The sequence below is a fragment of the Pelagibius sp. genome (genome assembly GCF_965249265.1).
Classification (GTDB): domain Bacteria; phylum Pseudomonadota; class Alphaproteobacteria; order Kiloniellales; family Kiloniellaceae; genus Pelagibius.
The window spans coordinates 2476405-2532318 of the sequence record NZ_OZ252224.1; the positions used below are offsets into that span (position 1 = coordinate 2476405).

The window sequence follows — 55914 nt, forward strand, 5'->3', positions numbered from 1 at the left end:
CGAGGAGATCACCAAAAGTGCGCAGCGGTCGAGCAGCCGCCGCTCCAACCAGCGAAAGATGCGGTTACGCAGCTTTGAGCCGATGAAAATGCGCTGGACGTCCAAAACCTCGTATACCACCGGCGCGGAGGACCGCGACACACTGCGCGCCAGCAGCGCCAGGGCGCACATGTCGATGTTTCGTGCGTAGAAGAAGGTCACCTCGCGCAGCTTCCGCCGTTGCCGAACGAGCGTTGGGAGCGCCTGCAGCAGCTTCAGTAACCGCCTTCCGTAAGCTCGGTCTTCCGTCGTGCCCAGATGATGGTTCTCCCAAAAGGGCACGAAGTTCTGGTTGAACTTCTCCCGGCGAAAGCTGAAGCCGATCACCTGCAGGCCCAATTCGGAGAAGGCGCGAACGCGCTTGATGACCGTGCTCTCGGCCCAGTCATGGCCAAAGAAAGCAACGGTCCCCGTCAGCTGATCGGGTTCCTTGACGTTTTCCGTCATCGTCGCCTCCTGGGCCTTAGGCGCGGGCACGAAGGGCATCGCTCCCGGGGGGCGTCGCCAGGGACCTTTCCCAGTCGATGGCCGTGTTGATGATCACATCGATGTTGTCGAAGCGGGGTGACCAGGAAAGGGTTTGTCGAAGGGCGCGTGTGTCCGCGACCAAGCTCGGCGGATCGCCGGGCCGTCGCGGGGCGCGTTCCGGATTGAGTGGCCGGCCGGCACAGCGCTCCACCGCTTGCAGCACTTCCTGTACGGAGTAGCCGTGCCCATAGCCGCAGTTCAGCATCAGGCTCCCGCCACCCGACTCGAGATAGTTGAGCGCCGAGAGATGGGCGGCCGCCAGATCCGAAACATGGATGTAGTCGCGCACGCAGGTTCCGTCCGGCGTATCGTAGTCGTCCCCGAAAATAGCGATCGACTTGCGGCTGCCGGCCACGACCTGGCTGGCAATCTTCACCAGGTGTGTCGCAACGGGACCGAGTTGGCCGCTTCTTCCTTGAGGATCGGCACCGGCGACGTTGAAGTATCGTAGCGCGACAAACCGTAGATTGCTCGCTGCCGCGGTGTCGCGCAGCATCCATTCGGTTACCAGTTTGGAAGTGCCGTAAGGGTTGATCGGCTTCGTTTCGGTCGTCTCCGGGATCGGCGACGCAGCCGCGGCACCATAGACCGCCGCGGTGGAGGAGAAGATGAACTGATCGACCCCCTCCTCTACGCAGGCTTCCATAAGGTTCCGGCTGACCGCAACGTTGTTTTGATAGTAGCTGAGCGGCTCACTCACCGATCGCTCCACCAGAATGCTGCCGGCAAAGTGGATAACGGAATCCACATCAAAGTCTCTGAACAGCGTTCGAAGCAGTTCCCGGTCACCGGCATTGCCTTCGATGAAGGGCACATCGGCCGGGATCACGGAGCGGTTGCCCGTCGAAAGGTCATCGAGCACGATCACCCGGCGTCCAGCCTGACGCAGGGCAAGGACGGCATGGCTGCCGATGTAGCCGGCACCACCGGTGATGAGAGTTGCCTTGTCAGATGCCATCGCCGAACCACTCCAAATTGGCGCACACTCCTCGGTCGGCGCCAGCTGTCGCTGGCACCGAAACTCCGCCTCTCCTCCCAAGATTGCCTACTTGGTCGACGTCCGGCTTTGGATCGCGGACTTGCAGTCGGCGCCTGTATGACGGCCCTACTACAGTCTCGGTCCTTCCGGCGGCTTCAATGACATTGCGCGGTTTACCCGTGCGTTTGTTCTTCCAGTTCCAATGGCAGGATCAGTCTTAGTCTTCCGGCAAGCGTGGCGCATGTAGCAAATATCGGGCAGCCGTCGAAGACACGGTGAGCACCGCTTCCGGACCATGCCCGGTATTGAAGATCTGTTCCTGGGGTCGGATGGATTTGGCCGCGGTCGTGCCGGAGGCCGATCAGTTCACCGTAAAGGCGGAGGAGAGAAAGCGGTCGCCCGGACCCGGACGAGACTGTCCGCTTGGCCGATGCCAGCCGGATGCGAACATAACGGCATAGTATGATTGACTTTTAATCTACGCTAAGTTGCAAGCTACGGTTGCGTTCTGGTCGAATTTGTTTAGACTCTGTTTGTTGGGCTGTCGGCGGAGTCCCCGCCGGTGGTCGGGGACCAATCACTCTTGCGAAGCTGGGCGCATGGAATTCAACGATCGCATTCGATCGAAGGTGATTCGCCTTCTGTACGACTATTGGACCGCCCTTCTCCGCGAACGCCCTATTCCGACGCGGGAAGACATTGATCCCCGGCGCCTGCCGGAACCGGTAATCCCGCATCTCGGTCTGTTTGATGTGGAGCACGATCCGCGGCGCTATCGCGTAAGGCTTATGGGAGCCAACATCGTCGCATGGTACGGCTGCGACGTGACCGGTCGCTATCTGGACGAGATCGACCTGGGCCCCGACCCCGGACCGGGATTCGCGATCCTCGATCACGTGGTGCGCTGCCGCACGCCTGCCCATATGATGGGCGAATATACCAAGCAAGACGGCCGGCATATCCGTTACGAGCGATTGGTTTTGCCGCTTTCGAGTGGCGGGCAAGAGGTTGGCATGCTGCTCGGCGCGTCTGACCGCCTCTCGGACCAAGGAACATCGAACCCCAAGGAATCGAACCCGAAAAGAGCCAAAGGAGCCTGATTTTCGCTCGACTCCGCAAGCAGTCGCCATGTCCTAACGAATTGTTAAGATTCGCGCTTCAGGCTTAAACAGTCCCGATCCGTTTACGCGTATCGGGAGAGCAAACTGCAAGGATGAGTCAGGGTCTTGTCTCAAACAGCAGAGTTGGCCGCAACGGCGCCGATGCATGAAAACCGCGAGTGGCCACGCTACACCGCGCAACGGTCTTTCACGCTTTCCGTGAGCCTGGAAGGAAAGATCCTGCCTTGCAGGGTCTCGGACGTCTCCCTCGGCGGTGCCCGCCTGACCTTCGACGATATGCTTCCTGGAGATCCGCGAGAGGGCTACGCTCTGGAACTCAGCCATCCGGATGCGCAAACGGTCGTTTGTGAGACGGTCTGGCAGAGTGACCGTGAAATCGGAGTCCAATTCGACTTTTCAGAAGACTCTCTGGGATTGATCTCGGTCTGCATTCGAAACACGACGGATCTGAGCCAAGCGGGCCAACCCTGATTCGGTACTGGAGCAGCCCGTTGTCACTGCCGGTTCGCCGGCGCCCGCCTCACCGGCTCGATTAAACCCGTATCTTCGGAAAGTTGCGACGCGGCTATTTCGCCGAAAGTGCCCGCCTCACGCTGGCAACCCAATCCGCCGGATCGACGAATCCGCCGCCCGCAACCGTACTGTGCGGCGTATCGTTGGCCGGCTCACTCTGAGCAAGGTTCACCGTCTCCTGCTCCCGTTCGACCAAAACCTTGTTGAGCGGACGAATAGGACGACGAAGATAGGGACTGATGAACATTGCTCGATTTTTCACGCCAGGTTTATCCACAGGGTTATTCCCCGATTTGTCCACAAGATCTGGTGGTTACAGGGAATGCTCGCACCAGATCCGCAGGCTGTCAATTGAACGCCCGGCCAACATCCTGTGGAACTTGGGGGTAACTCAAATAGCCTTTTGGTATCAAAGCTTAAGGCTGGCAGCACTACCTTTGGTTACATGGATTTGGTTAAATTCAGCGGAAAACCTCACCGCTTCGCCATTCACTTGACGAGTAACTCCCGCGCTTCGGCAATGATGACGAGTGCCTGGTAAAGCGCCTCGTCGGCGTCCAGGTCACCGGCGCGCAACGATGTTTGCAAACGCGCCTCAAGTGCATCCAGGTCAAGAGTCGACTCAGTCGGCATGACGCTCCGCAGCTGCGCAAGGCGAAGACGGCCCAGCTCTCCGGCATCGGCAATAGAGGCGCCGGCAAGCTTCAGCGCATTGATAACAAGACGGATGCGATAACGGGCATCGCCGGTCAGCTGCGGCATCACTGACTCTGTGATCTCCTGGCCAGCCAGAGCAAGCAGCCTGGCGACATCCGCTTCGCGGTCGCTCATGACGTCACCCTCCAAGAAGAAGGTGCGGTACAGCGGAGAATCTCGCTCTCCAAGAGCGGTGGATACAGCCGGCCCGTCAACGCCAGTTCCAGAGAGTCCTCGGCGCCCGACTGCGTGCGTTCACCCTGCTGCAGGGCAATGACCGCCCAGCGGATGTGCGCCATGACCTCCCAGTAGGCGACCGCTTGGCGGTCGACGGTTTCCCCACTGCCGTTCTCATAACCGCGATAGAAGGCTTCACGCGAGCCGATGCCGCCGGCTTCCAGTTCCGGGCGTGCATAGCGCCAGCACTTGGCGCAAAACCAGCCGAGATCACTCATCGGATCGCCCCAATCACAGAACTCCCAATCCAGAATGGCGGTCAATCCCTGGCGGTCGACCATGTAGTTTCCGGTTCGGAAGTCCTGATGCACCAGAACAGGGTACCGGCTTGGCGGCGCATGGCTCTCGCACCAGCGCAGGCCCCATTCCAGGGCAAGAGAGCGTACCTCCAAACGATCCAGATAGTCTCGGTAGCGCGCGACGGCGGCCAGGGCCGGCTGTGCTGCTGGAGTTCCCAGAAACCCCAAGTCCGTCCGCGGTGGGCGGATCCCATGAATCTTTGCAAGCTCCGCGCCCAGACGCTCCGCAAGGCGCTCACGCTGGCCGCCAAGGTCGGCCTCCTTCATAAGACGGTGCGGAGCGGCCGTACCCTCGGCGCGCGCCATGACATAGAAGGTTTTGCCCAGAACCCGGGGGTCCTCACAAAGCCACAGCGGTTCGGGCACCGTGACGCCGGCACCGAGGGCAGTCTTTAAAAGCGCAAACTCCTCCGCCCGGCTGCGGCTCACGGCAACGCCGGAGGCGGCATCGGTGCGTAGCACCACTTGCTGATGCCCTGCCCTGGGACCCCCATGGACACGCAGGTCGAGCAGCCAGTTCTCCTGAATTGCACCGCCGGTGAGGGCACCGGCGTCCTCCAGCGTAACCGCTTCGGCGCCGCTAGCCTCGGTGAGGAAAGTCTCCAGCGCGTGCTTGTTTTTGGCGAGGCTGTTGTCGGCGAACTCCACGGTCAATTCCAGGACCAGAAATCTCGGCCCTCCTTCAGGAAAGCCCGCGCGAGCACCATCTTGTGGACTTCCGAAGCGCCGTCCACCAAGCGGGCCTGCCGCGCATAGCGATACATCCATTCCAGCGGCGTATCCTTCGAATATCCGCGTGCGCCCAGCAACTGGATCGCCGTATCGATGACCTTATGCAGGGTCTCGGAAACCTGGATCTTGGCCATGGAGATTTCCTTACGGGCGAAGTCGCCGCTGTCGAGCTTTACCGCCGCGCGCATGGTCAGCAAGCGGCCAACCTCGATCGCCATGGCCGCTTCGCCAAGCAGCCACTGGACTCCTTCATGCTCAGCCAGGGGCTGCCCGAAGCTTTGCCTTTCGGCCACATGGGGGCCGGCGATCTCCATGGCACGCCGGGCCATGCCCAGCCAGCGCATACAGTGGGTCAGGCGGGCAGTTCCCAGGCGGATCTGGGTGACTTTGAGGCCATCACCGACCGCCATCAAACGGTCGTCATCAGGCACCTGAAGGTCTTCCAAAAGCAGCTCGCAATGGCCGCCGTGTTCTTCCGGCCCCATGATGGGGATGCGCCGCCCGACTTTCAGTCCGGGCGTGTAGCGGTGAACCAGGAAGGCGGTCAGGCCCTTGCGTGTATCCTCGGAGGTGCGGGCGATGATGATAAAATGCTCGGCAACGCCGGCGCCGGTGATGAACCATTTGTGGCCGTTTAGCAGCCAGGCATTGCCTTTGCGTTCCGCGCGGCTGCGCATGAGACCGGGGTCGGAGCCGGCACCGGGCGCCGGTTCGGTCATGGCAAAAGAAGAGCGCACCCTGCCCTCGACGATCGGCTGCAGCCAGCGTTCCTTCTGGGCTTCGGTCGCCACCTTTTCCAGAACGATCATGTTGCCGTCGTCCGGCGCGGCGGCGTTGAAGACCACTGGTCCGAAGATCGAGCGCCCCATCTCCTCGTAACAGGCCGCCATGGCGCCAACGGGCAGTTCCAACCCGCCACGGCTTTTCGGCATCTGCGGGGCCCAGAGCCCGGCATCCCGGGCTCTTTCCCTCAGCGGCTCCAGAAGGTCCGGTTTGATGTTCTCATGGGCATCATAGCTCTCCGGATCGCCCTCCAAGGGTATGATCTCGGTCTCGACAAAGGCCCGCAGGCGCTCGCGAAGCGCGTCCACCTCCGGGGTCAGGGAAAAATCCATGGAGCTTCCTCTTGCTGCCGCCTACAGCGCCGCCGACTGAGCGCCGTCGACGACCAGAACCGATCCGCTGATATACCGCGAGGCGTCGGAGGCCAAAAGCAGCAAAGGACCATCCAGATCCTCCGGTTGCCCGAACCGCCTTAGGGGTATCGACTTGCGCAGTTTATCGCCGGCCGGGCCGGCCAGGAAATCCGCGTTGATCTCGGTTTCGATGTAGCCCGGCGCCAGAGCGTTGACCCTGATGCCGTGACGGGCCCATTCGACGGCCAGCGCGCGGGTCAGATTCACGAGGCCGCCCTTGGAGGCACAGTAGGCAGGTATCTGCTGGCTGCCGGCCAAGCCCAAGACCGAGGCGATATTGATAATCGAACCGCCATGACCCAGATGCGCCATGCGGCGGCCAACTTCCTGGGCAACCAGCCAAGCACCCTTTAGATTGGTGTCCATGACACGGTCCCAACCCTCTTCGGTAACCTCGAAAGCCGGCGCGGTTTCAGCGACACCGGCATTGTTGATCAGAATCGAAAGCGGGCCAAGTTCGGTTTCTGCGACCGAAACGCACTCCGTGACAGAGCCCTGATCCGTCACGTCGAGGCAGAGAGGAATGGCACGGCCGTCCCGCGCCTCAATCTGCTTCTCAAGTTCCACCAGGGGCTCGAGGCGTCGCGCTGCTACAGCCACCTTCGCCCCTGCCTTGGCCAGTAGCAGGGCAGCATGGCGGCCGAGGCCGCTGGACGCCCCGGTGACCAGCGCCGCTTTGCCGGTAAGGTCGAAGGCGTTCGATGCCTGGGTCACAGCGCCTGGGCGCGTTCGCGAAGAACGAACTTCTGAATCTTGCCGGTGGAGGTCTTCGGCAGCGGCCCAAAGACGACCGTCCGCGGCACCTTGAAGCCCGCCAGCATCTCACGGCAAAAGGTCACGATCTCCTCGCTTTCCGCTTCCATGCCTTCCCGCAGGGTGACAAAAGCGCAGGGATGCTCGCCCCACTTCTCATCGGGGCGCGCCACCACGGCGGCTTCCAACACTTTCGGGTGTCGATAGAGCGCCTCCTCCACCTCCAGGCTGGAGATGTTCTCGCCGCCGGAGATGATGACATCCTTGGAGCGGTCTTTCACCTCGATATAACCGTCCGGGTGGATCACCGCGAGGTCCCCGGTATGAAACCAACCACCGGCGAAGGCCTGCTCGGTGGCGCTGGGGTTCTTCAGATACCCTTTCATGACGGTGTTGCCCCGCAGCATGATCTCACCCAGGGTCGTTCCGTCCCAAGGCACGGGTGCCATGGTATCCGGCTGCATCACCGTCGCCCCTTCCAGGGTCAGGTAATTGACACCCTGACGCGCCATCTTGGCGGAGCGGCTCCGCATATCCAGTTCCGCCCAATCGTCCTGCCAAGCGCAGACCGTGGCCGGCCCATAACACTCCGTCAGGCCATAGAGGTGGGTGACGCGAAAACCCTGTGCCTCCATTGCTTCGATCACCGCGCTCGGCGGTGCCGCCCCGCCCGTAGCGCATTCCACGGTCTGATCGAAGGTCACCTTGGCACTGTCCGGCGCATTGGCGAGCAGGGTCAAAACGATGGGCGCACCGCACATATGGGTGACCCCCTCATCGCGGATCAGCGGATAGATCACCGCCGGATCGACCTTGCGCAGGCAGACATGGGTCGCACAGGCCGCCGTCACGCCCCAGGTAAAGGTCCAGCCGTCACAGTGAAACATCGGCAGGGTCCAGAGGTAGACCGAGTCGCGCCCCAGTCCGAAAGTGATCATGTTGCCGATCGCATTCAGATAGGCGCCGCGATGGTGATAGACCACGCCTTTCGGGTTGCCCGTGGTACCGGAAGTGTAAAGCAGGGAGATCGACTGCCATTCGTCCGCAGGATCCTGAAAGCTCTCCCCCGGATCGCCTTCGGCCAGCAGCGCCTCATAGTCGAGACCGCCCAGCAGTTCCCCGCCCTCGGCCATCGGATCGTCGATGTCCACCACCAGGGGCGTTCGCTCGCAAAGCGCCAGGGCCTCTTTCACGACCGGCGAAAACTCGCGGTCCGTCAACAGGACCTTTGCCTCGCCGTGGTCGAGGATGAAAGCAATGGTCCGCGCATCCAGACGGGTGTTGAGCGAATTCAGGACACCCCCCATCATCGGCACGCCGTAGTGGGCTTCCAGCATCGGCGGCGTGTTGGCGGCCATGATGGCAATGCAGTCGCCCTGTTCGAACCCGCGCTTTCTCAGTGCCGAGCCCAGCCGTACGGAGCGCTCGCAGAATTCCTTGTAGGTGAATCGCTGATCGCCGTGAATCACGGCCACCTTGTCGGGATAGACCGCGGCCGCCCGGCGCAGAAAAGTGACCGGCGTCAGCGGTGCCGTGTTGGCATTGTTGCGCGCCAGTCCGGTGTCGAAGACCCCGGGCTGCCCGGCCCTGCCGGTTGCCCCATCGGCCGACCCATCAGCCATATGACCTCCCCATGCTCGCCCTTTTGCCCCATCTTTGGCTTTGGCGCTTATCTCCTTTATGGTGGGTGCTTAGCTACCCTCCGGTCAAGCCCCCGGTCAACCGCCAAGGCACCGGAAAGCCCAGCGAAAAGGCAACGTTCATGGTTCAGATTGACATCTTTTCCGACACCATCTGCCCCTGGTGCCTGATCGGCAAACGCCGCCTGGAAGCCGCTCTGGCCATGCGACCCGATCTGGAGGTGCAGATCCGCTGGCGGACCTTTCAGTTGAACCCCAACATGCCGGCAGAGGGCATGGAGCGCAGCGCCTATCTTAACCTGAAGTTCGGCGGCGCCGAGAACGCGAAGATGATCTATGACCGTATCCGCGGCGCCGGCGCCGAAGATGGCATCGACTTCGCCTTTGAGGCTATAGGCCGCACCCCCAACACCTTGAAGTCCCATCGCCTGATCCGCTGGGCTGCCGATAAGGAAGCGCAGACCGAGCTGGTAGAGGCCCTGTTTCAGGCCTACTTCTTCCGCGGCGAGGACATCGGCGACGACTCGGTTCTCCTGGCTGCCGCCAAAACCGCCGGGCTCAATGAGGCCGAGGCTGAAGCCTTCCTGAAAAGCGACGCCTTGTTGGCCGAGGCCAGCGAGGAAGACCGCCAGGCCCGCGCTCTCGGCATCGATGGCGTACCCTGCTTCATCTTCAACGGGCGTCACGCAGTGGCTGGCGCCCAACCGCCCAAGGCCCTGGCCGAGATGCTGGACATCGCCAAGCAGGAAATGGAAGCCCCCGCTGAAGCTTAAGGATCATTCGGAAAGCCCGAAATCCTCGAAGCGGTCGATGGCCGCCCGGTCGTAGCCCAGGCTGGCCGTCATCAACTGGCGCGTATAGGGATGGTTTGGCTGATGACTCTTGAGCAGGCCGACATCCATCGCCTCGACCACCGCACCGTGGTTCATGACGGCCAATTCATCGCACATATGGGCGACCACGGAGAGGTCGTGGCTCACCAGGATGTAGGTCAGGCCGCGCTCCGCCTTTAGCCGCTGCAGCAGGTTCAGGACCTCCGCCTGGACCGAAACGTCCAGAGCGGAAGTCGGTTCATCGAGCAGCAGAATGCGGGGTTCCAGAATCAGCGCGCGGCCGATGGCAACCCGCTGACGCTGGCCGCCGGAAAGCTGATGCGGATAGCGGAAGCGGAACTGCGGCCCCAACCCAACTTCCTCCAGGACCTGTTCGATACGCCGGTCGGGATCGCTGAGACCGTGGATCGCCAGCGGCTCCATGAGGATGCGGTCGACCGTATGGCGGGGATGCAGCGAACCATAAGGGTCCTGGAAAACCATCTGGACCAGCTTGTAGAAGGCCTTGTCCCGGCGCGGTGTCAGCGCCTTGCCGGCAACCGTCAGTGCACCGCGCCAGTCCGGATTGAGGCCGCTGAGCGCCCGCAACACGGTGGACTTGCCGGAGCCGGATTCACCGACCAGACCGAAGGTAGTGCCCTCCGTCACCGAAAAGGAAACGTCGCGCACGGCATGAACACGGTCAGCTCCCTTGCCGAAGATCACGTTCAGATCGCTGGCGGTAATCATAGCCGTCACAGGCCGTGCTCCAGCCATTCCGGATCGCGCCGCAGCACCGGCAGGTTACTGCCGTCCCCGTCGATCTTCGGCAGGCAATTCAACAGTCCCCGCGTATAGGGGTGCTGGGCGGCGGAGAGGTTTTTGGCATCGCAGATCTCCATCACCCGTCCGTCATACATGATCACGACCCGATCGCAGAAGGAGGCGACGAGGCTGAGGTCGTGACTGATGAAAATCAGCCCCATGCCGCGCTGGGACACGAGGTCATCGAGGATCGCCAGCACCTGCAACTGCACCGTCACGTCCAGCGCCGAGGTCGGTTCGTCGGCGATCAGCAGGTCCGGATCGGGAATCAGCATCATGGCGATCATGATGCGCTGGCCCATACCGCCGGAGACCTCATGCGGAAAGGCGCGGTAGACCCGCTCCGGATCGCGGATGCGCACGGCGCGCAGCATGTCCAGAGCGCGGCGCTTGGCCTCGTCCTGCGGCACGTTCTGGTGGACCCTGTAGGCTTCCGCAATCTGTTCGCCCACGCGCATGACCGGGTTCAGGGAAAATTTCGGGTCCTGCATCACCATGGAAATACGCTGGCCGCGGATCTCCCGCATCTGCGACTCGCTGAGGTTCTGCAGTTCGATGCCATCGAATTCCAGGCGCCTGGCGCTCACCTGGCCGGGAGCCGAGACGAGACGCAGGATCGAGCGCCCGGTCATGGACTTGCCGGAGCCGGACTCGCCGACGATGCCGAGCTTCTCCCGCCCCAGGGAAAAGCTGATCCCGCGCACGGCCTGGACCAGCCCTTTGCGGGTTGGAAAGTCGACTTTCAGGTCCTCGACCGTCAGCAGCGGTGTGTCGCTCATCCCTGCCCCCCGGTCTTGGGGTCAAGCACGTCCCGCAGGCCGTCGCCCAGGAGGTTGAAACCCAGGCTGACGATGAAGATCGCCACACCCGGCACCGTCGCCACCCACCAGTAGGTCGGCAGCACCTTGCGGCCGCTGGAGATCATTGCCCCCCACTCCGGCAAGGGCGGCTGAGCGCCGAGACCGAGAAAACCGAGGCCGGCGGCAATCAGAATGATCCCCGCCATGTCCAGGGTCACCCGAACGATCAGGGAAGAGGTGCAGAGCGGCACGATATGCGACCAGATGATCCGCATACGCCCTGCCCCCTGCAGCCGCACGGCGGAGATGAAGTCGGAGTTGCGGATGGTGATCGTTTCGGCCCGGGCGATGCGCGCATAGGGCGGCCAGGAAGTAACGGCAATGGCGATAATGGCATTCTCGATACCGGGGCCGAGGGCGGCCACCAGCGCCAGGGCCAGCACCAGCTTGGGAAAGGCCAGGAAGATATCGGTCATGCGCATCAGCACGGTGTCGGTCCAGCCGCCGAGATAGCCGGCAGTGGTACCGACGGCCAAGCCGATGGGGGCCGCGATGATCGCGACCAGAACGACGATATAGAGCGTCAGGCGGGAGCCGTGGACGATACGCGAGAAGATATCGCGGCCCAACTCGTCGGTCCCGAACCAGTGCTGTGCCGAGAAGAACTGCAAACGGTCCGCCAGCACCTGGGCATTGGGGTCGTAGGGGGCGATCACCGGCGCGAAAATCGCCAGGATGATCAGCAGGAGGACGATGCCGAGACCCAGCATCGCCAGATGATTGGATCTGAAGGCCAGCCAGCCGACATAAGCCCGGCCCACCCGCGCCTGGCCACGCGACGCGGGCGAGGAGCTAAGCAGCCAGGCCCGCAGGCCGATCGTTTCCGGGCTTTGCGTTTCGCTGCTCATCGTGCCCGCGGGTCCAATAGCTTATAGAGCAAGTCTGACAGAAGATTGATCCCGATAAAGACGGCGCCGACCACCATGGTGGCGCCAAGCACGGCGTTCATATCCGCGTTCAACAGCGACTGTGTCAGATAGAAACCAAGGCCCGGCCAGGCGAAGACGATCTCGGTCAGAACCGATCCTTCCAGAAGATTGGCGTAGCTGAGGGCGATCACGGTCACCAGAGGCACCCAGACATTGCCAAGGGCGTGCACCCAGATCACCCGCCATTCCTTCACACCCTTTACTCTGGCGGTTGTGATGTATTCCTGGCTGAGCTGCTCCAGCATGAAAGAGCGGGTCATGCGGCTGATGTAAGCAAGACTGAAGTACCCAAGAATAACCGACGGCAGGACGAGGTGGCTGGCCGCGTTCCAGAAAATGTCCCATTCCCCGGCCATGGCTGAATCAATCAGCAGGACGCCGGTCACCGGATCGACCATATCGTCGTATATGAAGTTGAGGCGCCCCGGGCCGGGGACGAGGTCCAATGTGGCGTAGAAGAGTAAAAGGCCCATCAGGCCGAGCCAGAAAACCGGGATGGAATAACCCAGCAGACCGACGACACGGATCACCTGATCTGGCCAACGTCCCTGGTTGACCGCGGCGAGAACCCCCATGGGAACGCCCAACAGAACACCGAACAAGGTCGCGACCGTGGCCAGTTCCAGGGTTGCCGGAAAGACCCGTTTGATGTCCTCCAAGACCGGATTGGCCGTCAGCACCGATTCGCCGAGATCGCCCTGCAGGACGTCCCAGACATAGATGGCGAACTGTTCGTAAAGCGGCAGGTCGAGGCCGAGTTCGATCCGCACCCGCTCCACAACGTGTTCCGGCGCGCGATCGCCGACGATAGCCAAAACCGGATCGATGGGGACCACGCGGCCAATGATGAAGGTCACAAAAAGCAGGCCGAGGAACGTCAGAGCGACGGTCACGACCAGATTGAGCGTCACCCGTAATGGACGAGGCAGGGAAAGGCCGCCGAAGCCCTTCCCTGCCCTGTCTTCTCTATCGACTCCTAAAGTCACCTAGATCGGAACCCGTCTAGTCCTTGGTGACTTCGTGATACTTGTTGTCATCAAAGGCCGGGCCGATGATGAAGCCCTTGGTGTCCGCCCGCGTCGCGGCCACTTCGGTCTGCTGGAACATGATGACGAAGGGCGAGGTCACCTGGTGCGCCTTCTGAATCTCCAGGTACAACTCCGCCCGCTTGGCCGGGTCGCGCTCCAGGATCGCGGCATCGGCCATCTTGGTCATCTCCGGGATATCCCAGGAATTGCGCCAGGCCAACGGCTTGGACTTGGCATCGTCCGAATTGTCCGGATTGCGCGCGAAGGTATCGGCGTTGGTATGGGGATCCTGATAGTCGGGGCCCCAACGGCCGATGTAGATGTCGTGGTTGCGCGCCCGATACTTGGTCAGAGTCTGCTTGCCGTCGCCGGGAATGATTTCCAGGTTCACCCCTGCCTGCCCGAAAGTGGCCTGAATGGATTGCGCCATCTCCAGGATCGGCGAGACGTTGCGGGTATCCATGGTGATTGTGAAGCCATCGGGATAGCCAGCCTCGGCAAGCAATTCCTTGGCCTTGGCAATGTCCAGGGTGAAGGGCGTCGACTCCAAGGCGCCGAGGAAACCGCGCGGCAGGAAGGCCTGATGCACCTTCATGAGGTCGCGCACCACGGTGCCTTCCATCCCCTTGTAGTCGACCAGATACTTCAGCGCCTGACGCACTTTAGGATTGGCGAGAGCCTCGTTTTTCTGGCTCAGACCCAGATAGTAGATCGCGCCCTTGACGCCTTCTTGCACGGCGAGATCAGGATTGCTGCGGACGGTCACCAGTTGGTCAGGACCCAGGTTGCGGGCAACGTCGATATCGCCCTTCTCGAGAAGCAATTGCTGGGTCGCCGGTTCGACGATGTGGCGTGTGATGACCCGCTTCATGGCCGGGGCGCCGCCCCAATAGTCGTCATTGCGGTCGAGGGTCAAAGACTCGTTCGGCTTCCACTGCCGCAGCTTGAAGGGGCCGACGCCAGCATAGTTCGTACGCAGCCATTTATGGCCGAGGTCGCCGTCTTCTTCATGTTCCATCACCGTCTTCTTGTCGACGATGGAACTGATGGTCGCCGTCAGGCAGTAGAGCACGAAGGTCGGCGCGTAGGCTTGGTCGGTTTCGATGACCAGGGTCATGTCATCGACGGCGCGGATCTTCTCCGCCACATTGTCCGCCGTGAAGCCGAATTGGGTGAGAATGAAAGCCGGCGGCTTATCGAGAATGATCGCCCGCTGCAGCGAGAAGGCAGCGTCTTCCGCGGTCATCGGGTTGCCGGAGGCAAACTTCACGCCCTCGCGCATTTTGAAGGTGTAGGTCTTGCCGTCGTTGGAGATGGTCCACGATTCGGCGGCGACGCCGTAAATCTCCGACACGTTCTCGTGGTTGTAGCCGATCAGGCGGTCATAGGTGTTTCCGGCGTACTCCGCAGCCGTGAACTCAAAGATCTCAGCCGGGTCCAGCGAAATAATATCGTCGATCTGAAAGGCGATGACGAGGGTGTCCCGCGGCGTCTTGGCCAGCGTAGGTGCCGCCGTCACGGCCAAAATGGCTGCCACGACACAGGCGAATAGCTTTCTCACGTTACGTCTCCCTGAAGATTGCCCCTTGGGATTATGCCCTTGGAATAAAATAGATTTTTGCGGGCGACGCCTCACATTGGGCCGAATGGCTCTCTCTCGCGAAGCTCGGTTAATATTATCAAGGGATCGCCGTTGGTCCAGCGTTCATCTGGGGTGGAAAAATATCGCTATCTCAAAGCGATGCGACTGCAAACCGCCTTCCCGTCTAGGCTGCAAGCTTGACCAGTTCGTCCAGCATCAGCCGGACACCGCGCACCCGGGCCGCGTCGCTGTCCCAGGCGCGGCGGTAGACCATGGTGTGATCGGGGCGCAGCTTCACCTCTCCGGCCTGCTGCTGGATGAAGGTGATGAGCCCGGCGGGGTTTGAGAAACTGTCGTTGTGGAAAGCCACCGTGGCCCCCTTCGGCCCGGCATCCAGACGCGCCACGCCGGCATCCCGGCAGAGCTGCTTGATGGCCATGATCTGCAGCAGGTTCTCCACCTCCACCGGCAAGGGCCCGAAACGATCCACCAGTTCCGCGGCGAAGGAATCGATTTCCGCCCGGTCCACCAAAGTGGAAAGGCGGCGGTAAAAGCCCAAACGCAGGTTGAGATCGGTGACGTAGGTTTCTGGAATGAGGACCGGCATCCCGATGTTGATCTGCGGCGTGAAGCTTTCGGCGGCTTCGGTTTCGGCAGCAGTACCGCCACTGCGCGCTGCCGCCACCGCCTCTTCCAGCATCTGCTGGTAAAGCTCAATCCCCACTTCACGAATCTGGCCTGACTGTTCCTCACCCAAAAGATTGCCGGCCCCGCGGATATCCAGATCGTGGCTCGCCAGTTGGAAACCGGCCCCCAGATTGTCCAACGTCTGCATCACGTTCAGGCGCTTTTCGGCCGCGGCGCTCAGAATCCGGCCGGGCGGCAGAGTCAGATAGGCATAGGCCCGCACCTTGGAGCGGCCGATCCGCCCACGCAACTGATAGAGCTGAGCCAGGCCGAACATATCGGCGCGGTGGATGATCATGGTGTTGGCGGTGGGGATATCGAGACCGGATTCGACGATGTTTGTGGACAGCAGGATGTCGTACTTGCGGTCGTAAAAGTCGGTCATCACCGCTTCCAACTGGGTCGGCGGCAACTGCCCGTGGGCCACGGCAACCTTCACCTCCGGCACCAACTTTTCCAGCCGCTCGAAGAGCTCGGTCAGGTCTTTCAGTCTCGGACAGACATAGAAGGTCTGGCCGCCGCGATAGTGTTCGCGGAGGATCGCCTCGCGCACGATGACCGGATCGTATGGCAATACGAAGGTCCGCACCGCCAGGCGATCGACCGGTGGCGTGGCGATCAGGCTCATCTCCTTCACGCCAGACATGGCCATCTGCAGCGTCCGGGGAATGGGCGTTGCCGTCAGGGTCAGCACGTGAACATCTTCGCGCAGCGCCTTCAAACGCTCCTTCTGCTTCACGCCGAAGTGCTGCTCCTCATCGACGATCAGCAGGCCGAGGTCCTTGAAGTCCATGGACTTGGCCAGCACCGCATGGGTGCCGACGACGATCTCGACGCGCCCCTTGGCGAGATCCGCCTTGGTCTCATTGGCCTCCTTGGCGCTGACAAGCCGCGACAGTTGGCGGATCTGTACCGGCAGACCGGCAAAGCGCTCCTTAAAAGTCCGGAAGTGCTGGCGGCAGAGCAAAGTGGTCGGCACCACCACGGCGACCTGCTTGCCGGCCATGACGGCGAGAAAGGCCGCGCGCAGGGCGACCTCCGTCTTGCCGAAACCAACGTCGCCGCAGACCAGACGGTCCATCGGTTTACCCGCCGCCATGTCGGTGACCGTTTCCTCGATGGCCCGCAGTTGGTCCTCCGTCTCGGGGAAAGGAAAGCGGGCGCAGAACTCGTCGTAAAGGCCTTCCGGTTTCTCCATGGCCTCGGCCCCCTTAAGGGCACGGGCCGCAGCCAGCTCGATCAGGGCGTGGGCCATGGCCGCAATACGTTCTTTCACCCGCGCCTTGCGGGTTTGCCAATTCACCCCGCCGAGACGGTCCAGATCCACCGTTTCGCTGTCGGCGCCGAAGCGCGACAACACTTCGATGTTTTCCACCGGCACGAAAAGCTTATCGCCACCGTGATAGATCACCTTCAGGCAATCATGCGGCGCCCCGCCGACATCAAGGGTTTCGAGACCTTCGTAGCGGCCGATACCGTGGTCGACGTGAACCACCAGATCCTTCTCCTGAAGGTCGGAGATCTCGGTCAGGAAGTTCTCGGCCCGGTGCTTGCGCGCCGTCGGGCGGGAAATGCGCTCGCCCAGGATGTCCTGCTCCGTCAGGAAGAGAACCTCGCCCAGGCGAAAACCGCGTTCGATCTCCAGAATTGCGAGGCCGAGCTGTCCGGGCTTCAGGTCCGCTATCTCCGCCCAGGCCGCGACCTGCCGGGTCTCCAATTCGCCGTGTTCTTTCAGCAGCGCCGCCAGACGGTCAAGCGCACCGGCGGAGAAAGCCGTCAAAACGACTCTGCGTCCGGCCTTCTGCTGGTGCCGGATCTGCTGGTCCGCCGCTTCGTAGAGATTGCCGGTGCCGGCGGCGCGTTGCTCTGCGAAATCGAGACCGGGCAGCGCCCCGGCATCGCGCGTCCCGTCCCCTTCCGGCGCGGCAAAGGGCGTGAACTGGCCGCCGGGCCGCTCGGCCAGAACCCGGTCCCACTCCGCCCCATTGAGGTAGAGCAGCGCAGGCTCTATGGCCTTGTAGACCCAGCCGCCGGTCTCACCACCGCCTTCCAGCTGCTTACGGGCGTCATGGAAATCCAGGATCGTCTCAAGCCGGGCATCCCGTGCCTCGCTGGCCTGATGATCCAAGGTCACGCCGGCCTCCGGCAGATAGTCGAGCAGGGTCACCAGGCGTTCGTGGTATAGCGGCAGCCAGTGTTCCATACCAGGATGCACCCTGCCGGCGCTGACGGCTTCATAGAGGGGATCGTCACGCACGGCGCCAAAGGTCGAGCGGTAGATCGTGCGAAAGCGTTCGATTGCCGCCGGGTCCAGAATCACCTCGCTGACCGGCTTTAAAGTGACCGCCTCGACCTGCTCCGTGGTGCGCTGGGTCAGGGGGTCGAAAAGCCGCAGCGATTCCAGATCATCGCCGAAGAAATCCAACCGCAGGGGCTGAGCCTGGCCCGGCGCGAAAACATCAACGATGCCGCCGCGCACCGCAAACTCGCCGGGCTCGCTGACGGTCTCGACCCGGTAGTAGCCGTTTTCGGCAAAGAAGCCGTTCAGGCGCTCCGCCGGCAGGTTTTGACCGGCGCGCAGTTCCAGAACCCGGCCTTCCAGCGCCTCCGGTGGCGGCACGCGCTGCAGCAAGGCGTTGACGGTGGTGATCACGACCTGAGGCGATGCCGCGCGCGGCGCGATCAGCCGGGTCAGTACATCCAACCGCTGGGCAACGATGTCTCGATGCGGACTGACCCGGTCATAGGGCAGACAATCCCAGGCCGGGAAAACGAGGGTCTCGACCGCCGGCGCGAAGAACCGCAGGGAATCGGCCATGCGGGCGGCCTGGGCGTCATCGCGCGCAACATGCAGCCAACGCCCGCCCGGCACGTCTTCCAGCAAGCCGGCCAGATAGAGTGCATCGGCCCCAGGTGCAGCGGAAGCGATTGTTGGCCGCACAGACGCGGAATCGTCCGTTGGCGCCGGGGCGGAAACAGGGTCACTCATCGGTTGGGGATCTTCTTCAGGCTGGCTAGCGTTTGACAGGCTTGTATTCGAAGTCCAGCAGCAGCCGCAAGACGTCATGGTCGAACTCCGCCGGCGGTTGCGTACGGCCCAGAATCCAGTCATAGACGACCGGCTCCGGCACGTCCAGCAGGGCCTCGAAACGGCTGAGTTGCTGGGAATCGAAGCCACCCAGGTGACTGTCGGCAAAACTGCCGATCAGCAGATCCATCTCCTGCGTACCACGGTGCCAGCTTCTGAAGCGCAGCCGTTTACGGCGGTTTTCAATCGTTTCGGTCATGGCATTGCCCTTGATTTGGCATAGGATATAGAGCGATCTCACCTCTTTGTCAGGCACTTCCCGGCCAAGCCTCTCGATAGACCCGTCCAGACCTGTGCGCCCCGAAATCCTCTTTCCGCTCTTTGCCCCCGCCACCAGCCTGCCCGGCGTCGGGCCGCGCTATGCCAAGCTGTTTGAGAGCCTGGCCGCCGGTCCGGCGGTGATCGATCTCTGCTGGCACCTGCCGAGCGGCATCATCGACCGGCGCTACGGGCCGCCCCTCGCCGAGGTCATCCCCGGACGCATCGCCACCATCACCATCGAGGTGGGCGAACACCGCGCGCCGCCGACCCGCCGCCAGCCCTACCGCGTGCTTTGTCACGACGCGACGGCGGCGTTGGAACTGGTGTTCTTTCACGCCCACCGCGATTACCTGATGAAGATGCTGCCGCCCGGTCAGACGCGGGTGGTGAGCGGCAAGGTGGAGATCTTCAACGACCGCCTGCAGATGACCCATCCGGACCATATCGCCGGCCCGGAGGAAGCCGAGAGCCTGCGGGCGGTGGAGCCCGTCTATCCCCTTACCGCCGGCCTCAGCCTGAAAGTCGTGAGCAAGGCCGTTCATGCCGCCGTGGAGCGCGCGCCCTCCTTGCCGGAGTGGCTCGACCCGGCCCAGAAGGATCGGGAAAGCTGGCCCGACTGGCACGACGCCTTGGGACGGGTTCATGCCCCCAGGGATGAGGCCGACCTCTCCGCCCTTGCGCTGCCCCGGCGGCGTCTCGCCTATGACGAATTGCTGGCCAACCAACTCGCCATCGCCCTGGTGCGCGACCGCCAACTGCGTCAAAAGGGCCGCCGTCTGAAGGGCAGCGGCCACTTGCAAGATAGAGTACTCTCAAGCCTGCCTTTCGCCCTGACCGGATCGCAGCGCCAGGCCGTCGCCGAAATCACCGCCGACATGGCGGCGGAGCACCGCATGTTGCGACTGCTCCAGGGCGATGTGGGTAGCGGCAAGACCGTGGTCGCCCTGCTGGCCATGCTCGCGGTGGTCGAGGCCGGAAGCCAGGCGGCGCTCATGGCGCCGACCGAAATTCTTGCCCGGCAACACTTCAAGACCATCGCCTCGCTGGCCGAAGCAGCCGGGGTGAAGCTGGCTTTGCTCACCGGGCGCGACAAAGGCAAGGCGCGCGCGGCTATTCTCGCCGGCCTCGCCGAGGGTGAAACCGACCTCGTCGTCGGCACCCATGCTCTGTTTCAGGAGGATGTTGCCTTTCGCGACCTCGCCATGGCGGTGATCGACGAGCAGCACCGCTTCGGCGTCCATCAGCGTTTGACCCTTACCGGCAAGGGCCAGGCTGTCGACGTGCTCGTCATGACGGCCACACCGATCCCGCGCACCCTGATGCTGACGGCCTATGGCGATATGGATTCCTCACGCCTGACCGAAAGGCCGCCGGGCCGCCAACCGATCGATACCGTGACCCTCTCCCTAGACCGCCTGCCGGAAGTGGTCACCGCCGTGGAACGTGCCCTGGTTAAGGGCGCCCAGGTCTATTGGATCTGTCCGCTTGTCGAGGAGTCGGAAAACAGCGACTTGGCCGCCGCGGAGGACCGCCACCGCGCCCTCGCCCATCATTTCGGCGATAATGTGGGCTTGGTCCACGGCCGCATGAAGGGGGCGGAAAAGGATGCGGTGATGGAGCGCTTTGCAGCCGGCGAGATCGGGGTTCTGGTCGCCACCACCGTGGTCGAAGTCGGCGTCGACGTGCCCAAGGCCACCATCATGGTCATCGAGCATGCCGAGCGTTTCGGCCTGGCGCAGTTGCACCAACTCCGCGGCCGTGTCGGCCGTGGTGCCGACAAGTCCTCCTGCCTGCTGCTCTGGCAGGGGCCTCTGGGCGAAACCGCCAAGGCCCGCCTTCAGATCCTGCGGGAAACCGACGACGGTTTCCGCATTGCCGAAGAGGACCTGCGCCTGCGCGGCGCCGGCGAGCTGCTCGGGGTGCGTCAGAGCGGCCTGCCGGAATTCCGTTTGGCCGACCTTGCAACCCACAGCGATCTGCTGGCCACAGCCCGCGACGATGCGAGGCTGATCCTGGACAAGGATCCCGAACTGGAAGCACCACGCGGTCAGGCCCTCAGGGTCCTGCTCTATCTCTTCGAGCGCGATGCGGCGGTGAAATTCCTGCGGTCAGGGTAGGGCCTGAAAAACGCTTAGCCGCTGTGAGCGAGCGGTGGCTGGCTCTCGTCCGTCGCAGCATCCTCGACCACTGAGGGGCGCCGGTCGGGCGGCGTGACAATACCGCCGGACACCACCATCTTGATGCCCTCTTCGACGGTCATCGTCAGGCTCTGAACCTCATTGCGCGGCAGGAAGAGTAGGAAGCCGGATGTCGGGTTCGGGGTGGTCGGCAGAAAAATGTTCACCGTATCTTCGGGCGTCCAATGCTGAATGCCGTGCTCTGCCGGCCCGGTGATGAAGCCAAGGGCCCAGCAGTCCGGCCGCGGGTATTCAAGCAACACCACTTCGCGGAACGCCTGGGACTGTTCCTTGAACACGGTTTCCAGGATCTGCTTTACGGCACTGTATAGGCTGCGGATCACCGGCATCTGCGCCAGCAGGCGCTCGCCGCTGGCGATCAGCGACCGTCCGACCAAACCGGCGGTCAGGAAACCGACAAGAATGAGTCCGACCACGATGACCAGGACGCCCAGTCCCGGCAGACTGAAGGGCAGATAGGTCTCGGGGTTCCATTGTGCCGGAATGTGGCGCACCACCCGGCTGTCGACGAAGGATACGAACTCCCAGGCCAGCCAAACCGTGATGGCGATCGGCGCGGTCACCAGAACACCGGCAAAGAAATAGTTGCGCAGCCGGGTGATGAAACCGGCCCGTTTTTTCGGCGGCGCTTTTTTGCGGCGGCGCAGATTGCCCTTCTTGCCCAAGGTCTTCTCGGCCTGCGCCTCCACCTGTGCCTTAGCGGCCTCGGCGTCGAGCGTGGCCTCCTCTCCTTCGTGTTCCCGGTCCGGAATCACGATGCCGCTGGAGATGACCAGCTTGATACCCTCTTCCACCGTCAGGTCCAGGTGATGGACATCCTCGCGCGGGACGAAAAGCAGAAAACCCGTCGTTGGGTTGGGCGTTGCCGGGATGAAGACATTGAAAACAGTCTCGGCGGTCAGGTGCTGAACCTCACCCACCGTTTCGCCGGTGATGAAACCAACCGCCCAGCACCCACGCCGCGGGTATTCGATCAGAACGACCTCGCGAAAGGCGGTGGAAGATTGGGAAAGCACCGTCTCAAGGAGTTGCTTGGTCCAACTGTAGACCGACCGGATCACCGGCAGGCGGCCGACGATGCGCTCGCCAAAAGACATGGTGAGCCGGCCGACATAGCCGGCCGCCAGGAAGCCCACGAGAACAAGGAACAACAGGGCCACGATAAGGCCGAGCCCGGGAACACCGAAGGGCAGATAGGTCTCCGGATTCCACTGCGGCGGAATTATCGGCGTGACCCGGTTGTCGATGAAGGTAATGACCCGCCAGGTCAGCCAGAAGGTGATGCCGGCGGGCGCGGTGACCAGCACACCGGCAAGGAAATAGTTCCGCAGCCTTGTGCCAAAGCTCACCTGCTTGTTCTCAGACAAGTCTCCCAATCCCTCCTGGTGGCAGCTTGATCACCGCCAGATGCCTGTTCGGCCTCGCTCCGGCTTCGCGCCGGCCGGCCAAGACCGTCCACCCATGCAAACGAGGGCCTGCAAACGACCCCATGCACCACTTCCCCGACTTAGCCATGATATGGGAATTCGCGGCTGAAGTACCAGTGCGCAGCAATGCTGCCGCCAAGGTGCCTGTCAGGCGCTAAGGAAGCGCTAACGCAAGGTGCGGGAGCCGGCAATGCCGGATCTCGGTCTCAAACCACCTGTCGGGAGAGAGTTTGGTGCGGCTGAGAGGACTCGAACCTCCACTTCCGTACGGAAACTAGCACCTGAAGCTAGCGCGTCTACCAATTCCGCCACAGCCGCAACGCTGTCAGGAGGGATATCGTCCACTCCCACGATCCGAGCACTTGGGGCCAGATGGTGCGGCTGAGAGGACTTGAACCTCCACGGGGTTTCCCCCACAGCGCCCTCAACGCTGCGCGTCTACCGATTCCGCCACAGCCGCAGATTTCCGCTGGTCATGGCCACCGGCTCGAAGGCGGTGTTATAGCGTCCTGCGCCAAAAGGGCAACGGAAAACTGCGCCAAAAAAGCGCTGGACGGAGATCGGCACAAAGGTTCACCATAGCAGGCGATGCAGCTCTAAGCCTTTGGTCCAAAACCTTTCTTTTTTATCCAGGAGTCGCAAAGTCCCGTGAAGATATTCTGCCGCATCGCCGTGCCCGGCGTTCTTGCGACCGCCGCCTTGATCGGCGCCCTGTTCTTCTGGTGGAGTCGGGGCGGACTCGACATCAGCCTTCATGGCATGATCGCTCTCTCCCTCGCCTGCGTTTTTTCCCTCTTGCTGGGCGGCGGGCTGATGTTCCTGGTGTTCTATTCAAGCCGGCAGGGCCATGACGACGAACATCACCGCGGGCCGGAAATCTGAAGAGAAATAACCCTTTAGAGCGCTAACTCCCTGCCTTGACACAAAAAAATCACCCTGCGTAAGCAAACCCACCCGTACCTTTTCACTCAGGGTATGCCTGCGGGGATTTGAGACCCTGCCTCCCTGTACGACTTCATGTCTACCAACCCCCGAAGACGGCCGGGGCTCTTCAGTTCCCGCAGGCACCCCTTCCAGACATCATGCCTCTTCGAACGTCCGGCGCCGATTTTTGGCGCCCGGCTCCTGCACAGCGCCGCCGGTCGTTCAGCGGGCAGATCCCTTGTAGTGTGAAACGGCCAGCGCCATCATGGGGCATGAGTGAACCGATCCAGTTCGACCTTGCCGCTTTTCGCGAGCGCTTGGTCCAACGCCGCGTCGAACTGTTGGATCTGGCAGCAAACAGCGCGGAAAGCCGCAGGCCGGTTGAACTTGATCAGACCAGGGTTGGCAGGCTGTCAAGAATGGATGCGCTTCAAGGTCAGGCCATGTCGCTTGAGGCTGAACGCCGCCGCAAGGCTGAACTTCAGCGTATCGAAGCAAGCCTGAAACGGATCGAGTCGGGGGACTATGGCTATTGCGTCACCTGCGGTGAGCAAATTCCGCTCAGGCGTCTGGAACTGGATCCGACCCTGCCGACCTGCGTCGACTGCGCCGGCGCCACGGGCAGCCATTAGGATGCACCCGGTTTTCAACCCCGTCTCGTCCGGCTTTTTTCGCCTCGCTTGCCTGGCATTGGTTTTCGGTCTCGGACTGGTCGGCGGCGCCGAAGCACCCGCTTCGGCGCAGGGTCTCTCCGCCGGCCAAAAGACCGAATGCTGGCGCGGCTGGGGCTACATACTCGACGGCCAGTCCCGCGCCTATAAGAGCGAGGAAATGCTGGTTGTCACGCTCGGCCCGACACTCTGGCAGGCCGGCACGCCCGTCGAACTGTTTCTGCTTGATCGCGCGAGCGGTCACATGTCGGAACTGCCGCCGATCAAAGTGATCCCCGAGAACCCGCGGATGTACTATCGCGGCCGCTTGAACTATGTCGACACGCTGGCCGCGATCGACGGTTCCGCGGACCTGATGACGCTGGGGCTCAGCCATATCGAGCCCGCCGCGCCAGGTATTCCGGCAAAAGAAGACTACAACCGCTGGGCCTGCGGCTTCGGCGAATAGGCTGAAGGCCAACGCCTCAAAAACTCCGCACCGAATTCTCATAAAGTATTAAATCTACTTTTATTTAAATTTATATCAAATAAAGACGATTATGGTTAACAAATAATAAATTTTTAGTTGACATTTTATTAATAAGCCCATAAATTCTTACCACTTCTTATTTCTATGCAAGCTGCCGATTTAATGGAACGGAAGACGGGGCGATGCTTTCAGTATTGCAGTGGCTCTATGGGCCCAATGCAGAATCCGATCCCTACTATCTCCTGCTTCACGACTTCGTTGTCCTGATGCCCTGGTGGTATCCCTACATGTGGCTGGGCATCATCAGTGCCGTCGTCGGCTGGCGTGCCTTGCGGCGCTTCCGCCGCAACCGCCAAAATCGGGCGGGCCTCAAGCGGGTTCGGGCGAGGGTCCACCGGCTGGCCGACGGAGCGGGCGGCCAGATTGCGCTTCCCGGTGCCGCCAATGACGACCACCCTGCCCTCAGCGGACGCCGGCGGGCCGCGGACTGATCCCGAGGCGGATGGCCCCCACGGCTTCCCCGCAACGAACCCGGCAAGAATTGCCCCTGTCCACCGCCTCTGCCCGTCGAAAACTGCCTTCCCGCCGCGTGATGCCGGGCCCCAGACGCTGAAACCTGGGGTTCTTCGGCGCCGGCAACTGGCCCGCCGATTGCAAAGCTTAGGCAACCCGGGCCTTCGGCTTCCGGGTCAATGCGAAACCGGCGCAAGGGCCATGAACCATGAGCTTTCCCGACCTCTCAGAACACGACCTGCGTTCGAACCCGACGCTGCAATGGTTCCACCGCTCCAGCGGTAAACCGCGGCAGGCCCTGCGTATGCTGGAAGATGCGCTGGCGGTCCCCGAGCCCGAGCAATCCAGTGTCACGGCCGGCCAGTTTGTCGATGAGATCGACGACACGATTCAGGAACACAGCCGCCGCGAAGTCATGTCGGTGCTGGTACATCTCAAGCAGCGTGAGGTCAAAGCGCTGGTGCGCCGCACTGCTCATGCCAAGGGGCGTTACCTGGCTGCCTTGATGGAGTTGCCGCGCAATCAGGCGACCCGCAAGTCGGCAGTCGAAGAGGTTTCGTTGCTGCGCCGGGAATATGAGGAACTGGAGATGGGCCTGAAGACCCTGCGCCAGTTAATCCTGGACAGCGACATCGATATCATCGGGGTTGAATAGAGAAGCAATGGATCAGGGCCCGCGCCAGGGCCCGCCTCGATCAGCCCTGCCCCATTCCTCTAAGCGTTCCGGCTTTCAGGAAACCCGGTGCTCGCCCGAGGCGGATCGGACAGGTTCAGTTCAGGTACAGAACGTCGCTGTCGGGCTTCGGCATCTGCAGGATAACCGCTTCCGAGTTCCCACTCAGACGGCCGAGAAGCTCCTCTGTCTCCTTCGGGCAGGCATTGACGACGTCAAGGGCCAAGTCGCCGTTGGCGTTGACCCGCGCGAAAATTCCCGCTCTGAAGGCATCGACGATCCAACGGGCCGGATCGAAGCCTGAATGCAGTGTCATTGCTTCAACCTCACTATGCTTGCGCACCCACACAGCCTGCACGTCTTCCTTTAAAGATCAGTTACCTAACGCTCAAAAGCTGAGCAGCTCCCGTCGACTTCGAGCTTCCAGTCTGCCCGCCAAAATCGCTGCTTTCTGTGGGATTCCGCACCCTTTTTGGGTTGCGACAATCGAGCCTGCTTTAGACTCTTGCAGCCGGCCCTCTAAGAACCAATTCTCAACGCATGGCTTCAAAACGACGCCCCAAGCCGAATCGGCCCCCTCTCCTGGCCCACGAGAAACAGGCTCTGGAGATGGTCTGGCGCCACCTGGCCGTTGGATTCCTGGCTGCTGCGGTGTTCTGCACGGCCATCCTGGCCAGTGATCTGGCCGGATTGCGCGGGTTGATTTTCGGAAGCGATCAGCCCTGGTTGGGTTTGGGGCTGCTGTTCTTTGGCCTGTTTATTACCTTTGGCTCGGTTGCCCTCGGCATCAGCCTCATGACCCTGAGGAAAGACGATAAAGACTAGCGCGCAGCCCTGAGGGCAAGCGTTCGTCAGGCTAAAGCACCAAGCTCCTTTGGCCGCCGAGCCGCCCAAACCGATCGTGCCGCCGGGAATGTCACCGTAACAGTTGTTCCCTGCCCCGGATCACTTGCCAGGGCCACTGTGCCGCCATGCAGCTCAGTGAGGGCCAGCGCGAGCGGCAAGCCCAGTCCGGTTCCCGGCCGGCTGCGCTTGTAGGCATTTTCAATCTGCCGGAAAGGCTTGATGGCAATAGCGATCTCATCAGCCGTCATGCCCACACCGGTGTCTTGGATGGCAATCCGGAGGCCCCTTTCAGGCCCAACATCCATCGAGACGGTCACCTTGCCGCCGGGCTTGCTGAACTTGACGGCGTTGGACACTAGGTTGATGACGATCTGCTTTAGGAGGCGCGGATCACCATGAAAATCCGGCAACCCGTCGGTTTCCTGAAGCTCTACGTCGATGGCCGTCGACGTCGACTGCATCGATACCAGACGTATGGCGGCCTGGATGCTGTCCCTTGGCGTAAAGGTCTCTTCCACCAGCTCCGCCTGGCCGGATTCGATCTTCGAGAGGTCCAGAATCTCATTGATGATGCCGAGAAGGTGTTTGCCGGACTCGCAGATGTGCGTCGCGTATTCCTGATACTTCGGGTTACCCATCGGGCCATCAACCTGGTTCACGATCACTTCGGAAAACCCGATGATTGCGTTCAAGGGCGTGCGCAGTTCATGGCTGATGTTCGCCAGAAATTCGGACTTCGTGCGATCTGCCAGCTCGGCTTCCTGCTTGGCCGAAATCAGACTCCGCTCGGCTGCCCGGCGCTTTCTCAAAGACGCCCTCAACCGCGTCATGATGCGGCGGCTGCGCCGGAACTCCTTTGCCAGGGCGCACCAACGCCGCCAGGAGAACCAGAGGAATGCGATGGCCGCAATCCCAAGCGCCAGCGGCAACTCATCCAGTTCCATATCCTCGTGCTGATCGGCCCAGGCCTCCCAGGCCTCCGCCAGGTCAAATTCCTGGAAGACGGCGAAGGCCACGACCACCGACCCCAGCGCGATGGCCAGATCAATGACCGCCGTTCTGTTGCTGGTTCCCGAAGTCCACCTGAGGATCTTCTTCAAAGCAGAGCCTTTTCTGCGCGACCGCGTTGCCGGTGCGAGAAGTGTTGATTGAAAGACCCTGCTTAAAGGATTGTAGTTAAACCACTATTAATAATTATGCGTATTTTGATAATCATTTCGATGATTCACTTAAAGCGATCTCCGGCAAGAAAATCTAAACCAGAACGCGCCACAATCATCGTGAACAAGAAAACATACGGCGAAACTTCCTATCCCAGGTTGGGCCGCAGCCCATCGCGAAGTCCTGATGGAGTCGCCGGGCAACAGTTTCGGGAGTTCACAATGGCGAACCACATGATGTTCTGGCGTTCTGCGGGTCTGGACGAAGCGATTCGATCCAACCTCTCTCCTGTCGCCAAAAACCGGCAGTTCCGAAAGGCGTCCTGGATCCGTCATACTGCGGCTGAAACAGCAGCCTTCGAGCGCAGCCTGACAAAGCCCGGCACATCGCCCTGGCAGAAGGTGCGGCTGCCTCTTCACTGACAGGTCCGGACTGACAGGGCCGGACTGACGGGCCGGAAAGCCGGATCGGCGGCGGACACCGCCGGCTTTTGCCGGGCATCGGTTACTGTGGAGAAATGGTGAGCCCGCCAGGGATCGAACCTGGGACAACCTGATTAAAAGTCAGGTGCTCTACCAACTGAGCTACGGGCCCCCCAAGGGGATTTGCGGCATCTGAGGGACTCGGGCCAACATTCTGCGGCCCCTGCCCCTCCGACGCGGCGCGCGCACAATAGTGCCGGCCCCCGGTCCGGTCAACCGGTGTGAACCCTAAAAAAGGACGTCCCGAAACCGCCGGAAACCCTGGCTGTTTCCTGTCCCGGCCGCGGCTTGCTGCAGCACCTGTTTGACCGGGCTATTGCTTGAAAGTCTGGAGCCTCTTGGCGGCCGCCTTGCCGTCTTCCTGTTCCAGGTGGAAGCGGTCGCGCAGACGGGCGGCAACATCGGCGCCGACAAAGCTGGAGATGTCGCCGCCCAGGCGGCCGATCTCCTTCACAAAGCGGGACGAAATGAACTGCTGTCGCTCCGACGCCATCAGGAACACCGTCTCGATGTCGGCGTCCAGGCGGGCATTCATGCTGGCCATCTGGAACTCATATTCGAAATCGGAAACCGCCCGCAGGCCGCGGACCAGTACGGAGCCGCCGACCTCCTGGCAGAAATGGATCAGAAGGTTGTCGAAGCTGCTCACCTGCACTTCGGCGCCATGGGTTTCCATCCGCCCGATCTCGTCGCGCACCATCTCGACCCGCTCGTCGATAGTGAAGAGCGGCCCCTTGCCGGCATTGCGGGCAACCGCAATCACCAGCCGGTCGACCAGCTTGCAGGCCCGGCCGATAATGTCCTGGTGTCCGTTGGTGATGGGATCGAAGGTGCCGGGATAGACACCGACCAGCGGCTCTCTCATGATCCTTCGATTTCCCCCAGCTAGGTTGCCCCGGGCCCTGCAGCCGGACCCGGTCCGCCCTCCCCGCCGGATACGGGATCGTCGGAAACGGTTTCGTCTTCGTCGTCCGTCTCTTCTTCCGGCAGGTGGGCCACGGAAACAATACGCTCACTTTCGTCGATGCGAAACAGCATGACGCCGCGGGTAGTGCGGCCGGCAATGCGGATGTCCTCGACCGGGCTGCGAATCAGCTTGCCACCGTCGGTCACCAGCATGATCTGGTCGCCGGGGCCGACCGGAAAGGCGGCGATCACCCCGGACTCCCGTCCGCCGTGACGGCTCAGGTCCATGTTGCCGATGCCGCGGCCGCCACGGCCCGTCAGGCGGTATTCGTAGGCCGAGGTGCGCTTGCCATAACCATCATCGGCAACCGAGAGAATGAACTGTTCGCTCTCCGCCAGTTCGCTGAGCCGGGCCTGGGACAATTCGATGCCATTGTCGGATACGCCGTCGCCATCGCCGTTCTCTCCGCGCCGCTTTGCCGAGGCGTAGCGCCGGTAGGCATCGCGCTCTTCGGTGCTCTCGGCTTCGCCCGAGCGCAGGATGGTCATGGAAATGACCTTGTCGCCCTTACCCAGTTTGATACCGCGCACGCCGGTCGAGGTGCGGCCGGCAAAGACCCGGACGTCGGACACAGAAAAGCGGATGCAGCGCCCCCCGGCGGTGGCCAGCAGGATATCGTCATCCTGGGCACAGGGCCGCACGGCCACCAGTTCGCTGTCGCCGTCTTCCAGCTTCATGGCGATCTTGCCGTTGGCCATGACCCGCACGAAATCCGACAGCTTGTTGCGCCGGACATTGCCGTCCGAGGTCGCGAAGACGACGTACATCTGGTCCCAGGTGGTCTCGTCCTCGGGCATCGGCATGAAGGTGGAAATCACCTCGCCCTCTGCCAGGGGCAGCAAGTTGATCAGCGCCTTGCCGCGCGCCTGGGGCGTGCCGACCGGCAGGCGGTAGACCTTCAGCTTGTACACCATGCCGCGGGAGGAGAAGAACAGCACCGGCGTATGGGTGTTGCAGACGAAGACCTGGCTGACGAAATCCTCGTCGCGGGTCGCCATGCCGGCCCGGCCCTTGCCGCCGCGCCGCTGGGCGCGATAGGTCGACAGCGGCACCCGCTTGATGTAGCCGCCGTGACTGACTGTCACCACCATGTCTTCGCGCTGGATCAGATCCTCGTCTTCCTGTTCGAAGCCGTGATCGGAGATCAGCGTCCGGCGCGGCGTGGCGAAACGCGCCTTCATGTCGTTGAACTCTTCGCGGAGGATCGACAGCAACTTCTCACGCGAAGAAAGGATTTCCAGGTATTCCTTTATTTCTGCAGCAATTTCCTGCAGCTCGGCGGCGATCTTCTCACGCTCCAGCCCGGTCAGGCGCTGCAGGCGCAGTTCCAGGATCGCCCGCGCCTGGGCCTCCGAAAGGCTGTAGCTGCCGTCTTCCTCAACCACCCGGCCCGGCTCGTCGATGAGCGCGATCAGCGGCGCGACATCCTTGGCCGGCCAGCGCTGCGCCATCAGGCCCTCACGGGCCGCCACCGGGTCGGGCGCGGCGCGGATCAGGGCGATCACCGGATCGATGTTGGCCACCGCGATGGCCAGACCAACCAAGAGGTGCGCACGATCGCGAGCCTTGCCGAGGCGGAAGGCCGTGCGCCGTGTCACCACCTCTTCGCGGAAATCGATGAAGGCGCCGATGATGGCCCGCAGGTCCAGGACCTCCGGCCGTCCGCCGTTCAGCGCCAGGATATTGCAGCCGAAAGAGCCCTGAAGCTGGGAATGGCGGAAAAGCTGATTCAGCACCACATCGGGCTCGGCATCGCGGCGCAGTTCGATGACCACGCGCAGCCCCTGACGGTCGCTCTCGTCACGCAGGTCGGCGATGCCCTCGATGGTCTTGGCGCGGACCAGCTCGGCGATCCGCTCCAGCATCCGCGCCTTGTTCACCTGAAAAGGCACCTCGCTGACGATAATCGCCATGCGGTCCTTGCGGATTTCCTCGATCTCGGTCTTGGCCCTGACGCGCAGGCTGCCGCGCCCGGTGTGATAGGCATCGCGGATGCCGGCACGGCCGAGAATGATACCGCCGGTCGGGAAATCGGGGCCGGGAATGAATTCCATCAGCCCATCGATGGAGATATCCGGCTTGTCGATGTAGGCGAGGCAGCCGTCGATCACCTCCCCCAGATTGTGGGGCGGAATGTTGGTCGCCATGCCCACGGCGATGCCGCCGGCGCCGTTGACCAGCAGATTGGGAAAGCGCGCCGGCAGGACCACCGGCTCCTTGGTCGACTCATCGTAGTTGTCCTGGAAGTCGACGGTGTTCTCGTCGATATCGTCCAGCAGCGCGTCGCTGGCCACCCGCGTCAGCCGCGCCTCGGTATAGCGCATGGCCGCCGGCGGATCGCCGTCCATGGAGCCGAAATTGCCCTGCCCGTCGATGAGCTGCAGGCGCATGGAGAAATCCTGCGCCATCCGCACCATGGTGTCGTAGATCGCGGAATCGCCATGGGGGTGGTACTGACCCATGACATCACCAACGACGCGGGCCGACTTGCGGTACGGCCGGTTCCAGTCGTAGCCGGCTTCCTTCATGGCGTAGAGGATGCGCCGGTGCACCGGCTTCAGGCCGTCGCGGACATCCGGCAAGGCCCGCGCCACGATCACGCTCATGGCGTAGTCGAGGTACGAGCGTTTCATCTCGTCCTCGATGGTGACCGGTGTTATGTCGTGATCGAAACTCGGCTTAGACGGATCGGACAAGAGAAAAGGCCTTAGACAACGAACCCAGAAGGAACCTGGAAGCAGGGCCCGGACCCAGCGCCCGAACCGGAGGAAAGACGGCCCGCCGGGGCCGGCAGAACCAGGAAATCATGCCAAATCGCCGAGGTTTCTCTGGTCCCGGAAGAGCGCCTGACCACTGGCCTTTCGACGCCCGGAAACTCCCCGCGATTCGTTGGATTGATTATAACAATCCCGTAAAAGAACGACAACTCCCGCGCCTGCGAAACGGGCGCCGTTTTTCCTTTTATTTCAGGATGTTAGAAATCCGTCGTCTGCACTTTGCCGGAGCCGCCGCGCAAGGCTTGCCATGGCGCGGGCCGAACCAACCTTGGGCTGTGTCCCGGCGGCCCGTTCACGCCAATATGGTTCGGCAAGAATCGTCGGCCCTCACACCGAGAACCGGCGAAGTCCGGAAGTGTCAGCGGCGCCGCCCTTAGAACGGGATTTCGTCGTCCAGATCGCCGGCCGGGCCCGAGCCGCCGCCGGACCCCCCGCCTGAGGAACCGCCGCCGAAGTCGCCGCCACCGCCGCTGTAGCCGCCCTGGTCGCCGCCGCCGAAGCCGCCGCCACCACCGTCCTGGCGGCCGTCCAGCATGGTCAATTCGCCGCGGAAGCGCTGAAGCACCACCTCTGTCGTATAGCGATCCTGCCCGGATTGGTCGGTCCACTTGCGGGTTTGAAGTTGACCCTCGATGTAGATCTTGGAGCCCTTGCGCAGGTACTTCTCGGCCACTTCGGAGAGCTTTTCGTTGAAGATCACGACCCGGTGCCACTCGGTGCGCTCGCGCCGCTCGCCCGAATTGCGGTCGCGCCAGGTCTCCGAGGTCGCAACCGAGAGATTGGCGATGCGGGTGCCGTCCTGGGTGCTGCGGATTTCCGGATCGCGCCCCAGGTTGCCGACCAAAATGACTTTGTTGACGCTCCCCGCCATAACGACCTTCTCCAAATTCTCAGGTTGATTTCAATAAGGGCGCCCGGCCAAGGGCCGTGAGACTGTAGCGCGGCTGGCAGGTCTATGTCAGCAATGGCTTGTCCGCAAGGCCGCAATCGCGATCTGGGGCTCGATTTTCCCGGTCCCATCATCCATATTGCTCTCTGCCGGTCGTTTTCGACCAGGGTATCCAGACAACAACCCCCAGCCTCGAGAGGCCGTGCCGATTTGATGCCAAACGGTCCGCAAGGTCCTGTGATCGCGATTCGCGGAGCGCGCGAACACAATCTGAAAAATATTGACGTCACCCTGCCCCGCAACAAGCTGGTGGTGATCACCGGGCTCTCCGGCTCGGGCAAGTCCTCCCTCGCCTTCGACACCATCTATGCCGAGGGCCAGCGACGCTATGTCGAATCCCTCTCCGCTTATGCGCGCCAGTTCCTGGAACTGATGCAAAAGCCGGACGTGGATTCCATCGAGGGCCTGTCGCCGGCCATTTCCATCGAGCAGAAGACGACCTCGAAGAACCCACGCTCCACCGTCGGCACGGTGACCGAGATCTACGACTACCTGCGCCTGCTCTACGCCCGGGTCGGGGTGCCCTACTCCCCCGCCACCGGCCTGCCCATCGAGAGCCAGACCGTCAGCCAGATGGTCGACCGGGTGATGGAGATGAAGGAGGGCACGCGCCTCTACCTGCTGGCGCCCATCGTGCGCGGCCGCAAAGGCGAGTACCGCAAGGAACTGGCCGATCTGCAGAAGCGTGGCTTCCAGCGGGTGAAGATCGACGGCGAACTGCACGAGATCGAAGAGGTTCCGGCCCTCGACAAGAAGCGCAAGCACGACATCGAAGTCGTGGTCGACCGGCTGATCGTCCGCGAAGGAATCGAATCGCGGCTCGCCGACAGCTTCGAGACGGCGTTGAACCTGGCCGACGGCCTGGCCTTCGCCGAGGATGCCCAATCGAAGGCTGGGGGGTCCGGCGAGCGCACCACCTTCTCGGCGCGCTTTGCCTGCCCGGTCTCGGGCTTCACCATCGACGAGATCGAGCCTCGGCTGTTCTCCTTCAACAACCCCTTCGGCGCCTGCCCGTCCTGCGACGGCCTGGGCGTGACCCTGTTCTTCGACCCCGAGCTGACAGTGCCGGACGACAAGCTGCCGCTCAGCGGCGGCGCCATCGCGCCCTGGTCGCGTTCAGCGACCCCCTCGCCCTACTACCAGCAGACCCTCGACAGCATCGCCAAGCACTACAAGGTCTCGACCCGGACGCCCTGGAAGGAACTGAAGAAGTCGGTGCGCGACGTCATCCTCTACGGCTCCGGCAAGACGCCGATCACCATGGCCTACGAGGACGGGCTGCGAAGCTACAAGACCACCAAGCCCTTCGAGGGCGTGATCCCCAACATGGAACGGCGCTGGCGCGAAACCGACAGCGATTGGGTGCGCGACGATCTCAGCAAATACCAGAGCAACCAGCCCTGCGAGTCCTGCGGCGGCTTCCGCCTGAAGCCCGAGGCGCTGGCGGTGAAGATCGACGGGTTGCACATCAGTCAGGTGGCCGAGTTCTCGGTCGCCGAGGCGGCGGACTGGTTCTCCAAGCTGTCGAAGAAACTGAAGCCCAAGCAGCGCGAGATCGCCAGCCGTATCCTGAAAGAGATTAACGAGCGGCTGCGTTTCCTGATGGACGTCGGCCTGGACTACCTGACCCTCAGCCGCGGTTCCGCGAGCCTTTCCGGTGGTGAGAGCCAGCGCATCCGTCTCGCCTCGCAAATCGGCTCCGGCCTGACCGGGGTGCTCTACGTGCTGGACGAACCCTCCATCGGTTTGCATCAGCGCGACAACGCCCGCCTGCTGGAAACCCTGAAGCGGCTGCGCGACCTGGGCAACAGCGTGATCGTGGTGGAACACGACGAGGATGCGATCCGCTCCGCCGACTTCCTCGTCGATATGGGCCCGCGCGCCGGACTCAAGGGCGGCCAGGTGGTGGCCATCGGCAAGCCGAAGGAAGTCATGAAGGCGCCGGACAGCCTGACCGGCCAGTACCTGACCGGCTTCCGCCAGATCGCCATGCCGCCGCTGCGGCGTGAGGGCCATCCCGGCCAGTCGATCAAGATCCTGAAGGCCGAGGAAAACAATCTCCGCTCGGTAACGGCGGAGATTCCGCTCGGTACCTTCACCTGCGTGACCGGTGTTTCGGGCAGCGGTAAGTCCACTCTGATCATCGAGACGCTCTACAAGGCTCTGGCCCGGCGCCTCCACAAGGCGCGCGCCAATCCCGGCAAGCACGAGGGCATCGAGGGCCTGGAGTATCTCGACAAGATCATCGACATCGATCAGTCGCCGATCGGCCGCACACCGCGCTCCAACCCCGCAACCTACATCGGCGCCTTCACGCCGATCCGGGAGTGGTTTGCGGGCCTGCCGGAATCCAACGCCCGCGGCTATAAGCCCGGGCGCTTTTCCTTCAACGTGAAGGGCGGCCGCTGCGAGGCCTGCCAGGGCGACGGCGTCATCAAGATCGAAATGCACTTCCTGCCCGACGTCTATGTCCAGTGCGACGTCTGCAAGGGCAAACGCTATAACCGCGAGACTCTCGAGATCACCTTCAAGGGCAAATCCATTGCCGAGATCCTCGACATGACCGTCGATGAAGGCGTGGAGTTCTTCAAGGCCGTCCCCTCGATCCGGGTGAAGCTGGAAACCCTGCAGAAGGTCGGCCTGGGTTACATCCATATCGGCCAGCCGGCCACCACGCTCTCGGGTGGCGAAGCGCAACGCGTGAAGCTCTCCAAGGAACTGTCGCGCCGTGCCACCGGACGCACGCTCTACATTCTGGACGAGCCGACCACCGGCCTGCACTTCGAGGACGTGAACAAGCTGCTTGAGGTGCTCCAGGCCTTGGTCGACCAGGGCAACACCGTGCTGGTGATCGAGCATAATCTGGAGGTCATCAAGACCGCCGACTGGATTCTCGACCTCGGCCCGGACGGCGGCGACCGCGGCGGCCGGATCGTCGCCGCCGGCACGCCGGAGGATGTCGCCCGGGTCGCCAAGAGCCACACCGGGCAGTATCTGGCGCCCTATTTCAAGGCGGCCAGCAAACCGCGAAGAAAGCGGGCATGAGCGAAGGCACCATAACCTGCCGGATAGCGACTGCAGCCGATCATGCTGCCGTCGCCGAGCTGTTCTACCGCTGCGATCTGCATTACTGGGGCGACAAGGCCCCGACCGCTGAGGCCATGGCAGCGCACGTCCGCGATCACGTGCTGACCGAGACGGCCAATGTGGAGATCGTTCTGGCGGAACGGGAGGGCGCCGCAATCGGCTTCGCCAGCTTTGCCGTGCTTTACCCGGCGCCGGACCTGGGCGGCGCTCTTTTCCTGAAAGATCTCTTCACCCTTGAGGAAGCCCGCGGCAAAGGCGTCGGGCTCACCTTGATGCGTGAACTGGCCAGGATCGCGGTGGCGCGCGGCTGCGTGCGTTTCGATTGGACGGCGGAAGACTACAACCCCCGGGCCATGGAGTTCTACGAACGCATCGGTGCCCGGCGCGCGACTGAGAAGGTCTACTACCGCTTCGACGGTGACGCCCTGCGGCATTTCGCCGAAAAAGACTAGACTTCCAGCCCCTTGCCAGCGGCGGCACCGCCCCGCACACTCCCCGTCATGTCTACCGTCGATCCGAAGCGTGACGCCGCCGCAAGCCCGGAACTCAGCCAGCATGCGCGCATCAGGGCCCAACCGGTCATCGACTGGCTGACCGACATGGGCATGCGCCGCAGCCGCATCACCACGCTGCATGACGGCTTCATCCGCGAACTCATCAACCTCGGCGTTCCGGTCGCGCGCTCGACCCTGCATATGCCGCAGCTTCATCCTCAGTTGCGCGCCGTCACGGTGCTTTGGGAGGCGGAGGCCGGCGGCGCTATGGAGATACCGCGGGCCCACGGGGTCGAACAGAGCAGCTTTTTCATGACCAGCCCGGTGCGCCTCATCTATGAGGGCGGCCCCGCAATCCGCCGCCGGCTCGCCGAACCGGGCTGTCCCCAGGATTTTCCGATCATCGAAGATCTGGTGAAGGAAGGTTACAGCGACTACACCGCACGGCCCTTGCCGTTCAGCAACAAGCAGATGAACACGCTAACCCTCGCCAGCAGGCGCGAAGGCGGTTTCGACGACCTCGACATCGCAACTGTGGATGCCTGCCTGCCGGCCTTCGCTACGGTGCTGGAACTGCGCAATGTCTATCGCACGGCGCGCAACCTGCTGCAGACCTATATCGGACCGCGCAGCAGCGGCCGGGTGCTGAGCGGTACCGTAAAGCGCGGCGAAGTGGAGCGCATCAATGCGGTGATCTGGACCTGCGACCTGCGCGACTTCACGGGGCTCTCAGAGCGCCTGCCGATGGAAGACGTCATTCTGCTGCTCGACGACTACTTCGAGATCATGGCCCAGCCCATCGCCGCCAACGGCGGAGAGATCCTGAAGTTCATCGGCGATGCCATCCTGGCGATCTTTCCGATTGAGGAGCAGCAGGAAGGCGATGCCTGCCGCGCCTGCGCGGCCGCCATGCAGGCGGCCCAAAGTGCGCTCGAGGAGGCCATGGCGGTGCAGCCGCAGCGCCGCGCCGAAAACAAACCCGAGTTCCGCTGCGGCGTCGCCCTGCATGTCGGCGATGTGATGTACGGCAACGTCGGCGCCGCCGACCGCCTTGACTTCACGGTGATCGGCCCGGCCGTCAATCTGGTCTGCCGTATCGAAACCTTGAATCGTGACCTGGAAGTCCCGCTTGTCTATTCCGCCGACTTTGCCCGTCTCTGGGCTGGGAAAAGCCGTAGCCTGGGTTTTCATGACCTGAAAGGCGTCCGTGAGGCGAAGGAAGTCTTCACTCTGGCCGATCCACCGCTTGCCGGGCCCGGCGAGTAGGGCTATTTGCTGCTGTATTCAGCAGTGTGCGTGAACTAGGCTCAGAGCATGACAGACAGCCAGATCAAACCCATCCACGTTATCGGCGGCGGCCTGGCCGGCAGTGAGGCTGCCTGGCAGATCACCCGGGCCGGGGTGCCTGTAGTGCTTCATGAAATGCGGCCGGTCCGCGAGACCGATGCCCATCTGACCGACGGGCTGGCGGAACTGGTCTGCTCCAACTCCTTCCGCAGCGACGATGCGGAGAACAACGCTGTCGGTCTGTTGCATGAGGAGATGCGGCGCCTCGGCTCCCTCATCATGGCGGCCGGCGATGCCACCAAGCTGCCGGCCGGCGGCGCGCTGGCGGTCGATCGGGTGGCCTTTTCGGACCGGGTGACGGCGCAGCTCGAAACCGAGCCGCTGGTCACCATCGCGCGCGGTGAGGTTGAAGGCCTGCCGCCCGAGGACTGGGACTCGGTGATCGTTGCGACCGGCCCCCTCACCTCTCCGTCCCTGGCCGAGGCGGTCGGCAAACTGAGCGGCGAAGACTATCTCGCCTTCTTTGATGCCATCGCGCCCATCGTCCACAAGGACTCCATCGACTTCTCCAAGGCCTGGTTCCAGTCGCGCTACGACAAACCCGGGCCCGGCGGCGGCACCGCCGACTACATCAACTGCCCGTTGGACGAGGAACAGTACAAGGCCTTCATCACGGCCCTGATCGAGGGCGGAAAGACCGATTTCAAGGACTGGGAGAAGTCGACGCCCTACTTCGAAGGCTGCCTGCCCATCGAGGTCATGGCCGAACGGGGCCCGGAAACCCTGCGCTTCGGTCCGATGAAGCCGGTCGGTCTGCACGACCCGCACCAGGACAAGCGTCCTTACGCCGTGGTGCAGTTGCGCCAGGACAACGCCCTGGGCACGCTCTACAACATCGTCGGTTTCCAGACCAAGCTGAAGTACGGCGAACAGACGCGGATCTTCCGCATGATCCCCGGTCTGGAATCTGCCGAGTTCGCCCGCCTCGGCGGCCTGCACCGCAACACCTTCATCAATTCACCGCAGGTGCTGGACGGCGCGCTGCGTCTGAAAGCCCTGCCGCGGCTGCGCTTTGCGGGGCAGATCACCGGCGTCGAGGGTTATGTGGAATCCGCGGCCATCGGGCTAATGGCCGGGCGTTTCGCCGCCGCCGAACGTCTCGGGCAGGACTTCGTCCCGCCGCCCGCGACGACGGCCCATGGCGCGCTGCTGGCCCACATTACCGGCGGCGCCGATGCCAGCACCTTCCAGCCGATGAACGTCAACTTCGGCCTCTTCCCGCCGCTGACCCCGCCGGAGGGCAAGCGCAAGGTGAAGAAGAAGGAGCGCAAGCCCGCCATGTCGGCCCGCGCCCTGACGGACCTCGCCGCCTGGCTGGAAACCCCCGCCGAGGCCGCCGAGTAGCCTCTTAGTACCGCCCCCTCAGGGCCCACCAGGCAAGGCGCCAGATCTGGCCCGGCGCCTCCCGCTGCAGATCCGGGTGGAAAGGGTCGTAACCGGCCTTGGCCAGCCGCCTCAAATGACGATCCGCCAAGGGGGCCAGCAGCAGAGCCGGGAGCGCCCTGCGCGGGACCGAGCCGGCTGCGCCGCGCGCTTTCTCCAGATGGGCCTCGGCAGCACCGGCAAGGGCCCGCGCCACTTCGGCCAAGGCATCGGAACTCTGAAGTTCGAAAATGGGCCCCGCATGGAGATCCGCCGCGTGACAGAGATCCACCGGCAGATAGAGGCGCTTCTGGCGGGCGTGGAAGGGTATTGCGCGCAGCAAGCCAACGAGGGCCCAGGCAATACCGACCTCCCGGGCTGCCTCCTCCGCTTCGGCGCTCTCCACCCCCAGGATCCTCAGAGCCAGCGTCTGAAGAACGCCGGAAGTGCCATGGGCATAACCCTCCAGTGCAGCCAGGTCTGCCGGCGGCTGGTCTTCCAGATCGAATTCCCTAGCGTCGATAAGGGTTTCCAGCCCGGCACGCGGCAGGCCCCCTGCCGCCACCGCCCCGGCGAGTGGTTCCACGATCTCATGGGCCCGCGGGGTCCCGGCGTAAATCCCTTCCAGGCTCTCGCGCCACCACTGCAGCCGGATGTGGCCGAGCATGGCTTCGCTCACGACCTCCGCTGTTTTGGCGATCTCGTGGTTGAAGGCATAGAGCGCAAAGAGATGCTCCCGCCGTTCAGTCTGCGCGAAGAGCGCCGTCTGGTACCGGTCGCGGTCGTGGCGGCGCAGGTCGGCAATCAGGCTGTCGGCAGTCTGGCGCCCGGCAGTCCGGCGCCCGGCAGTCCGGCTCTGGGGTTCCGTCACCGGCGCCGTCTTTCGCGGCCGACGGCGGATCTGGCGCCCTCTTGGCAAGGCTGCAAGCAGGCCCTAATATTTTCGCAGCGAATCCAAATGGCTACGGCGATCATCTGATAGTCATTTCAAGTAAAGAAAAGCGCTCATCTGCTTTGGTCGGTAGACTTAGCGCAGGAAATCTAGGAGGGGAATAAATGGCTGGCATACTGACATCTCTAAAGAACACGGTGATCTCCGGCTTTGTCTTGGCCGTGCTTCTGGCCCTGATCTATGCCGTCATGCAGGGCTACGACGGCTACAGCTTCGGCGTCTTCTTCTTCCGTTGGCTGCATGTTCTGAGCGGCGTCATGTGGATCGGCCTGCTTTGGTACTTCAACTTCGTCCAGATCCCCAATATGCCGAAGATTCCGGACGAACAGAAGCCGGCGATCGGCAAGGTCATCGCTCCTGCCGCTCTCTGGTGGTTCCGCTGGGGCGCCATGGCGACCATTGTCACCGGCATCATCCTGGCCGCCATGAACGGCTATCTGATCGAGGCGTTCCTGCTGGGTCTGACCGACGGCGTGCCCAAGCACACCGTGATCGGCATCGGCATGTGGCTGGGCACCATCATGTTCATCAACGTCTGGTTCGTCATCTGGCCGAACCAGAAGCGCGCGCTGGGGATCGTCGAGGCCGACGCCGACACCAAAGCCAAGTCGGCCCGCACGGCGATGCTGTTTTCGCGCACCAACACCCTGCTGTCGATTCCCATGCTCTTTGCCATGGTGTCCGCCCAGAATCTTTTCTAAGGCGGAGACGGCGCTCAAAGACGCAGGACCGGGGCCATTGGGCCCCGGTCTTTTGCTTTGAGGCCAGATAGCAAAGCAATTGCGCGAATCATTCGCATTTGCATTTTTGCCGTGGCTCCCTATCTTGTCGCTTGAAGGATCCCAGCCGGAGGCACACTACTTTCCATGCCCACGACAGATATCGCGGAGGACCGCCCGCCTGTGAATGAAAGCCAGGGCCGAGGCCGGATTGAGATCAATGACCTGCCGACCATCGATTTGCTGCGCAGCCGACGCTCGGTGGTGGCGAACCTGATCGGCGAGCCCGGACCGAGCAGGGAACAGCTCGATCTCATCCTGACCGCGGGCATTCGGGTGCCCGACCATGGAAAAATCGGCCCTTGGCGGATGCAGGTCCTGGGCAAGCAGGCACAGGCGGCGCTGGGCGATGTTCTGGTACAAGAGTTTCTGGCGAAGTTCCCCGAAGCCAATGAGAAGCAGGTCGCCTTTGAGCGCAACCGGCCGCAACGCACGCCAAACCTCATCGTTGTCAGCAGCCGGCTCAATCGACAGCACAAGGTGCCTGAGATCGAACAGCTGCTGTCCTGCGGCGCCGTCTGCACCAACCTGCTGAATGCCTGTGCCGCGCTTGGCTTCGCCGCGCAGTGGCTCACCGAATGGCCGGCTTACAACGAGGCTGTGAAGGCGGCCCTCGGCGTTCCCGCCGATCAGCATATCGTCGGACTGGTCTACATCGGCACCGCCGCGGAGGCACCCGGCGAAAGGGTTCGCCCGGACCTGGAAACGGTTGTCGATTTCATGGAAACCCTGCCGGGATCCGCTGCCCCCGGGGCATGAAACGCACAGCGGTCTGGTGAACAGACCGCTCTTTGCCAAACTGTCATGCGTTTGCCATCCGGAAGCTGGTATCAAGCAGGTGGCCGGCATGGCTGCGCCCTGCACCGATACGTTTCTCCGGGCGAGCGGCAACTATCCTCTGGACATTTGTCCCTCGCTTCCTAATTCACGGGATAGAGAGACGATCCGTTTCGGAAGAGATCAATCAAACACAGTAGAACGAGAGAGAGACCGCATGGCCTTCGAGCTTCCCCCCCTGCCCTATGCCCCCGACGCGCTGGAACCGCACTACTCCGCCAACACCCTCACCTTTCATCACGGCAAGCATCACCAGGCCTATGTGACCAAGCTGAACGAGTTGATCGACGGCAGCGAACACGCGGACAAGTCCCTTGAGGCGATCATCACGTCGAGCAGCGGCGGTCTGTTCAATCAGGCAGCCCAGGTGTGGAACCATACGTTCTTCTGGAACTCCATGAAGCCCGGCGGCGGCGGTGCGCCCTCCGGTGCCCTCGCCGAGGCGATTGATTCCACCTTCGGCAGTCTCGATGCCTTCAAGGAGAAGTTCAAAGCGGCCGGTGTCGGCCAGTTCGGCAGCGGATGGGTCTGGCTGGTGAAGGACGGCGGCGAGTTGAAGATCGTCACCTCGGCCAATGCCGAGACACCGTTGACCGAAGGCCAGGTTCCGGTGCTGACCTGCGACGTCTGGGAACACGCCTATTATCTGGACTATCAGAACCGGCGTCCCGACTTCATCCAGTCTTTCCTGGACAATCTGGTGAACTGGGAGTTCGCCGCGGCCAACTACGACGACGTCAGCAGCGCCGCAGCCGAATAGCCAGGACTGCAACAGTCGCCACTGAGAAAAGAGGGTCCTGACGGATCCTCTTTTTTTTCGCCTGCGTGTTCGAAAGCGCTGTCCGCGCTCTAGGTAGTGCACTCATAAATCCATTTTCAAGATCAGCGGTTTGTGATTCTGTGATGGTCTGGTTTGGCGTTCGGAGGAGAGCATGTCACGCTATGATCTTACGGAGCTGGAATGGCGGTTCATCCAACCGATTCTGCCGAACAAGGTGAGGGGTGTGCAGCGGCGCGATGACCGGCAGGTTCTGAATGGCATCTTCTACGTGTTGCGCACCGGCTGTCCGTGGCGCGACCTGCCCGGGCGCTACGGCCCCTATACCACTGTGTACAACCGCTTCCGCCGCTGGACCCGGGCCGGCGTCTGGGACCGGGTCATGGACGCGGTGGTGGATGCTCACAACGGCGATGTGGTGATGATCGACGGCACGTCGGTGCGCGTGCATCACGCCGGGGCCACGCTCAAAAAAACGATCCCCGACGATGCATGGGTCGTTCACGTGGCGGTCTGACCACAAAAATCCACGTTCTGGTCAATGAATGGGGGCTACCGTTGAAGGTCCACCTGACGCCGGGACAGGCCCATGACGGGCCGGTGGCGCCGCTTCTGCTGGGGGACTTGCAACCCGGACAGGCTGTTCTGGCCGACAAGGCATACGACGCCAACCACATTCGAAACCTGATCTGGGAGAAGGGAGCGGAAGCGGTGATCCCCTCCAAATCCGACCGCAAGATACCGATCCCATTCGACCGGGAACTCTATCGTCAACGCAACAAGGTCGAGCGCTTCATCGGCCGTATCAAGAAATCCTTCCGGCGCATCGCAACCCGATACGACAAGACATCACATGCCTTCCTCGCCTTCATCAAAATCGCCGCTGTCAGAATCTGGTGCGAAGCTTATGAGTCCGCTACCTAATCCTCACAGCGCCCGGCGGCGTCACGGTCGCGCTCGTAACACTTCGTTGCCGGAAAGGACGGCAACCAGGATTCGCGGCGGCTTACCCAGCTCTCGTAGGTGGGAACCAATTGGTCGGGGGCATCGAGGCTTCCCAGGTGCACTTCGACTTCGTCATCTGTGCGTGCGAAAACCGAAGAGCCGCAGTGCGGACAGAAGTGCCGCCCGTCGTAGTCGCGCGTTTCGCCTTCGATCTTTACCGCATCCTGAGGGAAAACCGCAGCGGCGTAGAAAAGCGCCCCATGATGCTTGCGGCAGTCGAGGCAGTGGCAAAGGCCGACCCTGTAGGGGCGGCCCGACGCTTCTATCCGCACCTTGCCGCAAAGGCAGCCGCCGGTGAATCGCTCCATGTCATATCTCCTTCAAAGTCACCGCCGGTGGCCGCGTCAGCCGCCGATGCGCCGCCCTGCTTCACCGACACTTGCCGCGCTGCCGTGTTCAAGCTCGCCCATTATGTCATCACGCAAACGGCGCGCGGCGGGGCTCAACTGAACCGCTTCGATCAACGCCATCTCCGTATCCTCAAGAGCCGGCAGTGCACAGGCCTCGCTGTTCAGGATCGTCAGATCCGCAGGCGCCATCTCCTTTGGTAGCACGGTCACCCCGAGGCCGGCACGAACCGCGGCGTGGGCACCCGCCAAAGAACCGCAAGTATAGGCGATGCGCCAGCGCCGCCGGCAGGCATCGAGCGCGACGGTCATTCGTTTTCGATACACGCAAGGCGACGGCGACACCACCAGCGGCAAGGGCCCCTCGCCCAGGGCAATCTGCTTGTCGGCGGCAATCCAGACGAGAGGCTCCCGCCAAACCCCGATGCCCTCACTCGCCGCGGCGGGTTCGCGCTTCACCAAGGCAATGTCCAGCCCACCGCTGTGGAAGCGCTCCAGGACCTGAAGCGTCAGCTCGCAGGTCACTTCCAATGCCACCTGCGGATGGCTGCGGGCAAAGCGCGCGAGAACGGAAGGCAAATGGCTGGTGGCGAAATCCTCAGGGGCCCCCAGGCGGACGACACCTGAAAGTTCCGGTTCGCGCACCCGCGCCGATAACTCCTCGTTCAGGCTGAGAATACGCCGCGCGTAATCGAGGATCAGTTCCCCTTCGCCGGTCAGGGAGAGATGCCGCGGACTGCGCTCCAGCAGCTTGACCCCCAGGTGCTGTTCAAGCCGCTTGATCTGAAGCGAGATCGCCGACTGGCCCCGCAGCAAGCGCTCGGCTGCCCGCGAGAAGCCACCGCTTTCCACGACTGCGACAAATGCCCTCAGGAGCTCCGGGTCCGTCGTTGCGGGTGCTGTCATGATGAGAATCCAATAATTGACTTTCTCAATAATAAGATCGTTAATAATCAATTTCAACAATTTAGGGACATCAGTTAGATACAGCGCAGATTGTCCGAAGCGAGGAGTACCCAGGATGACTGTACAGTTGAAACCCGGCGATTCCGCCGAATTCCAGGCGCTAAGTGGCGGCAAGGATGCCACGCCTGTGACCGTTGCCTTTGGCGACGGCATTGGCCCGGAGATCATGAAGGCGAGCCTCAATATCCTGATCGCCGCCGGAGCCAAGATCTCCATCGAACCCATCGAGATCGGCGAGAAAGCCTATCTGGCCGGCAATACCGCCGGTATCGAACCCTCGGCCTGGGACAGCCTGCGACGGACAAAGGTTTTCTATAAAGCGCCCATCACCACGCCACAGGGCGGCGGGTTCAAAAGCCTCAATGTGACGGTCCGCAAGTCGCTCGGCCTCTTCGCCAATGTCCGTCCCTGCACCGCTTACGCGCCCTTTGTCGCCACCAAGCATCCGGGCATGGACCTGGTCGTCGTGCGCGAGAACGAGGAAGATCTCTATGCCGGGATCGAGCATCGGCAAACCGACGATGTCTATCAATGCCTGAAGCTGATCTCACGGCCCGGCTGCGAGAAGATTGCGCGCTACGCTTTTGAATATGCAAAGGCGCAGGATCGTAAGAAGGTCACCTGCTTCACCAAAGACAACATCATGAAGTTGACCGACGGCCTGTTCCACAAGGTCTTCGACGAGGTCGCAGCCGAATATCCGGAAATCGAGAACGAACACTGGATTGTCGATATCGGCGCCGCCAAGCTGGCCGATACGCCCGAGGCATTCGACGTGGTGGTCATGCCCAACCTCTACGGCGATGTCCTGAGCGACGTGGCCGCGCAGATCGCCGGTTCGGTCGGCTTGGCGCCCTCAGCCAACATCGGTGAACACTGCGCCATGTTCGAGGCAATCCACGGCTCTGCTCCCCGCCGCGCCGGCCAGGACATGGCCAACCCTTCGGGCCTGCTGCTGGCCGGTGTCATGATGATGAACCATATCGGCCAGTCCGATGTCGCCGAGAAGGTTCATAACGCCTGGCTGAAGGCCATCGAGGACGGACTCCACACCTACGACATCTTCGATGCGGAAACCTCGAAGCAGAAGCTCGGCACCGCGGCCTTTGCCGAAGCCGTCATTGACCGTCTCGGTCAGAAGCCGGCGCAGCTTCAGCCCGTGACCTACAATGCCGAGGCAAAACCCTTTGAGGTGCCGCGCCCCACGGCAAGGCCGACCGCGAACAAAGAACTTGTCGGGATCGATGTCTTTGTCGACTCGACCAAATCGGCAGAGGCCCTTGCCGCCGACATGCAGCATGCCGAGTCCCCTCTGGTTGAGCTCGCCATGATCACCAATCGGGGCGTCAAGGTCTGGCCCGGCGGTCTGCCGGAAACCTTCTGCACCAACCATTGGCGCTGCCGTTTCATGGCCAAGCCCAACAAGCAGATGAACAAAGCAACAATCGTGGAGTTGCTCAGCAACCTGACCAAGGTGGGCGTCGACTTCATCAAGACCGAGCAGCTCTTCACCTTCGACGGTGAAATCGGCTACTCACTCGGCCAGGGTCAATAAAAAAGACCGGGCGTTGACAGGGAGGAGTGGGGAAAGGCGGGCCTTCTGACGGAGGCCCGTCTTTCTCTTTCAATCGACCGCGATGACGGCGGCAGCAACGCGCCGGTCTTCTGCAGCAAGCACATTGTAGGTGCGGCAGGCGGCACCGGTGTCCATAGGCTCCAGGGCCAGGCCCCGCGCCCTTGCCGCCTCCGTCAGGTCAGGGTCGATGAAGGCCATGGCTGTCCCACAGCCGATCAGCAGCACTTCGATTGCCGGATCGGCCGAGATCACCGGTTCAAGATCCTCGAGGGAGAGGGTTGTGATGTCGGTGACGTCCCAGGCCAGCGTCCGCTCGGGCAGAACCAGCGTCGAGCCGCTGTAAGCCTCTCCGGACACCCGAAACCCGCCGCCGCCATAACCTTCGATGATCTGGCGGTCCTGAGGGATCAGGGGGGTCACATCCATAACCGTTCCTTTTATTCGCAGGACAGCGGCCGGCTTTCTGGACGGCGGATCAGGCCTTGGCGGCAGCGCCCTTGGAGGGGGCCTCGTCCTCTTCATTGCCGCGGCGCAGCTTCATGAAGGACAACAGCGGCACCGCCAGCGCGACCGAAGAATAGGTGCCGATCACCACGCCCCAGATCAGCCCGGCCGTAAAGCCGCGGATCACCTCGCCGCCAAAGAAGAACAGCGCCCCCAGGGCAAGCAGCGTGGTGAAAGAGGTCAGCACCGTGCGGGATAGCGTGAGGTTGATCGACCGGTCGAGGACCTCGTTCAAGGGCACTTTCTTGAACTTGCGCAGTGTCTCGCGCACCCGGTCGAAGATCACCACGGTATCGTTGATCGAGTAACCGGCGATGGTCAGCACCGCCGCCAGGGTTGCCAGATTGAATTCGATCTGGGTAATCGCGTAGAAACCGACCGTCGCTATCACGTCATGGATCAGGGCCACGAGGGCCGCCACACTGAAATGCCATTCAAAGCGGAACCAGATGTAGAACGCGATTCCGAGCAGAGCCAGGACCGTTGCCAGCAGTCCGGCCTGCTTCAGTTCTCCGCCGACCTTGGGGCCGACAAACTCCTGCCGCCGCATCTCGATACCCTCGCCGAGGGCTTCGCGGACCATCTGGATCGCCTTGATCTGTTCGGCCTCTTCACCGGCCTGCCGTTCAATGTTGATCAGAACGTCGGTCGGCTCGCCGAACTCCTGCAAAGTGACCTCACCGAGCCCAAGGTCGGAGACCCGTGCGCGCAGGGCGCTGAGATCGGCCGGGCCCTCGGTGCGGATCTCCATCAGGATGCCGCCGCGGAAGTCGACGCCGAAATTGAGCCCCTGGGTGAAGAACAGGCCCACTGACCCCAGCATCAGACAAGCCGAGATGACCAGGAAGAGGCTGCGGCGCTTGATGAATTGCAGGCCGTACTCAAGCGGCAGGCTGCGAATGATTGCCATGGTCCCTGCCCTCCTAGATCGCCAAGGTGTCAGGCTTGCGCTGACGCAGCCAAAGCACGACAAGGGATCGGGTCAACATGATCGCCGAGAACATCGACGTCAGCAGCCCGATGGCGAGCGTAACCGCGAAGCCTTTGATGGGGCCGGAGCCGAAATTGAACAACAGCAGCGCCGCGATCAAGGTTGTCAGATTGGAGTCCATGATCGTCGAAAGGGCCCGTCGATAACCGGCATCAACAGCCGTAACCGGGCCGCGGCCATTGCGCATCTCCTCGCGAATGCGCTCGAAGATCAGCACATTGGCATCCACCGCCATACCGATGGTGAGGACGATACCGGCAATGCCCGGCAGGGTCAGCGTCGCCTGCAGTACCGAAAGCGCGGCCAGCAGCAAGACCAGGTTCACCAGAAGCGCGGCAGCCGCCATGGCGCCGAAGAGGCCGTAGATCGCCGCCATAAAGATGACCACGAACACGAGACCGAGGACAGCGGCGATCTCGCCGGCGCGGATCGAGTCCGCCCCCAAGCCCGGCCCGACGGTGCGTTCCTCGAGATAGGACAGCGGCGCCGGCAGGGCGCCCGCACGCAGCAGCAAGGCAAGGTCCTGCGCTTCCTCGACGGTAAAGGTGCCGGAGATCACGCCGCGCCCGCCCAGGATCGGTTCGCGGATCTGCGGCGCCGAAATCACCTTGTCATCCAGAACGATGGCAAAGAGACGCCGGACATTTTCCGTCGTCGCTTGGCCGAAACGTTGCGCACCCACCGTATCGAAGCTGAAGCTGACCACCGGAAGGCCGTCCTGGAAGGTCGCCTGTGCATCCACCAAGCGATCACCACTGACCATCACCCGCTTGCTCACCGGATAGGCCTCCGGCTCGCCCGGGCCGGGGTCATCCGCCTCCAGCAGTTCCACCGACGGCGGCAGGCGCCCGCCGGTGCCAAGGCTGTCATGCACGAAGCGGAAACTCAGGACCGCCGTCTGACCGATCAGCGCCTTGATGCGTTCCGGATCGTCGACGCCGGGCAATTGAATGAGAATGCGGTCTTCGCCATGGCGCTGGATGGAAGGTTCCTTGGTGCCCGTCTCGTCGATCCGGCGGCGGATCACTTCGATCGCCTGATTGACGACGGCGGTGGAGCGCTCCTGAATCGCCTGCTCCGACAAGGCAACCCGGAACACACCGTCATCGACGTCGACATCCAAGAGCCGCGGGATCAACTCGACGATCGCCTGCCGCGCCCGGCCGGAATCTTCCGGATTGTTCAGCGTGAAGCCGGCCTCCAGCCCGAATAGCCCCCAGCCCGAGGCCTGAATGCCGCGCTGCGACATGGCGCTGCGCAGTTCCTCCACCAGGTTCTCACGGTCTTCCTCGAAAACGGACGGCAGATCCACCTCGATCAGCAGATAAGAACCGCCGCGCAGGTCGAGGCCCAGGTTCACCTGTTGGTGGGGCACCCAGCCCGGCAGGTCTTCTGCCTGCTTGCTGCCAAGCAGGTTGGGAGACGCATAGACGAAACCAGCCAGCACAATCAAGATGATCAGAACGACTTGCCAGCGCGGGATATGAACCATGGCGGGGTGCTTTCGAGTAAGGCCCGGACTTAGGACTTGTCGCCCGGCGGCCGGTTGCCGCCGAAAAGCCCGCCAAGCAGGCTTTTGGGGCGCGCCGCGCCGGCATCGTTTGCGGGCTTCCCACCATCGCCCTTGGCCGCCGCCGCTTCGGTGCGGCTCGTGACATCCTGAATGGTGTGGCGCATCGCCCGGACACGCACGCCCTCGGCCAGTTCCAACTGGACCTCGGACTCGTTGATCACCTTGGTCACCGTGGCAATCAGCCCGCCGGCGGTCACGACCTTGTCGCCGCGGCGCAGGGCCTGAACCATATCACGGTGCATTTTCACCTTCTTTTGCTGCGGACGGATCAGCAGAAAATAGAAGACGACAAAGATGAGGATGATGGGCAGGAAGGATGTGAAGAGATCGGCTCCACCGCCACCTGCGGCCTGGGCATAGGCCGGCGAAATAAGCATAAGTTAGACCTTTTCCGAGCAGTCAGACCGGCGGACTATAACCACAAGCGCGCGAATTGCAACGTCACCTGGAAGCGCCGGAAACAGGCCAGAGCGGGATTGACCGGGCCCGGTCCAGCCATTAGATTTTGCGCCGAAATTCAACCTCTTGGCCGCCGTTCTTAGGGGCATCAATGAACAGTCCAGAAAACCAAAGCCTCACGCCGCTGCTCCAGCGTATCGCCGAGGCGCTGGAACGACTCGCTCCGGTCGCCCCCTCGGCCATCGATCTGGATGCCGCCGACGCTTTCATCTGGCATCCGGAAAGCGACCGGCTGGAGCCGGTGTTGCACATAAATCGGGTCGACTTCGCGCTTCTGCAAGGGATAGAGCGGCAGGCGGAGACGCTCTTCGAGAACACCCGGCGCTTTGCCGAGGGCCTGCCGGCCAACAATGCCCTGCTCTGGGGCTCCCGCGGCATGGGCAAGAGTTCCCTGGTGAAGGCCGTCCACGCCCGCGTGAACGAGGCCGGAAACGGCAAGGGCCGCCTCGTCCTGGTGGAAATCCATCGAGAGGATATTCCCAGCCTGCCACGGCTGCTGCAGTTGCTGCGCCAGACCGACCGTCCCTGCGTCCTGTTCTGCGACGACCTCAGCTTCGATGGCGAGGACGCCAGCTACAAATCGCTGAAAGCGGTCCTGGAAGGCGGCATAGAGGGGCGGCCGGCCAACGTGATCTTCTACGCCACCTCCAATCGGCGCCATCTGATGCCCCGGGATATGATCGAAAACGAGCGTTCGACGGCAATCCATGCCTCGGAGGCTGTCGAAGAGAAGGTCAGCCTCTCCGACCGTTTCGGCCTCTGGCTCGGCTTCCACAACTGCGATCAGGATACCTATTTCGCCATGATCGAGGGCTACGCCGAGCGCTACGGCCTGGCGATCCCCAAGGATCAGCTACGTGCCGAGGCCAAGGAATGGGGCGTCACCCGCGGCGGCCGCTCCGGCCGTGTCGCCTGGCAGTACATCCAGGATCTTGCCGGCCGCCTCGGCAAGCGCCTGGAAGACTAGGCCCGCCGGATGACAGACCCTTCGAGACGGCGCTGACGCGCCTCCTCAAGCTGAGGGCTTGTCTCTCAATCCTCATACTGAGCAGGGCCGCAGGCCCGTCTCGAACTATGCCTGGCCTTAGGGCTGCGGCGCTTCGGCGCGGTCGTTCATGCCATAGTCGCGGACAACAGAGGCGATGCGCAGACGGTAGTCCTGAAAGATGTCATGGCGCCCCCTGCCCTGCGCCGCCTGGTGCTCCGCATGATTGCGCCACCGGATCAGGGCTTCCTCATCGCGCCAGAAGGACAGGGAGAGGATCTTGCCTTCGTCGGTCAGGCTGGCAAAGCGTTCCACCGAGATAAAGCCGTCCATCTGCTCCAGCTCGCTGCGCAGGGATGCCGCGACATCCAGGTAATCACCCTTCCGGCCCTCCTTGGGCCGCACCTCGAAAATCACAACATGCACGGGCTCTCTCCGGATGATGAAAGACTCAGGTAGACTCGCAGACGCGAAGGTCTGAGGCCAGGCTCGGCCCTATGACCGCGGTCGAAATATGCCTGCTTCAGTTTGTGGCAGCGGTGGTCGGCCGCGGGCCCATCATGGTCTCCGGGTTCACGGCACGGGTCCCGCGCCGCACCTCGAAGTGCAGTTGAGGGCGGTCGACCGAACCACTGGAGCCAACCCTGGCGATGCTTTGGCCGCGGGTCACCACATCGCCCTGGGTCACCAGCAGCCGCTCGTTATGGGCATAGGCGGTTATCCAGCCGTCGGCATGCTTGATCAGCAGCAGCTTGCCGAAGCCTTTCAGTTCCTCGCCGGCATAGGCGACAACGCCGTTCTCCGCGGCCCGCACCGGCGTGCCGCGCGGCGCGGCAATATTTATTCCGTCATTGTGCTCGCCGCTTTTCTTGCCGCCGAAGGACGACAGAACCGGACCCTGTACCGGCCAAAGGAAGGTCGATTTCGCCCGCGGCGGCGGTTTGCCGACAGGTCCCGGCCTGGCGACGACGGGTTCCGCAGTCGGCGCTTTCGCTATCGCCGGCCGGTTTGCAGAAGGCCGCGCCGCCGGCGGTTTCGGCAGGCCCGCGGAACGGGTGGTGGCGGCAGCCGGGTTCTCCGCAGACGGCCGCGCCTGCGGCGCGGAAGATATACCGGCGGTCGCCGTTTGGGTTCCCATCTGCGGCAGGATCAGTTTCTGCCCGAGCGGGATCGTATAAGGCGCCTCGATACCGTTCAGGCGCACCAGCTCGCTGCGGTCGACGTCGTAGCGTCGCGCTATGTTGAAGATCGTATCGCCAGGCGCCACCACGTGGATCTTGGCCTGCGGGATCGTCAGGCTCTGGCCGAGGGTCAAGCGGTAGGGCGGCTGAAGGTTGTTGGCGTCGATGATCGCGCGGATCGGCAGACCGAAGCGCCGGGCGATGCCGTAAAGACTGTCACCTTTGCCCACCAGGTAACGTCCGTCAGCGGGAATGGCCGCGGTTTGAGCGGCAACCTGCTGGAGCTGCGCCGGCGGCGGCGCCTGCTGTATTGGAGTCGCTTGGGCCTGAGGTTGCGGGTTCGCCGCCTGCTGCGGTTGCGCGTCGCCGAGCGGCGCGAGTTGTTCCACCTCTACGGCGGAACCGGGCAGCGGCGATGCCGCCGTTTCAACAGGCTCGACCCAGGAGGCGAAGTTCAACGGCGGCGTCGGCTTGCGTTCCGGCAGCCTTGGCGGATCCTTCGGCGTCTGGAAGTCAGCCGCCCGGTAGGTCGGTGTCGCCAGGCAACCCGATAGCGCTAGGACCACACAGCCTAAAACAAGCGTTGCTCGCAGTTTCATGCCAGCCTCCCGCCCCTCTGGGCAAAATAGGCCTCGTCGTCCGGCACCCCTTCCACCAGAGGCACGAAGCGCACATCGCCGAGATGCTCTTCGACGACGCTGTCGCCTTCGCGGCGCAGGCGCAGGAGGGCCTGGTCGCGCGACGTGCGGCCCACCGGCAGAACCATCTGCCCGCCCTCGGCAAGCTGATCGACCAGGACCGAAGGCACGTCGGTCGCTGCCGCCGTCACCATGATGCGGTCGAAAGGCGCCTGTTCCGGCCAGCCCTTCCAGCCATCGCCATGGCGGGTGGTGATGTTGTGCAGGCGCAAGGCGGCGAAACGTTCCTCGGCCGAGGCGCGAAGCTCCTTGAAGCGCTCCACGGTATAGACCCTGCGGCAAAGCCGGGAGAGCACCGCCGCCTGGTAGCCGGAGCCTGTGCCGATCTCCAAAACCTTGGTGCGGCGACTGGCCTGCAGCGCCTGGGTCATCTGCGCGACCACCTGGGGCTGGCTCAGGGTCTGGCCCTGGCCGATGGGAATAGCCAGATTCTCATAGGCCTGGTGGCGAAAGCTTTCCGGCGCGAAAGCTTCCCGCGGAATGCGCTCGATCGCGGAAAGCACGTCCGTGTCGGCGATACCGCCGCGGCGCAGTTCCATGATCAGGCGTATCTTCCGCGAGGCCACCATCAGGCAAAGAGCCCCTTCATTTTCTTCATGGTCGCACGGTGAGTCAGATCGAGGTGCAAGGGCGTCACGGAAATGCCGCCCCTAGCGGTCACAGCCAGGTCGGTATCCTTCTCCGACGACCTGTCGTGCTGATAGCCGCCGATCCAGAGGAAGCGCCGGCCGGAGGGGTCGAAACCCTCCGTAACGGCAGCCCCTTCGTCACGGCGGCCCTGGCGGCAGATTTCGACGCCGGTCACCGCCTCTGGCTTCACCGCCGGAAAGTTCACGTTGACCAGCAGATCCTTGGGCCAGGTCATGGGGGCGAGCTTGCGCACGATGTCCGCCAGGAAAGCTTCCGCCACCTTCCAGCGGACGATGCCGTCTTCGTCGCGCTGCTGGGAAAAGGCGATGGCCGGAATGCCCAGCAGGGCCGCCTCCATGGTCGCGGCGACCGTGCCGGAATAGGTCACGTCTTCGGCCAGATTGCCGCCGTCGTTGATGCCGGAAAGCACCAGGTCAGGCAGCTTGTCGGCCAGGATGCGGTGATGGGCGACCAGCACACAGTCGGTGGGTGTACCGTCGACGGAAAAACGCTTGGGGCCAAGACGCCGCTCCCGCAACGGCCGTCTCAGCGTCAGCGAATGGCTGGTCGCCGACTGTTCGGTCTCCGGCGCCACCACCCAGACGTCGTCGCTCAGCGTCTTGGCGAGCTTCTCCAGAACCTTCAGGCCCGGGGCGTGAATGCCGTCGTCGTTGGTAACGAGGATGCGGGCCTTCTTCAGGTTCAGAGCGTCTTTAGCCATGATCGCCGATGACCTCCTGTCCGCCCATGTAGGGGCGCAGCGCTTCGGGCACCGCGATGGTGCCGTTGCCCTGTTGATAGTTCTCCATCACCGCGATCAGACAACGCCCCACCGCAACGCCGGAGCCGTTAAGGCTATGTACGAAGCGGGTGCCCTTTTCATCCACCGGGCGGTAGCGCGCCTTCATGCGCCGCGCCTGGAAGTCGCCGCAGTTCGAGCAACTGGAGATTTCCCGATAGGCCTTCTGTCCGGGCAACCAGACCTCGACGTCATAGGTCTTCCGGGCGCCGAAGCCGATGTCGCCGGTCGACAGCACCATCACCCGGTATGGCAGGCCGAGACGCTTCAACACCTCCTCGGCGCAGCCGACCATGCGCTCAAGCTCATCCAGAGACTCTTCAGGCTTGGTGATTGAGACCAGTTCAACCTTCTCGAACTGATGCTGGCGCAGCATGCCACGGGTATCGCGGCCGGCAGAGCCGGCTTCCGAACGGAAACACGGCGTCAGGGCCGTCACCCGCAGCGGCAGCGCTTCAGCTTCGAGGATGTCGCCGGCAACCAGGTTGGTCAGCGGTACCTCCGCCGTCGGGATCAGCCAATGATCGCTGGTGGTGCGGAACTGATCTTCCGCGAACTTCGGCAATTGTCCCGTGCCGTAGAGCACGTGGTCGCGCACCAAAAGCGGCGGCGCGACTTCTTCATAGCCGTGCTCCGTGGTGTGGAGGTCGACCATGAACTGCGCCAGGGCGCGATGCAGCCGTGCGATCTGACCGCGCATGACCACAAAGCGCGAACCGGAGAGCTTGGCCGCGCTTTCGAAATCGAGATAGCCGAGCGCCTCTCCCAGTTCGTAGTGCTCCTTCGGTTCGAAGTCGAACTCGGTCGGCGTCAGATGCTTGCGCAGTTCCACATTGGCAGTCTCGTCCGGCCCTTCGGGCACGTCCGGCAGCGTCACATTGGGAATGCCGCTCAAGAGGTCGGTCAAGGCAGCGGAGGACTCACGCTCGGCCTCTTCCGCCGCCGCCATTTTACCCTTCAGTCCGGCAACCTCTTCCATCAGGGCGGAGGCATCCTCACCCTTGCGCTTCGCTTCGCCGATGGCCTTTGAGGACTCGTTGCGCCGGGTCTGTATGTCCTGCAGTTCGGCCTGCACGGCACGGTGCTTGCCGTCCAGGGCGAGCACGGCTTCAGCCAGGGGTTCGAGGCCGCGGCGTTTCAGCGCGGCGTCGAGAGCCTCGGGCTCCTCACGAATCCATCTTATGTCCAACATGGGCGGTCTTGCGAATCGGGTCTGTTGCTGAGCGAATCGAAGGACTTATACGGCCCCCTCGAGGGGCCTGTCCACGACGGACTGCGCCGATTCGCCCAACAAATGCGCCCTTCCGGCCAAGCCCTGCTTCAGGGCGAAAAGCAGGCTCCGGGCCGAAGCCCTTCGCCCGATTCGATTATTTCGCCCAAGATGAAGTGATCTGTGAGGAAAGCTTAACGGAAGCCGAAACCCGCCGAGCGAAGAAAAGCACCGTCAGGTCTTCGCCGGCGTGGTGCCGCCCTCTTCTCCGTCATCCTCATCCAGATCGTCGTCCAGGTCGTCGTACTCGTCCTTGGGACGGTTCTTTTCGACGAGCTTGGCCATGTAGATCGAGACCTCGTAGAGGATGACGATGGGGATCGCCAGGGAAAGCTGGCTGATCGGATCCGGCGGCGTGAAGATGGCTGCGAAGATGAACACACCGACGATGGCGTACTTGCGCTTGGCCGCCATGCCCTTGGAAGTGGCCAG

Annotated in this window: 54 protein-coding genes, 3 tRNA genes and 1 pseudogene (2 of these 58 cut by a window edge); 21 read left to right on the forward strand and 37 right to left on the reverse strand. The window is 62.6% G+C overall.

The window, feature by feature from the left end:
* Both ACP146_RS11835 and galE read right to left on the reverse strand, forming a co-directional pair.
* Positions 1-486: the beginning of a hypothetical protein gene (locus ACP146_RS11835; protein ID WP_422366963.1), read on the reverse strand. 777 nt of this gene lie to the left of the window's left edge; 486 of the gene's 1263 nt are visible here — the first part of the coding sequence; it begins with the start codon at positions 484-486; its stop codon lies off the left edge, out of view.
* Positions 487-502: 16 nt separating this feature from the next.
* Positions 503-1525, reverse strand: coding sequence for a UDP-glucose 4-epimerase GalE (gene galE, locus ACP146_RS11840; protein ID WP_422366964.1), 1023 nt, complete (start codon positions 1523-1525; stop codon positions 503-505).
* Between the two features lie 620 nt (positions 1526-2145).
* Between galE and ACP146_RS11845 the strand changes: the two genes are divergently transcribed.
* Both ACP146_RS11845 and ACP146_RS11850 read left to right on the forward strand, forming a co-directional pair.
* Positions 2146-2646 carry a PAS domain-containing protein gene (locus ACP146_RS11845; RefSeq protein WP_422366965.1) on the forward strand — a complete coding sequence of 167 codons (501 nt, stop codon included), beginning with the start codon at positions 2146-2148 and terminating at the stop codon, positions 2644-2646.
* 126 nt (positions 2647-2772) lie between these two features.
* Positions 2773-3138: a PilZ domain-containing protein gene (locus ACP146_RS11850; protein ID WP_422366966.1), complete on the forward strand. Its 366-nt coding sequence runs from the start codon at positions 2773-2775 to the stop codon at positions 3136-3138.
* Positions 3139-3232: 94 nt separating this feature from the next.
* Here the strand turns inward: ACP146_RS11850 and ACP146_RS11855 are convergent, their stop codons facing one another.
* The 6 genes from ACP146_RS11855 to ACP146_RS11880 form a co-directional block, all read right to left on the reverse strand.
* A complete protein-coding gene (locus tag ACP146_RS11855) occupies positions 3233-3457 on the reverse strand; it encodes a hypothetical protein (protein ID WP_422366967.1) in 225 nt (74 codons plus the stop codon).
* 212 nt (positions 3458-3669) lie between these two features.
* Positions 3670-4011: a DUF6285 domain-containing protein gene (locus tag ACP146_RS11860; protein ID WP_422366968.1), complete on the reverse strand. Its 342-nt coding sequence runs from the start codon at positions 4009-4011 to the stop codon at positions 3670-3672.
* Positions 4008-5060 carry a phosphotransferase family protein gene (locus ACP146_RS11865; protein WP_422366969.1) on the reverse strand — a complete coding sequence of 351 codons (1053 nt, stop codon included), beginning with the start codon at positions 5058-5060 and terminating at the stop codon, positions 4008-4010. The genes ACP146_RS11860 and ACP146_RS11865 overlap by 4 nt, the downstream gene beginning before the upstream one ends.
* A gap of 2 nt (positions 5061-5062) precedes the next feature.
* The gene (locus ACP146_RS11870) at positions 5063-6259 is read right to left on the reverse strand and encodes an acyl-CoA dehydrogenase family protein (RefSeq protein WP_422366970.1); all 1197 of its coding nucleotides are present in this window, start codon (positions 6257-6259) and stop codon (positions 5063-5065) included.
* A gap of 21 nt (positions 6260-6280) precedes the next feature.
* Positions 6281-7054, reverse strand: coding sequence for an SDR family NAD(P)-dependent oxidoreductase (locus ACP146_RS11875; RefSeq protein WP_422366971.1), 774 nt, complete (start codon positions 7052-7054; stop codon positions 6281-6283).
* Complete coding sequence (locus ACP146_RS11880; protein ID WP_422366972.1) at positions 7051-8715, reverse strand: acyl-CoA synthetase; 1665 nt, start codon at positions 8713-8715, stop codon at positions 7051-7053. Before ACP146_RS11880 ends, ACP146_RS11875 begins: the two co-directional genes overlap by 4 nt.
* A 140-nt stretch (positions 8716-8855) precedes the next feature.
* Between ACP146_RS11880 and ACP146_RS11885 the strand changes: the two genes are divergently transcribed.
* Complete coding sequence (locus ACP146_RS11885; RefSeq protein ID WP_422366973.1) at positions 8856-9506, forward strand: DsbA family oxidoreductase; 651 nt, start codon at positions 8856-8858, stop codon at positions 9504-9506.
* A gap of 3 nt (positions 9507-9509) precedes the next feature.
* Here ACP146_RS11885 and ACP146_RS11890 read toward each other — a convergent pair whose 3' ends face one another.
* From ACP146_RS11890 to ACP146_RS11920, 7 genes are all read right to left on the reverse strand, one after another.
* Positions 9510-10295, reverse strand: coding sequence for an ABC transporter ATP-binding protein (locus ACP146_RS11890; RefSeq protein WP_422369645.1), 786 nt, complete (start codon positions 10293-10295; stop codon positions 9510-9512).
* 5 nt (positions 10296-10300) lie between these two features.
* The gene (locus ACP146_RS11895) at positions 10301-11149 is read right to left on the reverse strand and encodes an ABC transporter ATP-binding protein (RefSeq protein ID WP_422366974.1); all 849 of its coding nucleotides are present in this window, start codon (positions 11147-11149) and stop codon (positions 10301-10303) included.
* Positions 11146-12078 (reverse strand): nickel transporter permease, encoded by a 933-nt coding sequence (nikC, locus tag ACP146_RS11900; RefSeq protein WP_422366975.1) that lies wholly within the window; start codon positions 12076-12078, stop codon positions 11146-11148. Before nikC ends, ACP146_RS11895 begins: the two co-directional genes overlap by 4 nt.
* Positions 12075-13070 (reverse strand): ABC transporter permease, encoded by a 996-nt coding sequence (locus tag ACP146_RS11905; protein WP_422366976.1) that lies wholly within the window; start codon positions 13068-13070, stop codon positions 12075-12077. Before ACP146_RS11905 ends, nikC begins: the two co-directional genes overlap by 4 nt.
* Positions 13071-13161: 91 nt before the next feature.
* Complete coding sequence (locus ACP146_RS11910) at positions 13162-14748, reverse strand: ABC transporter substrate-binding protein (RefSeq protein WP_422366977.1); 1587 nt, start codon at positions 14746-14748, stop codon at positions 13162-13164.
* Between the two features lie 205 nt (positions 14749-14953).
* Positions 14954-18445, reverse strand: a complete 3492-nt coding sequence (gene mfd / locus ACP146_RS11915; protein WP_422366978.1) for a transcription-repair coupling factor — start codon at positions 18443-18445, stop codon at positions 14954-14956.
* A 25-nt stretch (positions 18446-18470) separates the two neighbouring features.
* Positions 18471-18743 (reverse strand): succinate dehydrogenase assembly factor 2, encoded by a 273-nt coding sequence (locus ACP146_RS11920; RefSeq protein WP_422366979.1) that lies wholly within the window; start codon positions 18741-18743, stop codon positions 18471-18473.
* 94 nt (positions 18744-18837) lie between these two features.
* Here ACP146_RS11920 and recG point away from each other — a divergent pair, with 94 nt between their 5' ends.
* On the forward strand, positions 18838-20922 hold the full coding sequence (gene recG / locus ACP146_RS11925; protein ID WP_422366980.1) for an ATP-dependent DNA helicase RecG: 2085 nt from the start codon (positions 18838-18840) through the stop codon (positions 20920-20922).
* 14 nt (positions 20923-20936) lie between these two features.
* On the opposite strand, the gene ACP146_RS11930 is transcribed toward recG, so the two are convergent.
* From ACP146_RS11930 to ACP146_RS11940, 3 genes are all read right to left on the reverse strand, one after another.
* Positions 20937-22370: a DUF502 domain-containing protein gene (locus ACP146_RS11930; protein ID WP_422366981.1), complete on the reverse strand. Its 1434-nt coding sequence runs from the start codon at positions 22368-22370 to the stop codon at positions 20937-20939.
* A 291-nt stretch (positions 22371-22661) separates the two neighbouring features.
* Positions 22662-22748: transfer RNA gene (locus ACP146_RS11935), tRNA-Leu, on the reverse strand.
* A gap of 55 nt (positions 22749-22803) precedes the next feature.
* Positions 22804-22890 (reverse strand) — tRNA-Leu (locus tag ACP146_RS11940).
* Positions 22891-23078: 188 nt separating this feature from the next.
* On the opposite strand from ACP146_RS11940, the gene ACP146_RS11945 reads away from it, so the two are divergent.
* From ACP146_RS11945 to ACP146_RS11965, 5 genes are all read left to right on the forward strand, one after another.
* Positions 23079-23312, forward strand: a complete 234-nt coding sequence (locus tag ACP146_RS11945; RefSeq protein ID WP_422366982.1) for a hypothetical protein — start codon at positions 23079-23081, stop codon at positions 23310-23312.
* A 314-nt stretch (positions 23313-23626) separates the two neighbouring features.
* Positions 23627-23986 carry a TraR/DksA family transcriptional regulator gene (locus ACP146_RS11950; RefSeq protein ID WP_425032625.1) on the forward strand — a complete coding sequence of 120 codons (360 nt, stop codon included), beginning with the start codon at positions 23627-23629 and terminating at the stop codon, positions 23984-23986.
* A 1-nt stretch (position 23987) separates the two neighbouring features.
* On the forward strand, positions 23988-24473 hold the full coding sequence (locus tag ACP146_RS11955; RefSeq protein WP_422366984.1) for a hypothetical protein: 486 nt from the start codon (positions 23988-23990) through the stop codon (positions 24471-24473).
* A 203-nt stretch (positions 24474-24676) separates the two neighbouring features.
* Positions 24677-24985, forward strand: coding sequence for a hypothetical protein (locus tag ACP146_RS11960; RefSeq protein WP_422366985.1), 309 nt, complete (start codon positions 24677-24679; stop codon positions 24983-24985).
* A 230-nt stretch (positions 24986-25215) separates the two neighbouring features.
* Positions 25216-25662 carry a hypothetical protein gene (locus ACP146_RS11965; RefSeq protein ID WP_422366986.1) on the forward strand — a complete coding sequence of 149 codons (447 nt, stop codon included), beginning with the start codon at positions 25216-25218 and terminating at the stop codon, positions 25660-25662.
* Positions 25663-25777: 115 nt separating this feature from the next.
* On the opposite strand, the gene ACP146_RS11970 is transcribed toward ACP146_RS11965, so the two are convergent.
* On the reverse strand, positions 25778-25996 hold the full coding sequence (locus ACP146_RS11970; RefSeq protein WP_422366987.1) for a hypothetical protein: 219 nt from the start codon (positions 25994-25996) through the stop codon (positions 25778-25780).
* Positions 25997-26220: 224 nt separating this feature from the next.
* Between ACP146_RS11970 and ACP146_RS11975 the strand changes: the two genes are divergently transcribed.
* Positions 26221-26505 (forward strand): hypothetical protein, encoded by a 285-nt coding sequence (locus ACP146_RS11975; RefSeq protein ID WP_422366988.1) that lies wholly within the window; start codon positions 26221-26223, stop codon positions 26503-26505.
* Between the two features lie 26 nt (positions 26506-26531).
* Here ACP146_RS11975 and ACP146_RS11980 read toward each other — a convergent pair whose 3' ends face one another.
* On the reverse strand, positions 26532-27626 hold the full coding sequence (locus ACP146_RS11980) for a sensor histidine kinase (protein ID WP_422366989.1): 1095 nt from the start codon (positions 27624-27626) through the stop codon (positions 26532-26534).
* Positions 27627-27722: 96 nt separating this feature from the next.
* Between ACP146_RS11980 and ACP146_RS11985 the strand changes: the two genes are divergently transcribed.
* On the forward strand, positions 27723-28109 hold the full coding sequence (locus ACP146_RS11985) for a hypothetical protein (RefSeq protein WP_425032629.1): 387 nt from the start codon (positions 27723-27725) through the stop codon (positions 28107-28109).
* Between the two features lie 96 nt (positions 28110-28205).
* On the opposite strand, the gene ACP146_RS11990 is transcribed toward ACP146_RS11985, so the two are convergent.
* From ACP146_RS11990 to ACP146_RS12005, 4 genes are all read right to left on the reverse strand, one after another.
* Positions 28206-28281 (reverse strand) — tRNA-Lys (locus tag ACP146_RS11990).
* 201 nt (positions 28282-28482) lie between these two features.
* Positions 28483-29034, reverse strand: coding sequence for a pantetheine-phosphate adenylyltransferase (gene coaD / locus ACP146_RS11995; RefSeq protein ID WP_422366991.1), 552 nt, complete (start codon positions 29032-29034; stop codon positions 28483-28485).
* A gap of 20 nt (positions 29035-29054) precedes the next feature.
* Entirely contained in the window at positions 29055-31832 is a 2778-nt protein-coding gene (gene gyrA, locus ACP146_RS12000) for a DNA gyrase subunit A (protein ID WP_422366992.1), read from the reverse strand.
* Between the two features lie 454 nt (positions 31833-32286).
* Entirely contained in the window at positions 32287-32784 is a 498-nt protein-coding gene (locus ACP146_RS12005) for a single-stranded DNA-binding protein (protein ID WP_422366993.1), read from the reverse strand.
* 231 nt (positions 32785-33015) lie between these two features.
* Between ACP146_RS12005 and uvrA the strand changes: the two genes are divergently transcribed.
* From uvrA to trmFO, 4 genes are read left to right on the forward strand one after another with little or no spacing between them, the layout of a single operon-like run.
* Complete coding sequence (uvrA, locus tag ACP146_RS12010; protein ID WP_422366994.1) at positions 33016-35907, forward strand: excinuclease ABC subunit UvrA; 2892 nt, start codon at positions 33016-33018, stop codon at positions 35905-35907.
* On the forward strand, positions 35904-36401 hold the full coding sequence (locus ACP146_RS12015; protein ID WP_422366995.1) for a GNAT family N-acetyltransferase: 498 nt from the start codon (positions 35904-35906) through the stop codon (positions 36399-36401). The genes uvrA and ACP146_RS12015 overlap by 4 nt, the downstream gene beginning before the upstream one ends.
* Before the next feature lie 48 nt (positions 36402-36449).
* On the forward strand, positions 36450-37709 hold the full coding sequence (locus ACP146_RS12020; RefSeq protein WP_422366996.1) for an adenylate/guanylate cyclase domain-containing protein: 1260 nt from the start codon (positions 36450-36452) through the stop codon (positions 37707-37709).
* 48 nt (positions 37710-37757) lie between these two features.
* Positions 37758-39134, forward strand: coding sequence for a methylenetetrahydrofolate--tRNA-(uracil(54)-C(5))-methyltransferase (FADH(2)-oxidizing) TrmFO (trmFO, locus tag ACP146_RS12025; RefSeq protein ID WP_422366997.1), 1377 nt, complete (start codon positions 37758-37760; stop codon positions 39132-39134).
* 4 nt (positions 39135-39138) lie between these two features.
* On the opposite strand, the gene ACP146_RS12030 is transcribed toward trmFO, so the two are convergent.
* Positions 39139-40023: a phytoene/squalene synthase family protein gene (locus ACP146_RS12030; RefSeq protein WP_422366998.1), complete on the reverse strand. Its 885-nt coding sequence runs from the start codon at positions 40021-40023 to the stop codon at positions 39139-39141.
* A gap of 185 nt (positions 40024-40208) precedes the next feature.
* On the opposite strand from ACP146_RS12030, the gene ACP146_RS12035 reads away from it, so the two are divergent.
* The 4 genes and pseudogenes from ACP146_RS12035 (at position 40209) to ACP146_RS12050 (ending at position 43422) form a co-directional block, all read left to right on the forward strand.
* Positions 40209-40805: a urate hydroxylase PuuD gene (locus ACP146_RS12035; protein ID WP_422366999.1), complete on the forward strand. Its 597-nt coding sequence runs from the start codon at positions 40209-40211 to the stop codon at positions 40803-40805.
* 165 nt (positions 40806-40970) lie between these two features.
* Positions 40971-41642 carry a nitroreductase family protein gene (locus ACP146_RS12040; protein WP_422367000.1) on the forward strand — a complete coding sequence of 224 codons (672 nt, stop codon included), beginning with the start codon at positions 40971-40973 and terminating at the stop codon, positions 41640-41642.
* 235 nt (positions 41643-41877) lie between these two features.
* Positions 41878-42480, forward strand: coding sequence for a superoxide dismutase (locus tag ACP146_RS12045; RefSeq protein ID WP_422367001.1), 603 nt, complete (start codon positions 41878-41880; stop codon positions 42478-42480).
* A 172-nt stretch (positions 42481-42652) separates the two neighbouring features.
* Positions 42653-43422: pseudogene (locus ACP146_RS12050) on the forward strand (IS5 family transposase).
* Here the strand turns inward: ACP146_RS12050 and ACP146_RS12055 are convergent.
* Together ACP146_RS12055 and ACP146_RS12060 are read right to left on the reverse strand one after the other, a co-directional pair.
* Positions 43419-43811 carry a GFA family protein gene (locus tag ACP146_RS12055; RefSeq protein WP_422367002.1) on the reverse strand — a complete coding sequence of 131 codons (393 nt, stop codon included), beginning with the start codon at positions 43809-43811 and terminating at the stop codon, positions 43419-43421. The pseudogene ACP146_RS12050 and the gene ACP146_RS12055 sit on opposite strands and share 4 nt — an antisense overlap.
* A gap of 36 nt (positions 43812-43847) precedes the next feature.
* Positions 43848-44756: a LysR substrate-binding domain-containing protein gene (locus tag ACP146_RS12060; RefSeq protein WP_422367003.1), complete on the reverse strand. Its 909-nt coding sequence runs from the start codon at positions 44754-44756 to the stop codon at positions 43848-43850.
* A 115-nt stretch (positions 44757-44871) separates the two neighbouring features.
* On the opposite strand from ACP146_RS12060, the gene ACP146_RS12065 reads away from it, so the two are divergent.
* Complete coding sequence (locus ACP146_RS12065; RefSeq protein WP_422367004.1) at positions 44872-46371, forward strand: NADP-dependent isocitrate dehydrogenase; 1500 nt, start codon at positions 44872-44874, stop codon at positions 46369-46371.
* A gap of 69 nt (positions 46372-46440) precedes the next feature.
* Here the strand turns inward: ACP146_RS12065 and ACP146_RS12070 are convergent, their stop codons facing one another.
* The 4 genes from ACP146_RS12070 to yajC are packed head-to-tail and all read right to left on the reverse strand — an operon-like array spanning position 46441 to position 49837.
* Positions 46441-46818, reverse strand: coding sequence for an Mth938-like domain-containing protein (locus tag ACP146_RS12070; protein WP_422367005.1), 378 nt, complete (start codon positions 46816-46818; stop codon positions 46441-46443).
* Positions 46819-46867: 49 nt separating this feature from the next.
* Complete coding sequence (gene secF / locus ACP146_RS12075) at positions 46868-47806, reverse strand: protein translocase subunit SecF (RefSeq protein ID WP_422367006.1); 939 nt, start codon at positions 47804-47806, stop codon at positions 46868-46870.
* A gap of 13 nt (positions 47807-47819) precedes the next feature.
* On the reverse strand, positions 47820-49379 hold the full coding sequence (gene secD, locus ACP146_RS12080) for a protein translocase subunit SecD (protein WP_422367007.1): 1560 nt from the start codon (positions 49377-49379) through the stop codon (positions 47820-47822).
* A gap of 29 nt (positions 49380-49408) precedes the next feature.
* Positions 49409-49837, reverse strand: coding sequence for a preprotein translocase subunit YajC (gene yajC / locus ACP146_RS12085; RefSeq protein WP_422367008.1), 429 nt, complete (start codon positions 49835-49837; stop codon positions 49409-49411).
* Positions 49838-50010: 173 nt separating this feature from the next.
* Between yajC and ACP146_RS12090 the strand changes: the two genes are divergently transcribed.
* On the forward strand, positions 50011-50886 hold the full coding sequence (locus ACP146_RS12090) for an ATP-binding protein (RefSeq protein ID WP_422367009.1): 876 nt from the start codon (positions 50011-50013) through the stop codon (positions 50884-50886).
* 117 nt (positions 50887-51003) lie between these two features.
* Here ACP146_RS12090 and ACP146_RS12095 read toward each other — a convergent pair whose 3' ends face one another.
* The 6 genes from ACP146_RS12095 to tatC all read right to left on the reverse strand — a co-directional run.
* On the reverse strand, positions 51004-51330 hold the full coding sequence (locus tag ACP146_RS12095; protein WP_422367010.1) for an antibiotic biosynthesis monooxygenase family protein: 327 nt from the start codon (positions 51328-51330) through the stop codon (positions 51004-51006).
* Positions 51331-51427: 97 nt separating this feature from the next.
* Positions 51428-52684 carry a peptidoglycan DD-metalloendopeptidase family protein gene (locus ACP146_RS12100; RefSeq protein ID WP_422367011.1) on the reverse strand — a complete coding sequence of 419 codons (1257 nt, stop codon included), beginning with the start codon at positions 52682-52684 and terminating at the stop codon, positions 51428-51430.
* Entirely contained in the window at positions 52681-53355 is a 675-nt protein-coding gene (locus ACP146_RS12105) for a protein-L-isoaspartate(D-aspartate) O-methyltransferase (RefSeq protein ID WP_422369646.1), read from the reverse strand. The genes ACP146_RS12100 and ACP146_RS12105 overlap by 4 nt, the downstream gene beginning before the upstream one ends.
* Positions 53352-54134 (reverse strand): 5'/3'-nucleotidase SurE, encoded by a 783-nt coding sequence (surE, locus tag ACP146_RS12110; protein WP_422367012.1) that lies wholly within the window; start codon positions 54132-54134, stop codon positions 53352-53354. Before surE ends, ACP146_RS12105 begins: the two co-directional genes overlap by 4 nt.
* Positions 54127-55404 carry a serine--tRNA ligase gene (serS, locus tag ACP146_RS12115; RefSeq protein WP_422367013.1) on the reverse strand — a complete coding sequence of 426 codons (1278 nt, stop codon included), beginning with the start codon at positions 55402-55404 and terminating at the stop codon, positions 54127-54129. Before serS ends, surE begins: the two co-directional genes overlap by 8 nt.
* Positions 55405-55656: 252 nt before the next feature.
* A protein-coding gene (gene tatC, locus ACP146_RS12120; protein WP_422367014.1) for a twin-arginine translocase subunit TatC crosses the window boundary here: on the reverse strand, positions 55657-55914 show its 3' end. The gene runs 591 nt beyond the window's last position; the window shows 258 of its 849 coding nt (coding positions 592-849); its start codon lies off the right edge, out of view; its stop codon occupies positions 55657-55659.

Excerpts from the sequence above, each read along its gene's own strand:
- galE (WP_422366964.1), bottom strand. The coding sequence starts at position 1,525 with ATGGCATCTGACAAGGCAACTCTCATCACCGGTGGTGCCGGCTACATC.
- ACP146_RS11845 (WP_422366965.1), top strand. The coding sequence starts at position 2,146 with ATGGAATTCAACGATCGCATTCGATCGAAGGTGATTCGCCTTCTGTAC.
- ACP146_RS11860 (WP_422366968.1), bottom strand. The coding sequence starts at position 4,011 with ATGAGCGACCGCGAAGCGGATGTCGCCAGGCTGCTTGCTCTGGCTGGC.
- ACP146_RS11870 (WP_422366970.1), bottom strand. The coding sequence starts at position 6,259 with ATGGATTTTTCCCTGACCCCGGAGGTGGACGCGCTTCGCGAGCGCCTG.
- ACP146_RS11880 (WP_422366972.1), bottom strand. The coding sequence starts at position 8,715 with ATGGCTGATGGGTCGGCCGATGGGGCAACCGGCAGGGCCGGGCAGCCC.
- ACP146_RS11885 (WP_422366973.1), top strand. The coding sequence starts at position 8,856 with ATGGTTCAGATTGACATCTTTTCCGACACCATCTGCCCCTGGTGCCTG.
- ACP146_RS11890 (WP_422369645.1), bottom strand. The coding sequence starts at position 10,295 with ATGATTACCGCCAGCGATCTGAACGTGATCTTCGGCAAGGGAGCTGAC.
- ACP146_RS11895 (WP_422366974.1), bottom strand. The coding sequence starts at position 11,149 with ATGAGCGACACACCGCTGCTGACGGTCGAGGACCTGAAAGTCGACTTT.
- nikC (WP_422366975.1), bottom strand. The coding sequence starts at position 12,078 with ATGAGCAGCGAAACGCAAAGCCCGGAAACGATCGGCCTGCGGGCCTGG.
- mfd (WP_422366978.1), bottom strand. The coding sequence starts at position 18,445 with ATGAGTGACCCTGTTTCCGCCCCGGCGCCAACGGACGATTCCGCGTCT.
- ACP146_RS11920 (WP_422366979.1), bottom strand. The coding sequence starts at position 18,743 with ATGACCGAAACGATTGAAAACCGCCGTAAACGGCTGCGCTTCAGAAGC.
- ACP146_RS11950 (WP_425032625.1), top strand. The coding sequence starts at position 23,627 with ATGAGTGAACCGATCCAGTTCGACCTTGCCGCTTTTCGCGAGCGCTTG.
- ACP146_RS11955 (WP_422366984.1), top strand. The coding sequence starts at position 23,988 with ATGCACCCGGTTTTCAACCCCGTCTCGTCCGGCTTTTTTCGCCTCGCT.
- ACP146_RS11960 (WP_422366985.1), top strand. The coding sequence starts at position 24,677 with ATGCTTTCAGTATTGCAGTGGCTCTATGGGCCCAATGCAGAATCCGAT.
- ACP146_RS11965 (WP_422366986.1), top strand. The coding sequence starts at position 25,216 with ATGAGCTTTCCCGACCTCTCAGAACACGACCTGCGTTCGAACCCGACG.
- ACP146_RS11970 (WP_422366987.1), bottom strand. The coding sequence starts at position 25,996 with ATGACACTGCATTCAGGCTTCGATCCGGCCCGTTGGATCGTCGATGCC.
- ACP146_RS11975 (WP_422366988.1), top strand. The coding sequence starts at position 26,221 with ATGGCTTCAAAACGACGCCCCAAGCCGAATCGGCCCCCTCTCCTGGCC.
- ACP146_RS11985 (WP_425032629.1), top strand. The coding sequence starts at position 27,723 with ATGCGTATTTTGATAATCATTTCGATGATTCACTTAAAGCGATCTCCG.
- coaD (WP_422366991.1), bottom strand. The coding sequence starts at position 29,034 with ATGAGAGAGCCGCTGGTCGGTGTCTATCCCGGCACCTTCGATCCCATC.
- ACP146_RS12005 (WP_422366993.1), bottom strand. The coding sequence starts at position 32,784 with ATGGCGGGGAGCGTCAACAAAGTCATTTTGGTCGGCAACCTGGGGCGC.
- uvrA (WP_422366994.1), top strand. The coding sequence starts at position 33,016 with ATGCCAAACGGTCCGCAAGGTCCTGTGATCGCGATTCGCGGAGCGCGC.
- ACP146_RS12015 (WP_422366995.1), top strand. The coding sequence starts at position 35,904 with ATGAGCGAAGGCACCATAACCTGCCGGATAGCGACTGCAGCCGATCAT.
- ACP146_RS12020 (WP_422366996.1), top strand. The coding sequence starts at position 36,450 with ATGTCTACCGTCGATCCGAAGCGTGACGCCGCCGCAAGCCCGGAACTC.
- trmFO (WP_422366997.1), top strand. The coding sequence starts at position 37,758 with ATGACAGACAGCCAGATCAAACCCATCCACGTTATCGGCGGCGGCCTG.
- ACP146_RS12035 (WP_422366999.1), top strand. The coding sequence starts at position 40,209 with ATGGCTGGCATACTGACATCTCTAAAGAACACGGTGATCTCCGGCTTT.
- ACP146_RS12040 (WP_422367000.1), top strand. The coding sequence starts at position 40,971 with ATGCCCACGACAGATATCGCGGAGGACCGCCCGCCTGTGAATGAAAGC.
- ACP146_RS12045 (WP_422367001.1), top strand. The coding sequence starts at position 41,878 with ATGGCCTTCGAGCTTCCCCCCCTGCCCTATGCCCCCGACGCGCTGGAA.
- ACP146_RS12055 (WP_422367002.1), bottom strand. The coding sequence starts at position 43,811 with ATGGAGCGATTCACCGGCGGCTGCCTTTGCGGCAAGGTGCGGATAGAA.
- ACP146_RS12060 (WP_422367003.1), bottom strand. The coding sequence starts at position 44,756 with ATGACAGCACCCGCAACGACGGACCCGGAGCTCCTGAGGGCATTTGTC.
- ACP146_RS12065 (WP_422367004.1), top strand. The coding sequence starts at position 44,872 with ATGACTGTACAGTTGAAACCCGGCGATTCCGCCGAATTCCAGGCGCTA.
- ACP146_RS12070 (WP_422367005.1), bottom strand. The coding sequence starts at position 46,818 with ATGGATGTGACCCCCCTGATCCCTCAGGACCGCCAGATCATCGAAGGT.
- secF (WP_422367006.1), bottom strand. The coding sequence starts at position 47,806 with ATGGCAATCATTCGCAGCCTGCCGCTTGAGTACGGCCTGCAATTCATC.
- secD (WP_422367007.1), bottom strand. The coding sequence starts at position 49,379 with ATGGTTCATATCCCGCGCTGGCAAGTCGTTCTGATCATCTTGATTGTG.
- yajC (WP_422367008.1), bottom strand. The coding sequence starts at position 49,837 with ATGCTTATTTCGCCGGCCTATGCCCAGGCCGCAGGTGGCGGTGGAGCC.
- ACP146_RS12090 (WP_422367009.1), top strand. The coding sequence starts at position 50,011 with ATGAACAGTCCAGAAAACCAAAGCCTCACGCCGCTGCTCCAGCGTATC.
- ACP146_RS12100 (WP_422367011.1), bottom strand. The coding sequence starts at position 52,684 with ATGAAACTGCGAGCAACGCTTGTTTTAGGCTGTGTGGTCCTAGCGCTA.
- surE (WP_422367012.1), bottom strand. The coding sequence starts at position 54,134 with ATGGCTAAAGACGCTCTGAACCTGAAGAAGGCCCGCATCCTCGTTACC.
- serS (WP_422367013.1), bottom strand. The coding sequence starts at position 55,404 with ATGTTGGACATAAGATGGATTCGTGAGGAGCCCGAGGCTCTCGACGCC.